The sequence below is a fragment of the Mycobacterium sp. 852014-50255_SCH5639931 genome, from assembly GCF_001665605.1.
In the GTDB taxonomy this organism is placed as follows: Bacteria; Actinomycetota; Actinomycetes; order Mycobacteriales; family Mycobacteriaceae; genus Mycobacterium; species Mycobacterium paraffinicum.
In genome coordinates this window covers 171631-212181 of the sequence record NZ_LZSV01000029.1, presented here as the reverse complement: position 1 = coordinate 212181, position 40551 = coordinate 171631, and the positions used below count along the sequence as shown (strand labels likewise).

Genomic DNA, 40551 nt, shown 5'->3' with positions numbered 1-40551 from the left:
CTGCCGCTGACGGTCAACGGCAAACTCGACACCCGCGCGCTGCCCGCGCCCGACTACGCCGATGCCGAGCACTACCGGGCCCCCGCCACCGCCGCTGAGGAGATCCTGGCCGGCATCTACGTCCAGGTGCTGGGCGTCGAACGCGTCGGTGCCGACGACTCGTTCTTCGACCTGGGCGGGGACTCGCTGTCGGCGATGCGTTTGATCGCCGCCGTCAACACCGGGCTGGACGCGGACCTCGCCGTGCACGAATTGTTCGACGCGCCAACGGTTGCGCAGCTGGCGTCGCGCCTCGACGGCGAGGCCCATCGCCGTGAGCCCTTGCGGGCGTGGCGGCGCCCGGCGATGATCCCGCTCTCGTTCACCCAGAACCGGCTGTGGGTTCTCGACCAGTTGCAGGGTTCCTCCGCGGTTTACAACATTCCGGTGGCCCTCGAGCTGCGCGGCCCGCTCGACGCCGACGCGCTCGGCGCAGCACTGGCCGACGTGGTGGCCCGGCACGAAACCTTGCGCACGATATTTCCCGCACTGGACGGGATACCGCAGCAACTCGTCATCTCCGCCGAGCGGGCGGCTTTCGGTTGGGAAGTCATCGATGCCACCGGATGGCCGCCGGCCCGACTCGACGAGGCTGTCGACGAGGCGGCGCGTCATCCCTTTGTCCTGGAGACCGACATCCCCCTGCGGGCAAAGCTTTTCCGTGTCACCGACGAGGTGCACGTGCTGGTGTGCGCGGTGCACCACATCGCCTTCGATGGGTGGTCGGTGGTGCCGATGATCCGCGACATCGGCGAGGCCTATGCCAGCCGATGCGACGGGCGAGCCCCGGGCTGGCCTGAATTGCCTCTGCAATACGTGGATTACACGCTGTGGCAGCGGGCGCAGTTCGGTGCGCTCGACGACGGCCACAGCCGGATCGCCGGCCAGCTGAAGTACTGGGAAGACGCCCTGGCCGACCTGCCCGAGCGCCTGGAATTACCGACGGATCGGCCCTATCCCTCGGTCGCAGATCAGCGTGGCGCCAAAGTGGCCGTGAACTGGCCGGCCGAGCTGCAGCGACGCATACGCGAAGTGGCCCGCGACTTCAACGCGACCGGTTTCATGGTGGTGCAGACCGCCCTGGCGGTACTGCTGTCTCGGCTCAGTGCGAGTTCCGATGTGGCCGTGGGATTTCCGATCGCCGGGCGTGGCGACCCCGGGCTCGATGACCTGGTGGGCTTCTTCGTCAACACGTTGGTGTTGCGGGTCGACGTGGCCGGCGACCCAACCGCCGCCGAGTTGCTGGCCCAAGTTCGCCGGCGCAGCCTGCTGGCCTTCGAGCATCAAGACGTGCCGTTCGAGGTGCTCGTCGAGCGGCTCAACCCCACCCGGTCGCTGAGCCATCATCCGCTGGTTCAGGTGGCGTTGGCGTGGCAGAACCTGCCCGGGCACGCCAGCGACCCCGCCGCCGCGCCGGCGTTGGGTGATGTGCAGGTTACCGAGCGTCCCCTGGACGCCCACAGTGCCCGCATGGACGTGACCTTCTCGCTGTCCGAACACTGGACCGACGACAATGCGCCCGACGGCATCCGAGGCGCGGTTGAATTCCGCACGGACGTGTTCGACCCCGACAGCATCACCACTCTTGTCGAGCGGTTCCAGCGCATCCTGGTGGCGATGACCGCCGATCCCCGGGCGCGGTTGTCGACGATCGATGTGTTGGAGGCTGACGAGCACGCCCGTCTGGACAAGACGGGTAACCGGGCAATCCTGACCCGGCCGGCGCCCGAGCCGGTCTCCATACCGGCCCTGTTTGCCGCCCACGCGACGCGCACCCCCGACGCGGTCGCGATCAGCGACGGGGGGCGCCGCTGCACCTACCGCGAATTGGACGCGGCATCAAACCGGTTGGCGCACTTCCTGACCAGGAACGGCGCAGGCCCCGGCGAGAGCGTGGCGCTGCTGTTCTCCCGCTCGGCCGAGGCCATCATCGCGATCTTGGCGGTGCTCAAGACCGGGGCGGCTTATCTGCCCCTTGACCCCGCGCTACCGGCGGGCCGGATCGATTTCATGCTCGCCGATGCCGCGCCGATCGCCGCGATCACCACCGCGGCCCTGCGCTCGCGGCTGGATGGGCACCAGTTGACCGTCCTCGACGTGGAAGACGTTGCCGTGGACACGCAACCAAGCACACCGCTGCCTGCGGCCGCCCCCGACGACATCGCGTATCTCATCTACACCTCAGGGACCACCGGTGTGCCGAAAGGTGTTGCCATCACTCATCACAACGTCACGCAGTTGCTGGCCTCATTGGATGCCTGCCTGCCGCCGACAGGCGTTTGGCCGCAGTGTCATTCCCTGGCCTTCGACGTCTCGGTGTGGGAGATCTTCGGCGCCCTGTTGCGTGGCGGGCAAGTGGTGGTGGTGAACGAAGATGTGACCACGTCACCGGCCGACTTCCACGATGCGCTGGTGACCGGGGAAGTCGATGTGCTCACCCAAACCCCCTCCGCGGTGGGTGTGTTGTCACCCGAAGGCCTGGAGTCGGCGGCTCTGGTGGTGGTCGGTGAGGCTTGCGCCCCCGAAGTGGTCGATCAATGGGCGCCCGGGCGAGTGATGATCAACGCCTACGGCCCGACCGAGACGACGATGTGTGTCGCGATCAGTGCGCCATTGACCGCCGGATCGGGGACGGTGCCCATCGGCGCCCCGGTGCCCGGGGCGGCGTTGTTCGTCCTCGACGAGTCGTTGCTTCAGGTACCGCCGGGGGTGGTCGGCGAGCTGTACATCGCCGGACGCGGCGTCGGCGTCGGTTATCTGCGCCGGGCGGGGCTGACCGCCGCCCGATTTGTGGCCTGCCCCTTCGGAAGCCCCGGGGCACGCATGTATCGCACCGGGGATCTGGTGCGGTGGGGCCGCGACGGGCAACTGCACTACCTCGGACGCGCCGACCAACAGGTCAAGATCCGCGGTTATCGCGTCGAACTCGGCGAAATCCAGATGGCGCTGGCCGCTCTCGACGGCGTCGACCACGCGGCCGTCGTCGCCCGCGAAGATCATCCCGGCGACAAACGACTGGTCGGCTATATCACCGGCACCGCCGAGCCGGTCGCCGTCCGTACCGCCCTGGCTGAGCGGCTGCCGGGCTACATGGTGCCCGCCGCCGTTGTCGCATTGGACGCGCTGCCCTTGACGGCCAACAAGAAGCTCGACACCCGCGCCCTTCCGGCACCCGACTATTCCAATGTCGATAACTACCGTCCCCCGACCGACGCCGTCGAGGAAATCCTTGCGGGCATCTACGCGCAAGTCCTGGGACTCGAGCGGGTAGGAGTCGACGACTCCTTCTTCGACCTCGGCGGCGACAGCATTTCGTCGATGCAAGTGGTCGCCCGCGCCCGCGCAGCCGGACTCGTGTGCCGCCCGCGCGACATCTTCGTCGAACAGACCGTTGCGCGACTGGCCCGCGTCGCCCACGTCACCGAGGGTCTGGAAGCCGCCGCGGATGAGGGCATCGGCCCCCTACCGGCCACCCCGATCATGCATTGGCTGCACGACATCGACGGCCCCGTGGATCAGTTCAACCAAACGATGGTGCTACAGGCGCCGCCCGGGGTCACCCAGGCTGACGCGGTGGTGGTCCTGCAAGCCCTGCTGGACCATCACGCCATGCTGCGGCTGCACGTCGCCGAGGGCGATGCCGGCGAGTGGACACTGACCGCGCGCGAGGCTGGTGCGGTGGATGCCGGCGGCTGCCTGTACGCCGTCGATGTGTTGACCGACGGTGCGGTGGCCGACGCCCGGGCGGGGCTGAGCCCCGCCGGCGGGAGAATGCTCAGCGCGCTGTGGGTGGCCGACACCGGCCAGCTGGCGCTGATCATCCACCATCTTGCCGTCGATGCGGTGTCCTGGCGAATCCTCTTGGAGGACATCAACATCGCCTGGGCTCAACACGTCGGTGGTCAGCTGGTCGCACTGCCCTCGGGCGGAACGTCCTTCCAGCGGTGGGCATCGCTGCTCGCCGAGCACGCCGACCAGCCCGCGGTTTTGGACCAGGCCGAGAGCTGGCAACGGGTGGCGGCGACGCAGGCCGCCCTGACACCACCCAAACCCGAGACTGATACCTACGCGAGCGCGGGGCATCTGACGGTTTCCCTGGACACCGAGACCACCCGCCTACTGCTCGGTGAGGTACCCGCGGCCTTTCACGCCGGCATCCAAGACATCCTGTTGATCGCCTTCGGCTTGGCCTGGACCGAGTTTTCGGGCTCGGAGGGTGGCGGGCCTATCGGAATCGATGTCGAGGGCCATGGCCGTTACGAGGACCTCGCGCCTGATGTCGACCTGTCCCGCACCGTGGGCTGGTTCACCACCAAGTACCCGGTGGCGCTGGCAGTCGACGGGCTGCACTGGGCCCAGCTGGTGGCCGGTGACGCTGCGGTCGGCCCAATCGTCAAGCGGGCCAAGGAACAGCTTCGCGCCCTGCCCGACGCCATAACCTACGGCCTGCTGCGCTACCTCAACCGAGATGTCGTACTCCCCGAATCCGACCCGACGATCGGGTTCAATTACTTCGGGCGGCTCGGCGCGGCCGAGGACTCCGCCGAACTGTGGCAGATCAGCCGAGACGGTCTCGCGGTCTCCACCTCCGCCGCGGCGGTGCCCATGCCGCTGGCTCACACACTGGAACTCAACGCCAGCGCAGTCGACACGGCCACCGGCCCTCACCTGCATGCCGACTGGACCTGGGCCCCTTCGGCGCTCGATCACACCCAGGTCGCCCGGCTCAGCCAGCTGTGGTTCGACGCGCTGACCGGCATCTGTGTCCACGTCCAACGCGGGGGCGGCGGCATGACCCCCTCCGACGTCTTCCCCGCCCACCTCACCCAAAAGCAGATCGACGAGCTGCAGCAGCATCACCGAATCGCCGACATCCTGCCGCTCACCCCACTCCAGCAGGGATTGCTGTTCCACTCCGCCCGACAGAACAGCGACAACGACCTGTACGCAATGCAACTCGACATCACCGTCGCCGGCCCGCTCCACCCCGATCGCCTGCACGACGCCGTGGACGCCGTCATCGCCCGACACCCCCACCTGGCCGCCCGATTCTGCAGTCAATTCGACCAGCCGGTCCAAGTCATCCCCGCCGATCCGCAATCTATGTGGCAATTCCTCGAATTCGAGACCGATGTCGACGAGCAAGTCCGGCGGATATGCGCCGCGGAGCGCGCCGCGGTGTGCGACCTCAGGGGTTCGCCGGCTTTTCGCGTTGCTCTGCTCCGTACCGGGCCGGAACGGCATCGGGTCATCCTGACCAATCACCACATTGTGCTCGACGGCTGGTCGTTGCCGATCCTGCTGCAAGAGATCTTCGCCAGTTATTACGGCCAGCGACTGCCGGCCGCCGGGTCGTATCGCCGGTTCGTCACGTGGCTCGCCGAGCGAGACCTGGCCGACGCCCAGGCGGCCTGGCGTGACGTGCTGGCCGGTTTCGACATTCCCACACTCGTCGGACCGCCGGGCCGGTCAAAGCTGGGACCGCGAGGCATTGCCTCGGCCCGGGTTCCGGAGGCCACCACCCAGGCCGTGAACGAGCTGGCCCGGTCCTGTCGCACCACAGTGAACACGGTGCTTCAGGGCGCCTGGGCGCAGGTGCTGATGTCGATGACCGGCCGGCGCGACGTCGTCTTCGGCGCGGCGGTCTCGGGACGGCCCACCGAGGTGGCCGATGCGGAATCCATTGTGGGACTGATGATCAACACGGTTCCGGTGCGGGCCACCATCAGACCGGAGACCACTATCGCCGACCTGCTCGACCAGCTCCAGAGTGCCCACAACCACACCCTCGACCACCAACATCTGGCGCTCAACGAAATTCACCGCATCACCGGGCACGACCAGCTGTTCGACACGCTGTTTGTGTTTGAGAACTACCCCATCGACACCACCGCGCTGTTGAACAACAACGGATTGGCCATCACCGAATTCGCCGGCACCGAATCCAGCCATTACCCGCTGACGATGCAGGCCCGGCCCGACCGCGAATTGAACCTTCGCGTCGAATACGACAGCCACGTGTTCGATGCGGCCGCCATCGAATCATTGATCGAGCGCTTCCAGCGGGCGTTGGTGGCGATGACCACCGATCTGGGCGGCCAATCGTGACCACCAATCCAACACGGCGGCTGTTGTCCATCGATCTCCTCAACGAGTCTGAGCACGCACACCTGGATGAGTGGAGCAACCGCGCGATATTGGCCAAGCCCTCGGCGCCGGTGTCGATTCCGGCGCTGTTCTCCGCCCAGGTGGAGCGCGCGCCCGAGGCGGTGGCGGTCACCTTCGAGGGCCGCTCAATGACGTACGGCGAACTCGACCAGGCGTCGAACCGGCTGGCGCACTTGCTGGTTGGATATGGCGCCGGCCCGGGTGCGTGCGTGGCAGTGCTGTTCCCCCGGTCCGCCGAGGCGATTGTGGCGATCCTGGCGATACTCAAAACCGGTGCGGCGTATCTGCCGATCGATCCGGTGGTGCCCGCCTCCCGCATCGAATTCATGGTCGCCGACGCCGCACCCATGGCGGCGGTCACCACCGCAGCGCAGGCCGGGCGGCTGCACGGATGTGAGCTGGCCGTCGTCGAGATCGACGACCCAGCCATCGACACCCAACCGGGCACCCCGCTGCCGGCCCCGGCCCCGGACGACATCGCCCACATCATCTACACATCGGGCACCACCGGTGTCCCGAAAGGCGTTGCGGTTAACCACCACAACGTCACCCGGCTGTTCGACTCACTCGACGTCGGGCTGGAACTGACTCCGGCACAAGTGTGGAGCCAGTGCCACTCTTACGCGTTCGACTTCTCGGTGTGGGAGATCTGGGGCGCGCTGCTGTTCGGCGGGCGGCTGGTCGTGGTGCCCGAGGCGGTGGCCGGCGCACCGTCGGACTTCCACGCCCTGCTCGTCACCGAACACGTCACCGTCTTGAGCCAGACCCCCTCAGCGGCAGCCGCCCTCTCCCCCGAGGGATTGGAGTCGGTGGCACTGATGGCCGCGGGTGAGGCCTGCCCCGCCGACCTGGTCGACCGCTGGGCACCCGGTCGCGTGATGATCAATGGCTACGGCCCAACCGAAACCACCGTCTACGCCACGATCAGCGCCCCGCTCAGCACCGATTCGACAGTGGTGCCCATCGGGACACCGGTACCGGGGGCGGCGCTGTTCGTCCTCGACGAGTTGCTGCACCCGGTGCCGCCCGGAGCGGTCGGCGAACTCTACGTCGCCGGCCAGGGCGTCGGGGTTGGGTATGTGCGCCGGGCCGGGCTGACCGCGTCACGGTTCGTTCCCTGTCCCTTCGGCGGAGCGGGGACGCGGATGTATCGCACCGGGGATCTGGTGCGGTGGGGCCCCGATGGGCAACTGCAGTATCTGGGTCGCGCCGACCAACAGGTCAAGATCCGTGGCTACCGCATCGAACTCGGTGAGATCCAGGCCGCCCTGAGGGCACTGGACGGCGTCGACCAGGCCGCGGTCATCGCGCGCGAAGACCGCCCCGGCGACAAACGGCTGGTCGGCTACATCACCGGGACCGCCGACCCGGCCACCGCGCGTGCCGCGCTGGCCGAGCGGTTGCCGAGCTACATGGTGCCCGCGGCGATCGTGATGTTGCCGGCACTCCCCTTGACGGTCAACGGGAAACTCGACACCCGCGCCCTGCCGGTGCCGGAATACCAAGATGCCGAACACTATCGCGCCCCGACCAACGCGGTCGAAGAGATCTTGGCCGGCATCTACGCACAAGTCCTCGGGCTCAATCGGGTCGGCGTCGACGACTCGTTTTTCGACCTGGGCGGGAATTCGGTGTCCGCGATGCGTCTGGTCGCCGCGATCAGCACCGCGCTGGACGCCGACCTCGACGTGCACACCTTGTTCGACTTTCCCACCATCGCCCAGCTGGCGCCCCGCATCGGCGACGAGGCAGGGCGGCGCAAGCCGTTGGTGGCTGTCGAGCGCCCGGCGGTGGTGCCGTTGTCTTTCGCCCAGAATCGGTTGTGGTTCCTCGACCAGTTGCTCGGCCCCTCAGCGGTTTACAACATGGCGGTGGCATTGCGGTTGTGCGGGCACCTTGATGTCGACGCGCTGGGTGCGGCGCTGGTCGACGTGATCGCACGCCATGAGAGCCTGCGCACGCTGATTGCCGCGCCCGACGGCATACCCCAGCAGCGGGTTGCGTCCGTCGAGCGGGCCGACTTGGGCTGGGAGATCGTCGACGCCGCCGCATGGTCGCCGGGCCGGCTGAGTGAGGCCATCGAGCACGCGGCACGACACACGTTTGACCTGGCAACCGAGATACCGCTGCGGGCAAGGCTTTTCCATGTCGCCGGCGATGAACACGTGTTGGTCGGCGTGGTCCACCACATCGCCGCCGACGGCTGGTCGATCACCCCGCTGTTGCGTGATCTGGCCATGGCGTATGCCAGCCGGAGCGCGGGGCGGCCTCCGGGCTGGGCTGAATTGCCGGTGCAGTACGTGGATTACACGTTGTGGCAACGCGAACGTTTCGGCGATCTCGACGACGGCAACAGCCCCATCGCCGGGCAGCTGGCCTACTGGCAGGATGCCCTGGCCGGGATGCCCGAATTCCTGCAGCTGCCAACCGATCGGCCCTATCCGCCGGTGGCCGATCTGCGCGGCTCCAAGGCCGACGTGGACTGGCCGGCGGAGCTTCAACAACGAGTGCGCCAACTCGCCGGTGAGCACAATGCGACCAGCTTCATGGTGGTTCAGACCGCCTTGACAGTGCTGCTGTCCGCGCTCAGCGCGAGTTCCGATGTGGCGGTGGGGTTCCCGATCGCCGGGCGTGGCGATCCCGCGCTCGACGAGTTGGTCGGGTTCTTCGTCAACACCCTGGTGTTGCGGGTCGATCTGGCCGGAGATCCCAGCTTCGGCGAACTGCTGGGCCAGGTGCGCCGGCGCAGCCTCGCCGCCTACGATCACCAAGACGTGCCCTTCGAGGTGCTGGTCGAGCGGCTCAACCCAACCCGGTCCTTGGCCCATCACCCCCTGGTCCAGGTGATGCTGTCCTGGCAGAACCTTTCCGGGCACGAAAACCACGACCCCGCCGCCGGATTGGCGTTGGGCGATGTGCGAGCCACCCAGGTGCCGGTGAACACCCACACCGCCCGCATGGACCTGTCGTTCTCCCTTGCCGAACGCTTCACCGAGGCGGGCGAGCCGGCCGGCATCGGCGGTGCGGTCGAATTCCGCAGCGACTTGTTCGACACGGCAACCGTCGCCGCACTCATCGAGCGGTTCGAACGCATGTTGGACGCGATGACCGCCGACCCGGACCAGCGGTTGTCGTCGCTGGACGTGCTGGATGCCGCCGAGCATGCCCGGTTGGACGAGCTCGGCAACCGGGCGGCCTTGACCGAGCCGACGCCCGCGCCCATGTCCGTTCCGGAGCTGTTCGCCGGCCACGTGGCCGGCGCGCCGCAGGCGGTCGCGATCCGCTGCGGCGGCCGTTCACTGACCTATCGGGAACTCGACGAGGCCGCCAACCGGTTGGCGCACCGGTTGACCGCAGACGGGGTGGGGCCGGGCTCGTGTGTGGCGCTCTTATTGGAGCGATCCGCGCAGGCGGTCGCGACGATGCTGGCGGTACTCAAGTCCGGGGCAACGTATCTGGCGATCGACCCTGCGCTGCCCGACGCCCGGATCGAGTTCATGATCGCCGATGCCGCGCCGGTCGCCGCTGTCACCACCGCGGGCCTGCGGTCGCGACTGGACGGGTACAACATGTCGGTCATCGACGCGGACGACCCGGCTGTGGACGGCCAACCCGGCACCGCGCCGCCGGCGCCCGACCCGGACGACATCGCCTACCTCATCTACACATCGGGCACTACCGGCGTCCCCAAAGGTGTTGCCATCAGCCATCGCAACCTGACCCACTTGGCGCAGTCAGGGCCCCCGGGCCTGCCCGGCGCCCAGGTCTGGACCCAATGCCACTCTTATGCCTTCGACTTCTCGGTGTGGGAAATCTGGGCCGCGCTGCTCGGCGGCGGGCGGCTGGTCGTCGTGCCCGACGAGGTGGCCGCCTCGCCGGAGGACTTCCACGCCCTGCTGGTCGACGAAGAGGTGAACGTGCTCACCCAGACCCCGTCCGCGGCGGCCGCGCTCGCACCGCAGGGGCTGGATTCGGTGGCGCTGCTGCTGGGTGGTGAGGCCGTCCCCGCCGAGGTGGTGGATCGCTGGGCACCCGGACGGGTGGTGATCAACGCCTACGGTCCGACCGAGGCGACGGTGTACGCGTCGATGAGCCGGCCGCTGGCAGCGGGGTCGGGGGCGGCGCCGATCGGCGGCCCGGTGGCCACCGCGGCGTTGTTCGTCCTCGACGAATGGCTGCGCCCCGCGCCGCCGGGGGTGGTCGGCGAGTTGTATGTGGCCGGCCGCGGCGTGGGGGTCGGGTATGCGCGCCGGGCCGGGTTGACCGCGTCACGATTTGTCCCCTGCCCCTTCGGCGAACCGGGGACACGGATGTATCGCACCGGCGACCTCGTGCGGTGGGGTCCCGACGGGCAGCTGCGCTACCTCGGACGCGCCGACGATCAGGTGAAGATCCGCGGGTACCGCATCGAACTCGGCGAGATCCAAACGGCGCTGGCCGGGCTGGACGGTGTGGAGCAGGCGGTGGTGATCGCCCGCGAGGACCGTCCCGGCGACAAACGCCTGGTCGGCTACATCACCGGAACGGCGGGCCCCGCCGAGGCGCGCGCCCAGCTGGCTCAGCGGCTCCCGGCCTATATGGTTCCCGCCGCGGTGGTTCGCGTCGACGCACTGCCGTTGACGGTCAACAACAAACTCGACACTCGCGCCCTGCCGGCACCGGGGTACGGGGACGTCGATCATTACCGCGCGCCGACCAACGCGGTCGAGGAGGTCCTGGCCGGCATCTACGCCCAGGTGCTCGGGCTAAAGCGGGTGGGGGTTGATGAGTCGTTCTTCGACCTGGGCGGGGACAGCATCTTGTCGATGCAGGTGGTGGCCCAGGCGCGGGCGGCCGGGCTGACGTGTCGGCCGCGCGACATCTTCGTCGAGCAGACCGTGGCCCGGCTGGCCCGGGTGGCCGCGGTGGCCGGCGTCGAAGCCGTTCCGGTCGATGAGGGCGTCGGGCCGGTGCCGGCCACCCCGATCATGCGCTGGCTTTACACCGTGGCCGGGCCGATCGACCAGTTCAACCAGACGATGGTGGTCCAGGCACCCGCCGGGGTCACCGAGGCCGACGTGGTGATCGTTCTTCAGGCGTTGCTGGACCGGCACGCCATGCTGCGGCTACGCGCCGGCACCGACGATGCCGGCGACCTGTCGCTCCACGTGCCCGAGCCGGGTTCGGCCGACTCCGACGCTTGCCTGCAGATCGTCGACGCGCTCTCCGACGAGGCGCTGGCAGACACCCGGTCACGGTTGAACCCGGCTGACGGGGCAATGGTCCGCGCACTATGGGCGACCGCCACCGGCCAGTTGGCGCTGGTCATTCACCACCTGGCCATCGACGCGGTGTCCTGGCGAATCCTGTTGGAGGACTTGAACATCGCGTGGGGTCAGCATCGCAGCGGGCAACCGATCGCGCTGCCGGCGGCCGGGACATCGTTTGCCCGCTGGGCCGCACTGCTCGACGAGCGCGCCCACGCCCCCGCAGTCGTCAACCAGGCCGACCGCTGGCGAAAGGTGTTGGCGCTCCCGGCCGCGCTGCCGCCGGTACAACCCGAGGTGGATACCTATGCCGGCGCCGGGCACCTGACGGCAAGACTGGATGCCGAGACGACCCGCCTGCTGCTGGGCGAGGTGCCCGCGGCGTTTCACACCGGCATCACCGACATCCTGCTGATCGCCTTCGGCATGGCCTGGGCCGAATACTTCGGCGCCGACGGTGGCGCACCCATCGGCATCGACGTTGAAGGCCACGGGCGCCACGACGACCTGTTCCCCGACGTCGACCTGTCGCGCGCGGTGGGCTGGTTCACCACCAAATACCCGGTCTCCCTGGCGGCCGCGGGGCTGCGCTGGGCTCAGGTCGTGGGCGGTGACTCGGCCCTGGGTGCCGTGATCAAAGACGCCAAAGAACAGCTCCGCGCCCTGCCCGACGGCCTGACCTTCGGGCTGCTGCGTTACCTCAACGCCGACATCGACATGCCCGGTTCAGATCCGGCGATCGGGTTCAACTATTTGGGCCGGATGGGCGCGGGCGCCGCCGACCTCCCTGACGAGCTGTGGCGCGTCAGCCAGGACGGCCTGTCGGTCGCCGCCGCGACCACCGTGCCGATGCCCTTGGGACACACCGTTGAAGTCAACGCCGTCGCCTTGGAAGACGATGACACCGGCGCCGGGCCACACCTGCACGCGACCTGGACGTGGGCCCCTTCGGCACTCGACCACGGCCAGGTCAGCCGGCTCAGCCGGCTGTGGTTCGACGCCCTGGCCGGCATCTGCGCGCACGTCCAACGCGGCGGCGGCGGACTCACGCCCTCCGATATCGTCCCCGCCCGACTCAGCCAACCGCAGATCGACGAGCTGCAGCAGCGGTACCGGATCGCCGATGTCTTGCCGTTGACTCCCCTGCAGCAGGGACTGCACTTTCACGCCGGCGCCACCGGCGGCTGCGACGACCTGTACGCGATGCAGCTGGACATCACCGTCACCGGCCCGCTGGATCCGCATCGCCTGCACGATGCCGTACACGCGGTCATCAACCGCCACCCCAACCTGGCCGCCCGGTTCTGCGACGAATTCGACGCACCGGTGCAAATCATTCCGGCCGACCCCACGCCGGCGTTTCAGTTTTTCGAACTGGGCTCCGAGGAGCAGGTCCAGCAGGTGTGTGCCGCCGAACGCGCCGCGGTCTGCGACCTCGCCCAGCCGCCGGCTTTTCGGGTGGCTTTGATCCGCACCGCCGAAGGCCGGCACCGGGTCGTCCTGACCAATCACCACATCGTGCTCGACGGCTGGTCCCTGCCGATCCTGTTGGGGGAGATCTTCGCCGGCTACTACGGACAGCGACTCCCCGCGGCCACGCCGTATCGCCGGTTCGTCGGCTGGCTGGCCGATCGGGACCTGGAGGCCGCCCGCGCGGCCTGGCGCGATGTGCTGGCCGGCTTCGATACCCCCACCTTGGTGGCTCCACCTCGCCGATCGGGGCTCGGGCGGCGCGGCGTGACCGCGTCGCGGTTGCCCGGGGAGACCACCCGGGCACTGACCGACCTGGCGCGCTCGTGTCACACCACCGTCAACACCGTGCTGCAGGCGGCGTGGGCGCAGCTGCTGATGGGGCTGACCGGCCACCATGACGTCACCTTCGGCACCGCGGTATCCGGCCGGCCGACCGACGTGCCCGGCGCGGAAACGATGGTCGGTCTGTTGATCAACACGGTGCCGGTGCGCGCGACCATCACCCCGGCCACCAGCACCGTCGACCTGCTCGACCAACTGCGCAACGACCACAACCACACGCTCGAACACCAACACCTGGCGCTTACCGAGATCCACCGCGCCACCGGCCACGACCAACTCTTCGACACCCTGTTCGTCTACGAGAACTACCCGATCGACACCGCCGCGTCGTTGGATGTCCGCGAGCTGGCCATCACCGACGTCGCCACCCGCGAATCCACCCACTACCCGCTGACGCTGCAGGCCATGCCGGGCGACCAATTGGGCCTGCGCATCGAATTCGACACCGACGTCTTCGACGCCGCCGGCATCGAAGCGCTGAGCGCGCGGTTGCGGCGGGTGCTGGTGGCCATGACCGCCGATCCGACGGCTCGGTTGTCGTCGACGGATTTGCTCGATGCCGACGAACACGCGCTCCTCGATGAGATCGGCAACCGCGCGGTATTGACACAGCCCGCGACGCCGGTGTCGATTCCGGGCCTGTTCGCCGCGCAGGCGGCGCGCACACCCGAGGCGGTGGCGGTCACCTTCGACGGCCGCGAGATGACGTACCGCGATCTTGATCTGGCGTCAAACCGCCTGGCGCACTTGCTGATCGAACACGGTGTAGGACCCGGCCAGTGTGTGGCGCTGCTGTTCAACCGGTGCGCCGACGCGATCATCGCGATCCTGGCAACGCTGAAGGCAGGCGGGGCCTATTTGCCGATCGACCCGGCGCACCCGCCGGCCCGGATCCAGTTCATGATGGCGGACGCCGCGCCGATCGCCGCGGTCACCACCACCGGGCTGGCCGACCGGCTGCGCGGGTACGACGTGCCGGCCATCGCCACCGACGACCCCGCCGTTGATGCCCGCCCAGACACGGGCCTCCCGCCGCCGGGCCCCGATGACGTCGCCCACATCATCTACACCTCGGGCACCACAGGTGTCCCCAAGGGCGTCGCCGTCACCCACCACAACGTCACCCGGCTGTTCGACTCACTCGCCGTCGGCGTGGAGCCGGGGCCGGAAAAGGTGTGGACGCAGTGCCACTCCTACGCCTTCGACTACTCGGTGTGGGAGATCTGGGGCGCCTTGCTGCACGGCGGCCGCCTGGTCGTGGTGCCCGAGGCGGTGGCGGCCGCACCGGACGACTTCCACGCCTTGCTCGTGGCTGAAAGGGTCAGCGTCTTGAGCCAGACCCCGTCGGCCGTGGCGACGCTCTCACCCGAGGGTCTGGGGCCGGCGGCGTTGATGGTCGCCGCCGAGGCCTGCCCGGGCGACGTGGTGGATCGGTGGGCGCCCGGGCGGGTGATGATCAACGGCTACGGCCCGACCGAGACCACGGTTTACGCCGCGATCAGCGCCCCGCTGATGGCGGGGTCGGCGGTGGTGCCCATCGGTGCACCGGTGCCAGGGGCGGCCCTGTTCGTGCTGGACGGCTGGCTGCGGGCGGTGCCGTTCGGCATGGTCGGGGAGTTGTACGTGGCCGGCCGCGGCGTCGGGTGTGGCTATCTGCGCCGGGCCGGGCTGACCGCGTCGCGGTTTGTGGCCTGTCCGTTCGGGGAGCCCGGAACACGCATGTACCGCACCGGGGATCTGGTGCGGTGGGGCGCCGACGGGCAGCTGCAGTATCTCGGCCGCGCCGATGAGCAGGTCAAGATCCGCGGATACCGCATCGAACTCGGTGAGATTCAGGCGGCACTGGCCGCGCTGGACGGGGTGGAGCAGGCGGCGGTGATCGCCCGCGAGGACCGCCCGGGCGACAAACGATTGGTGGGCTACCTCACCGAGTCCGTCCCCGGGGCGGTGGACCCAGCCGCGATCCGTGCCCGGCTCGCCGAACGGCTACCGGCCTACATGGTCCCCGCCGCGGTGATGGTGGTTCGGGCACTGCCCCGCACGGTCAACGGCAAGCTCGACAGGCGCGCCCTGCCGGCACCCGAATACCGGGCCGGCCCTTACCGGGCGCCCGCCGATGTGGTTGAAGAGGTGCTGGCCGGTGTGTACGCCCAGACCCTGGGCCTGGAGCGGGTCGGGGTCGACGAGTCGTTCTTCGACCTGGGCGGCGATTCGCTGTCGGCGATGCGCCTGGTCACCGCGATCAACAAGATCCTGGATACCAACCTGGCGGTGCGCACGATCTTCGACGCGCCGTCGGTCAGAAGCCTGAGCCAGCTGTTGGGTAGGGACGGCAGGCTGCTGGAAGCAGCCCCGGCCGTGAGCCCGGCCAGCGATCGGTGCTTCGCGTCCGTGCACGGCGGCGATACCGCCGAGCTGCGCGCCGGCGATCTCACGCTGGACAAGTTCATCGACGCCCCGACGCTGTCGGGCGCCCCCGGCCTGCCCCGGGCCACGACCGAGCCGCGGACCGTCCTGCTCACCGGGGCCACCGGTTTCCTCGGCCGCTACCTGGTCCTGCAATGGCTTGAGCGAATGCAACTCGTCGACGGCACCCTGATCTGCCTGGTGCGCGCGAAATCCGCCGACGATGCGCGACGCCGGCTGGACAAGACCTTCGACAGCGGCGACCCGAAGCTCTTGCGCCACTACCAGGAACTGGCCGCCGATCATCTCGAGGTCATCGCCGGCGACAAGGGCGAAGCCAACCTCGGCCTGGACCGGCAGACCTGGCAGCGGCTGGCCGACACCGTCGATCTGATCGTCGATCCCGCCGCCCTGGTCAATGCGGTCCTGTCGTACCGAGAGCTGTTCGGGCCGAACGTCATGGGCACCGCCGAGCTGATCCGGATCGCACTCACCACCAAGATCAAGCCCTACGCCTACGTGTCGACTTCGGACGTCGGCCGCCAGATCGAGCGGTCGCTGTTCACCGAGGACGCCGACATCCGGGTCATCAGCCCGATCCGCACCGTGGACGGGAGTCTGGCCAACGGCTACGGCAACAGCAAGTGGGCCGGCGAGGTGCTGCTGCGGGAAGCGCACGACCTGTGCGGGGTGCCGGTCTCGGTCTTCCGCTCCGGCATGATCCTGGCCGACACCACCTACGCGGGGCAGCTCAACCTGCCGGACACCGTGACCCGCATGATGCTGAGCATCCTGGCCACCGGCGTCGCGCCCGCCTCGTTCTTCCAGCTCGACCCCGACGGCAATCGGCAACGCGCACACTTCGACGGGCTGCCCGTCGGCTTTATCGCCGAGGCGATCGCCACGCTGGGCGCCCAGGCCGGCCGGGATTCATCGAGTGGCTTCCAGACCTACCACGTGATGAACCCGCACGACGACGGCATCGGGCCCGATGAGTACGTCGACTGGCTGATCGAGGCGGGCCATCCCATCCAGCGGATCGGCGACTTCGGGGAGTGGTTGCAGCGGTTCGAGGCCGCCCTGCGTACCCTGCCGGATCGACAGCGCCGGCACTCGGTGCTGCAGATGTTGCTGTTGCGCAACGCTACTCAGCTGCATCCCCCCGAGCCGAGCCGCGGGTCCTACGCGCCGACCGACCGGTTCCGCGCCGCGGTCCAAAACGCGAAGATCGGCCCCGACAAGGACATCGCGGACATTCCGCACGTGACGGCGCCGATCATCATCAAGTACGCCACCGACCTGCAACTGCTCGGACTGCTGGGTGCGGACCGGGTCGGAGCCGACGACTCGCGCCGAGATGCGGGTCGGCGTAAGCCGTTGGTGGCCGGTCCGCGGCCCGCAGTGGTCCCGCTGTCGTTCGCCCAAAGCCGGCTGTGGTTCCTCAACCGCTTCGAGGGCGGGGTTGCGACCTACAACATGCCGATCGCTTTTCGGATGAGCGGGCCCCTGAACGTCGCGGCGTTGGAATCGGCCCTCGACGATGTCGTCGCCCGCCACGAATCGCTGCGCACCATATTTCCCGACATCGACGGTGTGCCGTTTCAGCAGGTGATGCCGGCCAAGGCGGGCATGTGGCGAGGCGGGGACCCGGCTGTCACGTTTTTGCCGGAGCAGGATGTCGCCGCCCACGTGATCGCGCTGGCGGGTTATCGGTTCGATTTGTCCGCGGAGATCCCGGTCCGTGCGCAGATCTATTCCGTCGGGCCCGAGCGGCATGTGGTGACAATCGTGTTGCACCACATCGCTTTTGACGGATGGTCGTTCGCGCCGATGGTCAGGGACATCGCCGAGGCGTACCGGGCGCGGGCGCGGGCGGAGGCGCCGCGGTGGGCACCGTTGCCGGTGCAGTATGCGGATTACACGCTTTGGCAATCGGAGTTGTTGGGCGCTGAGTCCGATCCGGATAGCGTCATCGCGGGCCAGTTGCGGTACTGGCGGCAAGAACTGGCCGATCTGCCGGTAGTGGCGTCGCTGCCGACGGATCGGTCCCGTTCGCCGGAGCCCAGTTTCCGCGGTGATGCGATCGACGTGGCCATCGACCCGCAAATCTGGGCGGGCGTTAAAGGCGTTGCGGCAGAGCATAATACGACGGCATCGATGGTGCTCCAAGCGGTGGTGGCGGTGCTGTTGCACCGAGTCGGCGTCGGTGAGGACGTGGTGATGGGCACGCCGATTGCCGGACGGTTGGATCAGGCGCTCGACGATCTGGTCGGGTTCTTCGTCAACACCTGGGTGTTGCGGGTGGGGATCACTTCTGCGCACCGGTTCAGCGATGTGCTCCAGCAGGTGCGCCACAAGGCGCTGGATGCCTACGGCAATCAGGATGTCCCGTTCGAGCGGCTGGTCGAGCAGCTGAATCCCGCGCGATCCACGGCACACCATCCACTGTTTCAGGTGTTCATGGCCTTCCAGAACAATGTGCGCCCCGAGGTGTTGTCGTTCGACGAGCTCAGTGTCGAGCCGCTGACGGCGGCGACGGGCACCGCCAAATTCGACCTGGAATTCGAGTTCAGCGAAGTGCCGACCGACGATCCGGCGGCGCCGATGGCCACCGGTGTGGTGACGTATGCCACCGATCTGTTCGACCGGGCCACCGTCGAGCGGTTGGTCGCCTGGCTTGGACGCCTGATCGAGGCGGTGGTGGCGGATGCGTCGGTGGTGGTGGGGGACGTCCCGCTGCTCGATCGCCGCGAGCGGGACTTGATGCTGTCGCAGTGGTCTGGCGCCGGCGTGGGAACGCCCGTGGAGGTGGCGCCGGAGTTGTTGGCCGCGGCGGTGGCTGCCCGCCCCGACGCGGTGGCGGTGGTGGACGGCGCCCGGGAGGTGTCGTATCGAGAGCTGGATGAATGGTCGACGCGGTTGGCGCGGATGCTGATCGAGGCCGGGGTGGGTCCCGAGCATGCCGTGGGCGTGGCGATGGATCGGTGTCTGGAGTTGGTGGTGGCCTGGTGGGCGGTGGTCAAGGCCGGCGGGGCTTATGTGCCGGTGGATCGGGCCTATCCGGTCGAACGGGTCGCCACGATGCTGGACACGGTCTACGCGGGGTGGGTGTTGACGTGTGGCGCCGACACCGTGCCCGGGGCCGGGGCGCGCCCGGTGCTGCGCGTCGACGGGCTGGACCTGAGCGGGCGCTGCGCGGACACGATCACCGACGCCGAGCGGCTGACGCCGTTGGGGGTGGGCAACACCGCGTACGTGATGTTCACGTCGGGGTCCACCGGTGCCCCCAAAGGGGTCGCCGTCAGCCACGCCGGTCTGCTGGCGGCGGCACTCGGCGAGGGCGTCGGGTTAGGAGCGGATTCGCGGCTGCTGATGGTGGCCTCGCCGACCTTCGATGTTTCGGTCGGCGAGTTGTTGGCGGCGGTGAGGTCGCGGGCGGCGCTGGTGGTGGCGGGCAGGGACGCCTACGCGGGGGAGGCGTTGACCACGTTGCTGCAACGCCAGCAGGTCAATGCGGCGGTATTCACCCCGACGGTGTTGTCGTCGCTGGATCCGAACCGGCTGCAGGGCGTGGACACGCTGATCACCATCGGGGAGGCCCTGCCGGCCGAGTTGGCGGCCTCCTGGGCGCCGGGCCGGCGGATGTTCAACACCTACGGCCCCACCGAGACCACGATCTGGGTCACCTGCACTGCGCCGCTGTCGGCGGGGCAGCCGGTGGGCATCGGCGCCCCGCTGCCCGGAGCGTGCGCGGTGGTTCTCGACGCCCGGCTGAACCCGGTGCCCAGGGGAGTGGTCGGCGAGTTGTATGTGAGCGGGCCGGTGCTCGCGCACGGCTATTTGGGCCGGGTCGACCTGACCGCGGAACGGTTCGTCGCGAATCCCTATGGCGCTGCCGGCGCGCGGATGTACCGCACCGGTGATCTGGTGCGCTGGACGCGGGACGGAACCCTGGACTACCTGGGCCGCGCCGATACCCAGATCAAATTGCGCGGACAGCGCATCGAACTGGGCGAAATCGAAAACACCCTGCTGTCGTGCCCGCAGGTCACCCAGGCGGCCGCAACCGTGCACCACACCAAGACCGGAGCGCACCTCGTCGCCTACCTCACCCTCGAGCGCAGCGCCGGAACCGACCATGACGCCGAAACCGTCGAAGGGTGGCAGCACGTCTGGGACGAGCTGTACGGCACCCAGGTCGGGGAGTCGGCGTTCGGCATGGATTTTCGGAGTTGGAACAGCAGCTACACCGGGGATCCGATTCCGCTCGAGGAGATGGTGGAGTGGCGCTCGGCAACGGTGGATCGGATCGTCGCCCTGCGGCCGCGAAGAGTGTTGGAGATCGGCGCGGGCTCAGGGTTGGTGCTGTCGCAGATCGCCCCGCACTGTGAGCACTACGTCGCCACCGACATCTCGCCGGCGGCCATCGAATACCTGGCCCGCTCGCTGGAGAGGTTGCAGATCCCTTGGCGCGACCGGGTCCAGCTGCTGACCCAACCCGCCCATGTGGTCGAGGGGCTGCCGCCCGGCTACTTCGACACCGTCGTTCTCAACTCGGTCATCCAGTACTTCCCCAATCGGCAATACCTGGCCGAGGTCATCGACAACGCCATGGATCTACTGGCCCCCGGCGGGGTCCTCTTCCTCGGCGACGTCCGCAACCACACCCTGCAAGCCGCCTTCCAAACCGCGGTCGCGCTGGCCCGCACCGACAGCACAGACACCACCGAGATCCGCCAGTGGGTTCAGCGCGCCATGCTCAGCGAATCCGAATTGCTCTTAGCCCCGGAGTTTTTCCTTACCTGGGCCGCCGACCGCCCATCAGTGGCCGGGCTCGACATCGAAGTCAAACGCGGGCTCGCCGACAACGAAGTGAACCGGTACCGCTACGACGTTGTCATCCATAAAACACCGACGCCGGCACGCTCGCTCGCGACGGTGCCCACCTGGACGTGGGCCCAATGCGCGGGGCTGGACGGGTTGCGCACCCAGTTGATGACGCAACGTCCCGCCACGATCCGCGTCGCCGAAATCCCCCATACGGGAGTGATCGCCGACGTCCACGTCGAACAGGCCCTCGCGGCCGGGCTACCGCTGGCCGACGCGCTCGCCCGAGCCACGGCGACCCCCGATACCGCCACTCCCGAACAGTTGCACCGCGCCGGCGAAGCCGCCGGATATCACGTCGCGGTGACCTGGGGCGCCCAACCCGGCACCCTCGACGCCGTCTTCATCGGCCCCGAACCGCACCGCCGGCACGCCCCACCGGTGACCGATCTCTACCCGCCAGACACCCGGGCCCGCCGGAGTACCCCCCATGCCAACGAACCCCGCACCAACACCAAGGTCGGTGCGGTGCGTCAGCGTCTGAGCGCACGGTTGCCCGACTACATGGTGCCGTCTCAGATCGTCGTGCTCGAGCGATTCCCGTTGACCTCCTCGGGCAAGATCGACCGAAAGGCGCTGCCCGCGCCGGTGTTTGCCGCCACACCCTTCCAGGCGCCGCGCACCCCGACGGAGAAGATCGTGGCCGGCGTCTACGCCCAGGTCCTGGGGCTCGAGCGGGTCGGGGTCGATGAGTCGTTCTTCGACCTGGGCGGCGATTCGCTGTCGGCGATGCGCCTGATCGACTCGATCAACAAAGCCCTGGACACCGACGTGGCGGTGCGCACGGTTTTCGACGCCCCGTCCGTCAGAAGCCTGAGCGAGCGGTTGGATCGACATGACAGTCCGGCCAGCGACCTGCTCTTTGCTGCCGTGCACGGAAGTGACAGCACCGAGGTGCGCGCCAGCGATCTGAGGCTGGACAAGTTCATCGACGCCCCGACGCTGTCGGCGGCCCCGAGCCTGCCCCGGGCCACAGCCGAGCCGCGGACCGTCCTGCTCACCGGGGCCACCGGTTTCCTCGGCCGCTACCTGGCTCTGCAATGGCTCGAGCGAATGCAACTCGTCGACGGCACCCTGATCTGCCTGGTGCGCGCGAAATCCGCCGACGATGCGCGACGCCGGCTGGACAAGACCTTCGACAGCGGCGACCCGAAGCTGTTGCGCCACTACCAGGAACTGGCCGCCGATCATCTCGAGGTCATCGCCGGCGACAAGGGCGAAGCCAACCTCGGCCTGGACCGGCAGACCTGGCAGCGGCTGGCCGACACCGTCGATTTGATCGTCGATCCCGCCGCGCTGGTCAACACCGTGTTGCCCTACCGCGAATTCTTCGGGCCGAACGTCATGGGCACCGCCGAGCTGATCCGGATCGCACTCACCACCAAGATCAAGCCCTACGCCTACGTGTCGACGAGCGCCGTGGGCTATCAGATCGAGCGGTCGCTGTTCACCGAGGACGCCGACATCCGGGTCATCAGCCCCACCCGCGGAATCGACCACAGCTACGGCAACGGATACCCCAACAGCAAGTGGGCCGGCGAGGTGCTGCTGCGCGAGGCCCACGACCTGTGCGGCCTGCCGGTCTCGGTATTTCGTTGCGACGTCATCCTGGCCGACACCGCGTATGCGGGCCAGCTCAATCTGCCGGACGTCTTCACCCGGACGGCGTTGAGCATCCTGGCCACCGGCATCGCGCCCGCGTCGTTCTTCCAGCTCGATGCCGACGGCAATCGGCAACGCGCACACTTCGACGGGCTGCCGGTCGGTTTCGTCGCCGAGGCGATCGCCACGCTGGGCGCCCGGGCGGTCGACGGATTTCAGACCTACCACGTGATGAACCCGCACGACGACGGCATCGCACTCGATGAGTACGTCGACTGGCTGATCGAGGCGGGCCATCCCATCCAGCGGATCGCCGACTTCGGGGAGTGGTTGCAGCGGTTCGAGGCCGCCCTGCGTGCCCTGCCGGATCGGCAGCGCCGGCACTCGGTCCAGGACGTGTTGCAGTTCGTGTTGCACGCGGCCGAGCAGTTGCAGCCCCCGGAGCCGAGCCGCGGGTCCTACGCGCCGACCGACCGGTTCCGCACCGCGGTCCGGGAAGCGAAAATCGGCCCCGACCATGACATTCCGCACGTAACGGCGCCGATCATCAGCCAGTACGCCACCGACCTGCGACTGCTCGGACTCCTCTAGCGCGTCCCCGTCGTCAGCGACTTCCCGAGACTTCCAGGGGCTTCCGCGCCGACGCGATCACATAGTCCGAGAAGCCGGTCGATCGTTCCCACAGCGAGACGCCGCGGCATTGCGCGCGATCGTCTTCCGTCACTTCCACGACCACTTCATTCATCTTTTTCTTTGCCTGAATGCGCTGCCGGGTGTACTTGGCCATGCCCGGGTACACGTCGTCCCGGATCGATTCCACCCGGATATCCTCGAATCCCGCGGCAGCCAGCCGGCGCGAGTATTCCTCCCGGTCGTAGTAATTGACTTTCGGAATGTGGCCGTACTTTCGGCCGAAAGCGGTCGTCAGGCCGGATTTCTTGCCAGGTTTGGGAAGCATATCGGTGAGCGCAATGGTTCCTCCGGGCTTGAGGACCCGAAACGCTTCGCGGATGAATTGGTCGCGCGTGTCGAAGTGGAATGCGCATTCCAGGGCCAAGACTTTTTCGAACGACACGTCGGGAAACTCCATTGCAGTCGCGGAGCCGCACCGAATGTCGATTTGTTTCTCCAGCCCGCGCTTGGCGACGCGGTCTCGGCCCATGTCGACGTGGACCGGTGTGATGTCGATGCCCGTGATGTGAGAAACCTTGAAGCGCTCGAGAAGAACAAAATCCTGCTCCCCGAAACCGACGCCGACGTCGAGGACTCTGTCGCCTGGTTTCAACCCGGCCCGCGTCGCCAAGAGTTCGACCATCGCGACGCAAGCGTCCGGATAGGTGCGAGCGACTTTCCAGTAACCGAGGTTGAGCCACAGCGGCTTGGAGTTATCGACGTAACCCTCATTCATGAAATCGATGACGTCGTCGCCGATCATCGTGTAGTAAGCCGCGGCGTCTTTTTGTCGCATCAGGCCATAGGACTGGGAAACTGTCCGGAACGCCCGGTGGATCGCAGAGGAATTTCCGCGCATTGTCTTCCCTTCGGGAAACCGGCAATTCATGGTAGCGCGGGGCCCCGGCACGACGACCCAGATCGAGCACTTCCGTGGCCATGGATTGCACGCAAAACTCGGTCGATCGGTGCGGCCATGGTCCATGATGATCTACGTGGACATCAGCGCCCACGACATCGCGAACATGCCCCGGGGCGGGCCGAACGCCTCCTGGCTGGACCGTCGGTTGCGGACCGACCGACTGGAATACCTCGACCGCGACGATGTCGACGATCTGAAGCAAAAGGTCGTCCACGCGCTCGACCGCGCCGGACGGCGACGGTTCTTGGGCGCTCATGAGAAGTTGGCCAGGATCGTGCTTGCTGAGCTGGCCGATGTGCCCTCTCCGAAGATCCTCGAGCTGGGGGGCGGCCTGGGCGGGCTGTCGAGCAAGCTGCTGGAGATGCACCCCACCGCACACGTGACGGTCACCGACATCGACCCCACGTTCGTGGCCGCCGTAGCCGCCGGGGACCTCGGCACTCACCCACGGGCCACGGTGCGGGAGATGGACGCGACCGCGATCGACGCCGCGGACGGGCAGTACGACCTCGCGGTCTTCGCGATGTCCTTACATCACCTGCCGCCCGCGCGGGCCGCCCGGGTGTTCGCCGAAGGGACCCGGGTCGCGAAAAAGTTGTTGATCATCGACCTCCGCCGGCCCGCGGCAGCGCTCCACTCGGTGGTGTTGGCTGCGACGTGGCCGTTCACCCGGGTGAGCCCGCTGGCACACGACGGTTTCATCAGCCAGCTACGCACCTACAGCCCGTCGGCGCTGAGGGCGCTCGCCTATTTCGCCGACCCGACGATCACCGTCGAATTCCCCAACCAACGCTTGGGCCCGACGGTGGCGGTTGCCAGCCGCGGTTCCGGCTCGGGCTAGCTTTCCAGTTCCCGCTTCAGGTTGGCCAATACCTCGCCCTGAATCCTCTTCAACCCCAACGGTGCAAAGGTTTTCTCGAAGAAGCCCTTGACGCCGCCCGCACCGGTCCAGGTGGTCTTCACGGTGACGCTGGACCCGGGTCCGGCGGGGGCCACCGTCCAGTTGATGATCATCGACGAGTTGGCGTCCTTCTCGATGACGGAATGGCCGGCGACGTCGACGTTGACCTGCACGTCACGGACGCGAGACTTGGTGGCCTGCAGCTTCCATCTGGCGACGGTGCCCGCGCCCTGGCCGCCCTGTAACACCTGGTAATCGCTGTACTGAGGGGACAGAATCTTCGGGCGCACCTGCTGATAGTCCGCGACGGCCGCGAGGGTGGCGGCCGGCTCGGCGTTGACCAAAATTGTGCTGGCAGCACTCACCTGTCCCAAAACAACTCCTGAAGCTATGCGGCCCGCGCGCGGGTGCACGGGCTGTGGTCGAAGACTAGGGTATATGTGGTGCCTGTCCCTGGATCTGCACTCTCGGCGCACAAGTCGGGCGTTGACCGGTTGATGGCGAGTTATCGATCCATCCCCGCAACGTCCGTCGTCAGGCTCGCCAAGCCGACCTCAAACCTGTTCCGCGCCCGCACTAAACGCGACGCTCCCGGCCTGGACACGTCGGGTCTGACCGGAGTGCTGAGCGTCGATCCCGAAGCCCGCACCGCCGATGTGGCCGGCATGTGCACCTATGAGGATCTGGTGGCAGCGACGCTGCCTTACGGCCTTTCGCCACTGGTCGTCCCGCAATTGAAGACGATCACGCTCGGCGGTGCGGTCAGCGGCTTGGGCATCGAGTCGGCATCGTTTCGCAATGGTCTGCCGCATGAATCGGTGCTGGAGATGGACATCCTCACCGGCGCCGGCGAGTTGCTCACCGCATCGCGCACCCAGCATCCCGACCTGTTCCGCGCCTTCCCCAATTCCTATGGGACGCTGGGGTATTCAACGCGGCTGCGGATCGAGCTGGAGCCAATCGCGCCGTTTGTCGCGTTGCGGCACGTCCGGTTCCGCTCGCTGCCTGCGCTGATCGCGGCGATGGAACGCATCATCGATACCGGCGGGCAGGGCGGCACGCCGGTCGACTATCTCGACGGTGTGGTGTTCAGCGCCGACGAGAGCTACCTGTGCGTGGGCCGGCGAACCACCAACCCGGGACCGGTCAGCGACTACACCGGGAACAGCATCTACTACCAGTCGATCCGGCACGACTCCCCCGGGGTGGAAGCCACCAAAGACGACCGGCTGACGATGCACGACTACTTCTGGCGCTGGGACACCGACTGGTTCTGGTGCTCGCGCGCGTTCGGTGTGCAGAACCCCCGGCTGCGGCGCTGGTGGCCGCGCCGCTACCGGCGCAGCAGCGTCTACTCGAAGCTCGTCGCCATGGACCAGCGCTTCGGCGTCGCCGACCGGATCGAGAAACGTCATGGCCGTCCCCCGCGTGAGCGGGTGGTCCAGGATGTCGAGGTGCCGGTCGAACGGACCTGCGAGTTCCTGGAGTGGTTCCTGCAGAACGTGCCCATCACCCCGATCTGGCTGTGTCCGCTACGGCTGCGCGATCACGGGGGCTGGCCGCTGTATCCGATGCGGCCGGACCACACCTACGTCAACATCGGCTTCTGGTCTTCGGTGCCGGCGGGCGCCACACAAGGCGCCGCCAACCGGACGATCGAAGCGAAGGTGAGCGAGCTCGACGGGCACAAGTCGCTGTATTCCGACTCCTATTACGCCCGCGAGGAATTCGACGAGTTGTACGGCGGCGAGGCCTACAACACGGTCAAGAAAACCTACGATCCCGATTCCCGGCTACTCGACCTCTACGCAAAGGCGGTGCAACGGCGATGACTTCTATTAGCGAGACCAAGGAACCCCACCGCGCCACGGCCGGAAAACTCAGCATGGCGGAGATCCTGGAGATCTTCGCCGCCACCGGGCGCCACCAGCTGAAGTTCACCGCCTACGACGGCAGCACCGCCGGCAGCAAGGACGCGGAACTGGGCCTGGATCTTCGGACCCCGCGCGGCGCCACCTACCTGGCCACCGCTCCCGGTGAACTAGGTCTGGCCCGCGCATACGTGGCGGGCGACCTGGACCTGTACGGCGTGCACCCCGGCGACCCCTACCAGCTGCTCAAGACGTTGACCGACCGCGTCCAATTCAAGCGGCCGCCGGCGCGGGTGCTCGCCAACGTGGTGCGCTCGATGGGGCTGGAGCGGCTGGTCCCGGTCCACCCGCCGCCGCAGGAAACGCCGCCCCGGTGGCGGCGGATCGCCGACGGGCTGATGCACACCAAGACCCGCGACGCCGAGGCCATCCACCACCACTACGACGTCTCCAACACCTTCTACGAATGGGTGCTCGGCCCGTCGATGACGTACACGTGCGCGGTCTACCCCGACGCCGACGCGACGCTGGAAGAAGCCCAGGAGAACAAGTACCGGCTGGTCTTCGAGAAGTTGCGGCTGCAGCAAGGTGATCGGTTACTCGACGTCGGCTGCGGTTGGGGCGGCATGGTGCGCTTCGCCGCGCGACGCGGCGTCCGGGTGATCGGCGCCACCCTGTCGGGCGAGCAGGCGAAGTGGGCGCAACGGGCGATCCAGGATGACGGTCTCGAGGACCTGGCCGAAGTCCGGCATTCGGACTACCGCGACATCCGCGAGGGCGGGTTCGACGCGGTGTCCTCGATCGGGTTGACCGAGCACATCGGCGTCAAGAACTACCCGGCCTACTTCGCGTTCCTGAAGTCGAAGCTGCGCACCGGCGGGCTGCTGCTCAACCACTGCATCACCCGCCACGACAACAAGTCGACCTCCTTCGCGGGCGGCTTCACCGACCGGTATGTCTTCCCGGACGGGGAGCTGACCGGCTCGGGACGCATCATCACCGAGGTCCAGGACGTCGGCTTCGAGGTGCTGCACGAGGAGAACTTCCGGCATCACTACGCGATGACGCTGCGCGACTGGTGCCACAACCTGGTCGAGCACTGGGACGAAGCGGTCGACGAGGTCGGCTTGGCCACCGCCAAGGTGTGGGGCCTGTACATGGCGGCCTCACGGGTCGCCTTCGAGCAGAACAACCTGCAGCTGCACCACGTGCTGGCGGCCAACACCGACGCGCGGGGCGGCGACCACCTGCCGCTCCGGCCCTGGTGGACGCCCTAGCCCTCAGGCGCCGACCCGCCGCGCCCGGCTTCGCCGCGCTTGCGATCGCCGCAAGCCCTCTGGCAGTCGAGCTCAGGCGTTATCGATCCGGCGGGCGCCCAGCTCGTTCTGTAACAGCTCGAGCGCGACCTCCTCGGGGTCGCGGCGCGGCGCCGAGGACTCCGTGCGGCCGGCTTCGGCGAGCATGTGTTCCTCTTCGTCGCGCTGCGCCACATCGGGCGGGGGCTCTGCGGCCCTCGGGGTCGGCGCGGCCGACTCGACCGGCGCTGCCGCGCCCACCTCGCAACGCACCCGCCAGTTGACGCCCAGCGCATCTTTGAGCGCTTCGGCGATGACGTCTGCGTTGCGCTGTTCGCACAGCCGCTTGGCCAGCGGCGCCGACGAATGCGTCAGCACCAGCGTGTTCTCCTCGATCGCGCGGACGGTGGCGCCCGCCAGCATCACCTCGGTGGTGCGGCTGCGCTGGCGCACCTTGTCGCGCACCGTCGGCCACATGGTCCGCACGGCGGCCGCGTTGAGTTCACCGGGCGTGGCCGGTTCCGCGATCGGCGCTGCGGCCGGTTCGGGCACGGGGGGCGATGGGACCGGCTCGGGGACCGCCTCCGGCTTGGGAACGGGCGGAGCGGACCTGGGCGGGGCGGGTTCCTTGGGCGCGGGCGGCTGCTTGCGTGGCCGCGCCGGCACCGTCGCCGCCGGCGGGTGCGCGGCCGCCGTCTCGGAGGCGGGAATCGACATGTCCAGCCGCGTCTCGATCCGCTCGACGCGCTGCAGCAGCGCCGACTCCGTGTCGCTGGCCGAGGGCAGCAGCAGCCGCGCACAAACCACTTCGAGCAACAGGCGCGGGGCCGTCGCGCCGCGCATCTCGCCCAGCCCCGCCTGCACGACCTCGGCGTAGCGGGTCAGGGTGGCCGACCCGAGGCGGGCGGCCTGGTCGCGCATCCGGTCGAGCACGTCCTCCGGGGCGTCCACCACGCCGCGGCTGACCGCGTCGGGAACCGCCTGCAGCACGATGAGGTCGCGGAACCGCTCCAGCAGGTCGGTGGCGAAGCGCCGCGGGTCGTGGCCCGCATCGATCACCGACTCCACCGCGCCGAACAGCGCCTCGGCGTCCGACGCGGCGAGGGCGTCCACCGCGTCGTCGATCAGCGCGACGTCGGTGGCGCCCAACAGCCCGAGCGCCCGCGGATAGGTGACGTGGTCGTCCTCGGCGCCCGCCAGCAGCTGGTCGAGCACCGACAGCGTGTCGCGTGGTGACCCGCCGCCGGCGCGGATCACCAGCGGGAACACCGCGTCGTCGACGGCGACGCCCTCCTGCTCACAGATCCGCCCGATCAGCGCCCGCATGGTCTTCGGGGGCAGCAGCCGGAACGGGTAGTGGTGGGTGCGCGACCGGATCGTCGGCAGCACCTTCTCCGGTTCGGTGGTGGCGAAGATGAAGATCAGGTGCTCGGGCGGCTCCTCCACGATCTTGAGCAGCGCGTTGAATCCCGCGGTGGTCACCATGTGCGCCTCGTCGATGATGAACACCCGATAGCGGGACTGCGCCGGCGCGTAGAACGCGCGGTCCCGCAGCTCGCGGGTGTCGTCCACGCCGCCGTGGCTGGCGGCGTCCAGCTCCACCACGTCGATGCTGCCGGGGGCGTTCGGAGCCAGCGCCGTGCACGAGTCGCACACCCCGCACGGATTGGCCGTCGGCCCCTGGACGCAGTTCAACGACCGCGCCAGGATGCGCGCCGACGAGGTTTTTCCGCAGCCGCGCGGCCCGGAGAACAGATAGGCGTGGTTGATCCGGCCCGCTTCCAGGGCGATCGACAGCGGTTCGGTGACGTGCTCCTGCCCCACCACCTCGGCGAAGGTTGCCGGTCGGTACTTGCGGTAGAGGGCCACGGTCAGCAGGCTACCGGCGCGAGCTGACTGGAGCCCGGCGGGCGTGTCGTCGCCGTCAGCTCACACTGGACGCGGCGGAGACGAGCAACGACTCCGTGGCCGCCAGCAGCGCGCACGTGGCCAGCCCGTCGACCGCGTCGCGCAGGTCCGGCAGCGACGGGAACGTGGGCGCGATCCGGATGTTCTTGTCGTCCGGATCTTTTCGGTAAGGGAACGACGCGCCCGCCTCGGTCACGGCGATGCCCGCGTCCTTGGCCAGCGCCACGGTCCGGCGCGCCGTACCGGGCAACACGTCGAGGCTGATGAAGTAACCCCCCTGGGGTTCGGTCCACGAGGCGATCTTGGAGTCGCTCAGCCGCTTGTCCAAAATGTCCAGCGCCAACGCGAATTTCGGCGCCAGGATCTGCTGGTGACGCAGCATGTGCAGGCGTACCCCGTCGGCATCGCGGAACAAGCGCAGGTGCCGCAGCTGGTTGACCTTGTCCGGGCCGATCGACTTCTTCCCCGCGTACTGCAGGTACCACGCGATGTTGCCCAGCGATCCGCCCAGGAAGCTCACGCCGGCACCGGCGAAGGTGATCTTCGAGGTGGACGCTAAGACGTAGGGCCGGTTCGGGTTGCCGGCAGCGGCGGACAGCCCCAGCACGTCGATCTGGTGCGGGAAGTCATGCGTCAACGTGTGCACGGCGTACGCGTTGTCCCAGAACAGCCGGAAGTCCGGCGCCGCCGTCCGCATCTGGACCAGCCGGCGGACCGTTTCCCAGGAGTAGGTGATTCCGGTGGGGTTGCCGAATACCGGCACCGTCCACATGCCCTTGATGGCGGGGTCGACGGCGACCAGCTCCTCGATCAGGTCGACGTCGGGACCGTCGGCCATCATCGGGACGGGAATCATCTCGATACCCATCGTCTCCGTGATGGCGAAGTGCCGGTCATAGCCGGGAACGGGGCACAGGAATTTGACGCTCGCCTCGTCCTTCCAGGGGCGCTGCGAGTCGACGCCGCCGTACAACATCGAGAAGGCGACCAGGTCGTGCATCAGCTCCAGACTGGAGTTGTTGCCCGCGATCAGGTGGGACACTCCGATGCCGAGCAGCTCTCCGAAGATGGCCCGCAGCTCGGGCAGGCCGTGCAGGCCACCGTAGTTGCGGGTGTCGGTGCCCTCGCTGTCGCGATAGTCGTCACCGGGCAGACTCAGCAACCGGTTCGACAGATCGAGCTGCTCGGGCGCCGGTTTGCCGCGGGTCAGGTCGAGGGCCAACTTCTTGGCCTGCAGATCCGCGTAGTCCTGCTGGTTGCGCGCGTGCAGAGCCGCTAACTCTTCAGGGCTGAGGGAATCGAAAGACACCATGGGCCCTTTCGCCTTGAACGCTGGAAGATCGGTGGGGCCAAAACGGTCCCCTGCGTAGGGGACCCCGCGCACCCGACAGAGCCCATTGACCCTTGCTGCCTTCCGGCCCTGGGGGAGTTCACAGGATAGACGCCGCGCGGGGTCCACGGCGAGTCTAATACCTGACGCGAACTAGTCGACGTGCGCCTCCAGGGCCACGGCGGCCTCGGTTACCATGGCCACGGAGGATTCGCCTAGTGGCCTATGGCGCTCGCCTGGAACGCGGGTTGGGTTAACAGCCCTCGCGGGTTCAAATCCCGCATCCTCCGCAATAGGTCCGCCATGCGGGCAGCACGAATTGGTCTGGAATCGGGTCGGCCGCCTTTAGGCTGGCCTGAGCCAGTCAGCATGAGGAGGCTTATGGGGCGCAAGGTCGCCATTCCGTGGCACGCGTCGTTCTCGATCGCTGCCGGCGTCCTCTACTTCTTTTTCGTGTTGCCCCGTTGGCCGGAGCTGATGGGTGACACCACGCATTCGTTGGGGACGGCGCTTCGGATCGCGACGGGGGCGCTGTTCGCCCTGGCCGCGCTGCCCGTGGTGTTCAACCTGTTGCGGGTGCGCAAGCCGGAGCTGGGGACGCCGCAGCTGGCCCTGACCCTCAGGGTCGCCTCGATCGTGGCCCATGTGCTGGCCGGCGTGCTCATCATCGGCACCGCGATCAGCGAGATCTGGCTGAGCCTGGACGCCGCCGGACGGTATCTGTTCGCGATCTATGGCGCGGCGGCCGCGATCGGATTGCTCGGGTTCTTCGCGTTCTACCTGTCGTTCGTCGCCGAGTTGGCGCCGCCACCGCCGAAACCGATCAAGGCGAAGAAACCCAAGAAGCGTCGGTTGCGCCGCAAGGCCGGCGAGGAAGACGGCGAACCCGCCGACGAGGCGGAGGCCGACGAGGCCGAGGACGAAGAGGCCGTGGCCGACGAGTCGGAGGAAACCGAGGCCGTCAAGGCCGAGTCTTCCGAAGAGCCGGCCGAGGTAGCCACGGCTCCCGAGGCGGCGGAAGAGCCCGCCCAGGGGGTCGAGGAGACCGAAGCGACCGAGCCCAAGCTGCGCAACCGCCGCCCGACGGGCAAGGGGTCGCACCGGATGCGGCGCCGGCGCACCAGGGGCGGCGTCGCGGTCGAAGAAGACCTCGACGAGGAATAGTCAGTCGCGCCGCCGCAGGCGCTCTACGTATGCGGCGATCCGTTGCAGGGTCCCGTCCGCTCCCCACATCTGGCGGACCTCGTCGTCGACACCCCGGCCGTCGCGGATCCGCGCCATCGTCGGGGCCCGCAGCTGCGTCTTGGTCTGCCGATAGGCGTCGGCCGGGATGCCGCCGAGATCCGACGCGTCCGCCACGGCCGCATCGAGGAGATCGTCTTCGACCACGCGATGGGCCAGCCCGCGGGCAACGGCCTCGGCACCGCGATAGGTGCGCCCACCCAACAGCACCTCCTCGGCGCGATCGCCGCAGGCATAGCGCATGACCTCCAGCGCGGCGACCGGAAAGGGCACGCCGACACGCACCTCCGTCGCCCCGATCTGCGCCTCGGGGCCGATGAGGCGGCGGTCGCAGGCGCACGCGAGCACGCATCCGCCCGCGATCGCGGCGCCGTTGATGGCGGCGACCGTCGGGCCCGGGTAGGCGAACATCGTCTCGAACGCCGCGGACAAAGCGGGGACCAGCCGATCGGTGTAGTCGGCGCCGCCCTCCACCACGCGGTTGAGGTCGACCCCGGCGCTGAACACCCGGCCGCCGCCGGTGACGACCAGCGCACCAGCCTCCGAGCGCTCCAGATCGCGCACCGCCAGGGTCAGCTCGTCGAGCAGCTCGACGTCCTGGGCGTTGACCGGACCCGACGACAGGGTCAGCACCTGCACGGTTCCCACCGTCTTGATGTCGATCATGGTCACATCCTCGATCAGCGGCTCACGGCCGCGATGACGACCGGAATGTCGGTGTTCTCGTCGGTGTGATAACTCGCGCACACGCGGTGGTAGCCGTCGGCGATCTGTAACGGGGCACCGGTCGGGAAGTCACCGCGCACCAGCAGGATGGGCGACAGCGGTTGGCCCTTCTCGATCTTGGTCAGGTCGGCGGCGACGTGGGGATTGTCGACCGGCAACAGGCCCAGCCGCGCCGCCCGCAGAATGTCTTTGGCCTTGCGGTGCGTGACGGTGCCGGCCTTCAGTTTCTTGATCGCCTTCTTGACCGTCGCCGAGTCCGCCAGCATGGTGAGGTAGTCCGCCGCCGCCGGAAAGTCATGGGCCTCAGGCTTTTCCAGCCACTTCACGCTCAGCATCGCGTGCTCCCTTCGCCTGCGCCCACCCCGACGCAGCCTACCGGCTCGACACCGCGAAATTTGGGATCGGTAGCGAGTCGGCCGGTCTCTACTTACGCCATGGCGACGCCATCGGGGCGGCGCATGAAAGAAGGGAACCGCAAGTGAAACGTCTTCTCGCGGCTGCGATTGGGACACTGGGCGCCGCATCGGTGCTGGTGGGGTGCTCCAGCGGCGGCCACACGGCCGGCCCGGCATCGAGCACGGCACCCAGCGTCGCCAACGGCGGCGGGGCGCAGGTCAAGGTTGGCGGCACCGACCTGGCGGGCCTGGACCCGGCCTCGGTGACCTGCGTCCGGACCGGCGGCAAGATCGACATCGGCAGTGGCTCCAGCGGCGGACGGCAGGCGCTGGCCGTCGTCATGACCGACGAGGCCACCCCTAAGGTCGAGTCGCTGGCAATGGTCGTCGACGGCAACGCCCTGTCGGTCAGCAACAACATGGGCGCGAAGGTCGGCTCTGCCGACGTGGCGGTGGACGGCAAGACCTACACCATCACGGGCCAGGCGCAGGGCGCCGACCTGAAGAACCCGATGGCCGGCATGATCAGCAAGGACTTCAGCATCAAGGTGACCTGCGGCTGATCGGTTGCGGACCGGGCGGCGGACGTGGCTGGATCAGCGTCCGCCGCTCGCCGCTTTCCCAGCCCGGGCAGCGCCGGCGGACTTATGATGCAGCCGTGTCGATCCCCGACGAGTTGGACAACGCGCGCCGCCTGGCGTACGCGGCCGACGAAGCGGGGGCGCGCGATCTGCTGCTGTCCTTGATACCGCGCATCCAGCGGGAAGACCGGGACGATCTGATGCTGGAAGTCCTCGCGCAGCTCGGCGAAATCTACCTTGAGCGCGGCGCGAATGACGGCGTGCGCGAATGCATCCGACGCATTGAAGACTGCGTGGCGATCTACGCGAGCATGCCCGCCGATGCCGGGACCACACACATGATCCGCCGGTACTCGCGCCGGGCCCAGTTTCTGCAAACCGGCCTGGCCGCGGCGATCGGCGATCATGAGGGCGCGGCGGCGGCGCTGGCGGTGCTAAATGACGACGCGGACGTTCCCGCCCTGGCCGACGAACACACCCGCCTGCGCATCCATGCGCTGGTGTGGTGCGCAACCGCATTGTGCGACGACGACCTGCATGCCCGGTCGGTCCCGTTGTGGGAGAACGTTATTGGTGCCATGGCAGACTACGGTGGGACCGGCGATGTCGCCGACCACCTCCGGGTCGTCGCAGGCATCGGGTACGGCAGGTTCTGCGTCCAAACGGGCCGACTGCCGGAAGCAGACCCCTGGCTGCGACGCGCGGAAGCCCGGGCACAGGCCAACGGCTGGGAACTGGCCACGGCGCAAGCACGATTGGAGCGGGCGGCGGCGTGCTGGGCGGCCAACGACCACGCGGGCACCGAGCAACTGGTGTCGGAGGCCTATCCCGTCATCGCCCGCCACGCCCGGGCCCACGACGTTGCCCGCTGCTGGCTGTATATGGGGCTCACCCGGCTGGGGGCCGGTGCCCTGGAAGCCGCCGACGAATGCTGGGAGCACGCAGAGCGGCACTGGCGCGAATTGGGAAGGCCGCTTCATCTGCACCGTATCTTGTTGCAGCGCAGCTGGATAGCGATCTTCTGGAGCCGTTTCGCCGAAGCGGTCGAGCTGATCGCCGAGGCCCGCGAATTGCTCGACTCGTCGCCGCGCAGCAGCTGGCTACAGTACGCGCTACTCGACAATCATCTCGGCACGGTGTGGCGCGCGGACGCGTTGGCGGACCTCGGCTTCGACAGCTCGGGCGATCCCGACGAGACGCTGCAGGAGACCGAGGCCCGACAGGCGGAGGGACTCGGCATCCTCCACGGCGAGATCGGCACCGATGAATACTGGCGCGGCATGACCAAGCTGCAGCAGGCCGCGGAGCTCAAGGTCCCCGCCGCCCTGGCGGTCGACTCGGTGCGGTACTCCATCGCCGATGCGGACGCGAGATCACGCTGGGCCGCCAGCATTTCGGCCCCCGTCCTGGCCGGCGCCTTCGCCGTCGCCTGGGAATGGGAGAACACCGAACTGATCAGTCACCTGGTCGAATACCACAGCGCCCGAGGGACTTTCGGCACCGGCTTGCAGCGGCCACAAACCGGCGAATGGGCGTCCACGGCCACCGGCGGGGCATCGCTGACCCGGCTCGGACCGTTGCCGCCGTTGCGGATGCAGCCGGACACCGAGCCGATCCTGAGCCACTATCGGGCGCTGGCATTCCAGCGCTACGGCCGTGACGTCACCGCGACCGAGCCCGCCTGGTCGACCTGGCCGTGAGCGACACCGACCGGGCCACCCTGATCCTGCGGTACGCCGACGTCGGGATCGCCACCTACGCCAGCCTGCGGGTCGTCGGCCAGCCGTCACGCACCGTCAACTGGGTCATCGAAGAGCCACTGTTGCTGGCCGCGCTGGAAGAACTGGCGAACGCCCTGCCCGAGCCACACGGCTCCGAGAGCCCGACGGACGCCATCGAGCGCGCGCTGACCACCGGGCCGTTCGCGACGGCGGAGAGCGAGCTGACGCTCGCCTACATCCTCGGGGTGCTGCTGATCGGCTCCGCCGGCTGGCAGCTGCTCGCCGAGTGCATGGCCACGCCGCGCGCCGCCCTGTTCGTCTCGCCCAGCGCCCGGCTTGCCCGGGTCCCATGGGGGCTGCTGGCGGTGCCGAAATCGGGCCCCAGCAAGGAAGAATTGGTGCGCGCCCGCCAGGAGGCCATCACCGCCAGCGGCCGGGCCGCGGCCCGCATCCCCTGGCAGCTCGCCGATATCGCGAAACACACCGACGGCTACCGGCTGATGGAACTGGTCGACGTCCTGATGGCGGTCCCGCCGAACATCGTGCACTCACCGCGCGCGCCGGCCGGATGGGACGCCAGGAAGGACGGTCCGCCGCTGCTGGTCCTCGACCCCAGGGTGCCGGGGCAGCGCCCGGACTCCGCGCTGGGGTCGGTACTGGGCAGGCCCGCGCCGGACACACCGTTGGCGCGGCACTTCACCGGCGTGCTGGAACACCGGCCGGTGCTGCCGGCCATTGAATCCCCGGCAGCCGCGGTCGAACTGTTCCGCCGCCAAGACGCCGATCGCACGTGGCTGGCCAAGCTGCTGGCTCAGACGCCGAGCAGGCTGCTCTATGTGGGCCATGCGAGTTCGGCGGACGGCCAAGCCGATCGGGCCGCGCTGCACCTGGCCGATACCGCCGACGTCCCCGGCGACGCCGACGCCATCGGTGATCACCGCCCGCTGACCGCGTCGGACCTGATGGCCCTGCAACTGCCGATGCCGCCGCGGGTGGCCCTGCTCGCGTGCGGATCGGGCGGGGACTACCAATTCGACGAGGCCACCGGGCTGGTGGCGGCGATGATCCTGGGCGGCGCGCAATTGGTGACCGCCACCCTGTGGTCGCTGCCCACCACCGCGGCGTACCGCCAGTTCACCACGGCCACCGCCGATCCGATGGCCGACGTCGTGGCCGCCGTGGATCACGCGCATGGCGCGGAAGGAGAAGCCGGGTGCGCGGTGAACCGTTGGCAGCGCGAACAGATGCGGCGCTGGCGCGATGGCGAGGCCACGGCGAACCCGCTGTATTGGAGTGCGGTAGTCACCTTCGCGGTGGACGGCGCACGGTAGCGCTCACAGCGACGCGACGAAGGCCGCGTGCACTGCCAGCACGTCGTCGGGCAGCGAAAGTTCCTCGCGCGCAGCGGGATCGAACGCCACCAGAACGACAAGGCCGGGCCGCAACATCGACACGTCGAGATCGTCGCCGCAGCGCGCCAGCTTGCCGATGAAGGTCTCCCCGGAGACGGCGACCACCTCGATGAAAACCTGACGTTCGACGGTGCGCACGGTGCCGACCCCGACGGCGCGGTCCCCGCCGCCGCGACGCCGGGCGCACCTGAGCCGGTCAACCAGCACCAACAGCTTGTTCATGCCACCAGGGTGAAGCCACCGGCCGGCTACCGAACCCAAGTTTTCGGCTGCCGCGTTTCGCGCGATGCCCCTATTCTGTGCAGATGAGCGCGGATTCGCAGCTGGCCGTCGCGGTCGGCCACCCACGCCGGTCGGTGATCGACGCGGCATGGCGGGCGATCGGCCCGGGTGTGGAGGTGCTCAGCAGCGACGACGGCGGCCCGTTGAGCCGCACCGTCAAACGCATCATCGACCCCCTGGTGCTCCGGCTGCGGTCGAACCCGCAATATTCGGCTCCGGTCGTCACCCCCGAGACGGCCGCGGCGATGCGTGACCTGATCGTCGGCAGTGGCGCCGAATTACGCTCGGCCGCAGCTTGGTTCGAGGTTCTAAAAATGGAGCGCCGCCGGCAGCGCATCCGCACGGGAAACGCCCAGGAACTGTACTTCCCGGTGTGTTTCGAGCTCGCGGTGACGAAAGGCCCACCGGCACCGCAGGATCGCGAGACGGCCGCGGCGGTGCTGGGCGACGTCCACCAGGGCCGCGACCGCACCGCGATCGAGGTGCTGCACCAATACGTGGCCGATGCCGAAACCATCGCGAAGCTGGCCGACCAGCTCGACCGCAGCTGGCGCGACGTGCGGGCCGGTAACACCGTCACCGCCCCCTTCCTGGCCGAGCTCACCACCGTGCTGGGGCCGGCCAACAGCCACCGCACCGCGACGGCGCGGCAGCGCGTCTGGTCGGCAATGATCGCCGACGCCACCCCGTACAACCTCGGGGCCCTGGCCCGCGTCGAGGCGGCGGAACTGCCGTGGTCGATCGTCGAACTCGGCCTGAGTTCCGTTGCCCCGCAACGCCCCCCGCAAGTCGCGGGTGACCCCGACAGCGACCGGCCGCTGGACCGCAGCGTGGTGGACCGGGTGCGCGCGACGCTGCGCCGCGCCCTGGACCGCGACGCGCTGCCCGATATCCCCCTGCTCTGCGAGGAGGAGGTCGACCGGGCCTGCGCGCCCTGGGGGCTGATGGCCGAGGACAAGCAGGCCACGCTCGTCGCGGGGATCGAGGTGGCGGTGGAGCTGGCCCCGCTGGACCCGTCCGTCGCCAGCCGCTACGCCCTGGCGGCGCAGATTCAGGCGCGGTTGCGCAAGGAGGCCTACGTGCTGCACGCCAGGCGTTACCTCGCTGAGGGCGGCCCCATCCATCCACGCCAACGGCAGGTGGTCGACGACCTCGCCGCCTACGCGCAGCCCTACCTGAGCCGGCTCTGGGCGCGGCTGCACGGGCGCGACGTGTGGCAGGACCCCTGCGTCGACGTCGATGACGTGCGATCGCTGCTCGAAGGCGTCGCGCGCTCAGTGAGCCTGGACCACCGGCAGCGGATCAAGGCGATGCTGGAATTGCAGGTGGCCGGATGAGATTGGTTGCCGATTCCGGCCTGTGGAGCACCGGACCCGTCAGCGAGGCGACGCCGCTGGCCGCGGTGCTGGAGGTCAGCGGCGCGGTGCTGTCGTGGACTTTGGACCAGCCCGGCGAGCCGGACGCTGCGGCAACCCACATCACGTTCACCGATTTCGGCCGCGCCGACTGGCTTTGGCGGATCCTCGGCGAATCCGGACACGTCGCCCTGGCTTCGGCGGTGGGGTCGGTGTACGACCCGCACGGCATCGACCTCGCCGGCGTGGACATCCTGCCGGGCTCGGTCGCCACGCTCCGCAGGCTGGCCGTGGGCCATTGGCTGCGGCGCTGGTGGCCCGCCAGCCGGCGCGACGGCATCGCCGGGCTCGACCGCGCGCTGCTGGACCTCGAGGTCGCGTTGCTGACCGCCGGCGCGCAGGGCTTCTTCGCCGACGACACCCTGGATTCCGACGTGGCGGGATTGCTGGCGCCGCATGCCGACGCCCTGGCCGCGCACCTAGCCGACGGTGATCCGCGCGCACTCGATCTGGTGCGGGCGGGCGCCGGCCTGGCCGACGAAATGGGGGTGGACGGCCCCGGGTGGCCCGAACTCTTTGCTGCCCTTGACGATTCGAGCATGCCCTTGAGCGTGCCGAGCGGCCGCCGCGACGACTACGCCCTGGCCGCCGGGGCTGGCGCCGGCCCGCGCGCCGTGGCTCCGATCGCCCGCGGCACCGCGTCCGTCAGCTGGAGCGGGGTGCCGCCCGGCATCTTCGACGCGGGCGAGAACACCGTCGACTGGACGATCGAGGCAGCCGGAACGGCCGTCGCGGCACTGGTGCGGGCGGCCGTCATCGGCCCGGACGCGCCCACCGGCGTGCAGGTGCGATTGCGCTCCGGCGCCGTTTCCGGCACCGGAGCCTTGGACGCCGACGGCCGAGCGACCCTCCCCCTGGTCGACCGCGAGCAACGTCCGCTCACGGAATCGGCGGCGTGGGACCACGATTGGTCGGCGACCTCGGTGCTCGTCGGGGTCGAGACGACGGAGTCCCCCGAAACCCGGGAACGCGTGCGGCGGTGGGCGCGGGCGCGGCTGGACCGGCCGGCCCGCGACGCGTTTCTCGCCGAAATTCTGGCGGCCGAATCCGCCTACTAACGCCGGTCCCGATTCCCTATGCTGAGCGAGTGCCAAACAACTATCGAGTGGTTCAGTGGAACACCGGCAATGTCGGCAAGAGCTCGCTGAAGTCGATCGTCGCCAACCCCACCTACGAACTGGTGGGCTGCTACGCCTGGTCGGCGGAGAAGGTCGGCCGCGACGCCGGCGAACTTGTCGGGATCCCCCCGCTGGGCGTGCCGGCCACCAACGACGTCGACGCGCTGCTCGCGCTGAAGCCGGACTGCGTGGTCTACAACCCGATGTGGATCGACGTCGACGAGCTGGTCCGCATCCTGTCCGCGGGCGTCAACGTGGTGACCACGGCGTCGTTCATCACCGGGGGAAACCTCGGGAACGGCCGCGAGAAGATAGTGGAGGCCTGCGAGAAGGGCGGCGCCACCATTTTCGGGTCCGGGGTGAGTCCGGGTTTCGCCGAGCTGCTGGCCATCGTGTCGGCGATGGTGTGCAATCGGATCGACAAGGTCACGGTGAACGAGGCCGCCGACACCACGTTCTACGACTCACCGGAGACCGAGAAGCCGGTGGGCTTCGGCCAGCCGATCGACCACCCCGAGCTGCCGGCGATGGCGGCGAAGGGAACGGCCATCTTCGGCGAGGCCGTCCGGCTGGTGGGCGACGCGCTCGGCGTCGAGC

18 protein-coding genes, 1 tRNA gene, 1 other RNA gene and 1 pseudogene (1 of these 21 only partly in view) are annotated in these 40551 nt (G+C 68.6%); 13 read left to right on the top strand and 8 right to left on the bottom strand.

Annotation, left to right across the window (positions count from 1 at the left end; translation table 11 throughout):
• Positions 1–16994 (top strand): annotated as a pseudogene (locus tag A5758_RS26575) (amino acid adenylation domain-containing protein); the annotation flags it as partial.
• A gap of 60 nt (positions 16995–17054) precedes the next feature.
• On the top strand, positions 17055–22754 hold the full coding sequence (locus A5758_RS26570; protein WP_369816457.1) for an amino acid adenylation domain-containing protein: 5700 nt from the start codon (positions 17055–17057) through the stop codon (positions 22752–22754).
• Between the two features lie 13 nt (positions 22755–22767).
• Here the strand turns inward: A5758_RS26570 and A5758_RS17405 are convergent, their stop codons facing one another.
• The gene (locus A5758_RS17405; protein ID WP_067742397.1) at positions 22768–23631 is read right to left on the bottom strand and encodes a class I SAM-dependent methyltransferase; all 864 of its coding nucleotides are present in this window, start codon (positions 23629–23631) and stop codon (positions 22768–22770) included.
• A 190-nt stretch (positions 23632–23821) separates the two neighbouring features.
• On the opposite strand from A5758_RS17405, the gene A5758_RS17400 reads away from it, so the two are divergent.
• The gene (locus tag A5758_RS17400; protein ID WP_067742434.1) at positions 23822–24598 is read left to right on the top strand and encodes a methyltransferase domain-containing protein; all 777 of its coding nucleotides are present in this window, start codon (positions 23822–23824) and stop codon (positions 24596–24598) included.
• On the opposite strand, the gene A5758_RS17395 is transcribed toward A5758_RS17400, so the two are convergent.
• Positions 24595–25032: an SRPBCC family protein gene (locus A5758_RS17395; RefSeq protein WP_067742395.1), complete on the bottom strand. Its 438-nt coding sequence runs from the start codon at positions 25030–25032 to the stop codon at positions 24595–24597. The genes A5758_RS17400 and A5758_RS17395 overlap by 4 nt on opposite strands.
• Before the next feature lie 66 nt (positions 25033–25098).
• Between A5758_RS17395 and A5758_RS17390 the strand changes: the two genes are divergently transcribed.
• Complete coding sequence (locus tag A5758_RS17390; protein ID WP_067742392.1) at positions 25099–26490, top strand: FAD-binding oxidoreductase; 1392 nt, start codon at positions 25099–25101, stop codon at positions 26488–26490.
• Positions 26491–26495: 5 nt separating this feature from the next.
• The gene (locus tag A5758_RS17385) at positions 26496–27806 is read left to right on the top strand and encodes a class I SAM-dependent methyltransferase (RefSeq protein ID WP_369816456.1); all 1311 of its coding nucleotides are present in this window, start codon (positions 26496–26498) and stop codon (positions 27804–27806) included.
• A 72-nt stretch (positions 27807–27878) separates the two neighbouring features.
• Here A5758_RS17385 and A5758_RS17380 read toward each other — a convergent pair whose 3' ends face one another.
• From A5758_RS17380 to ffs, 3 genes are all read right to left on the bottom strand, one after another.
• On the bottom strand, positions 27879–29693 hold the full coding sequence (locus A5758_RS17380; RefSeq protein WP_067742389.1) for a DNA polymerase III subunits gamma/tau: 1815 nt from the start codon (positions 29691–29693) through the stop codon (positions 27879–27881).
• Positions 29694–29748: 55 nt separating this feature from the next.
• A complete protein-coding gene (locus A5758_RS17375) occupies positions 29749–31041 on the bottom strand; it encodes an aminotransferase class I/II-fold pyridoxal phosphate-dependent enzyme (protein ID WP_156622680.1) in 1293 nt (430 codons plus the stop codon).
• Between the two features lie 56 nt (positions 31042–31097).
• Positions 31098–31192: signal recognition particle sRNA small type (gene ffs, locus A5758_RS17370), an RNA gene on the bottom strand.
• 74 nt (positions 31193–31266) lie between these two features.
• On the opposite strand from ffs, the gene A5758_RS17365 reads away from it, so the two are divergent.
• Both A5758_RS17365 and A5758_RS17360 read left to right on the top strand, forming a co-directional pair.
• Positions 31267–31352 (top strand) — tRNA-Ser (locus A5758_RS17365).
• Positions 31353–31443: 91 nt separating this feature from the next.
• Entirely contained in the window at positions 31444–32226 is a 783-nt protein-coding gene (locus A5758_RS17360) for a hypothetical protein (protein WP_067742384.1), read from the top strand.
• On the opposite strand, the gene A5758_RS17355 is transcribed toward A5758_RS17360, so the two are convergent.
• Together A5758_RS17355 and A5758_RS17350 are read right to left on the bottom strand one after the other, a co-directional pair.
• Entirely contained in the window at positions 32227–32970 is a 744-nt protein-coding gene (locus A5758_RS17355) for an enoyl-CoA hydratase/isomerase family protein (protein WP_082939743.1), read from the bottom strand.
• A gap of 14 nt (positions 32971–32984) precedes the next feature.
• The gene (locus tag A5758_RS17350) at positions 32985–33365 is read right to left on the bottom strand and encodes a hypothetical protein (protein WP_067203892.1); all 381 of its coding nucleotides are present in this window, start codon (positions 33363–33365) and stop codon (positions 32985–32987) included.
• 143 nt (positions 33366–33508) lie between these two features.
• Here A5758_RS17350 and A5758_RS17345 point away from each other — a divergent pair, with 143 nt between their 5' ends.
• The 3 genes from A5758_RS17345 (at position 33509) to A5758_RS17335 (ending at position 37058) form a co-directional block, all read left to right on the top strand.
• Positions 33509–33988 carry a lipoprotein LpqH gene (locus A5758_RS17345; protein ID WP_067203893.1) on the top strand — a complete coding sequence of 160 codons (480 nt, stop codon included), beginning with the start codon at positions 33509–33511 and terminating at the stop codon, positions 33986–33988.
• Between the two features lie 95 nt (positions 33989–34083).
• On the top strand, positions 34084–35706 hold the full coding sequence (locus A5758_RS17340) for a hypothetical protein (RefSeq protein WP_067742378.1): 1623 nt from the start codon (positions 34084–34086) through the stop codon (positions 35704–35706).
• Positions 35703–37058 carry a CHAT domain-containing protein gene (locus A5758_RS17335; protein WP_067742375.1) on the top strand — a complete coding sequence of 452 codons (1356 nt, stop codon included), beginning with the start codon at positions 35703–35705 and terminating at the stop codon, positions 37056–37058. The genes A5758_RS17340 and A5758_RS17335 overlap by 4 nt, the downstream gene beginning before the upstream one ends.
• A gap of 3 nt (positions 37059–37061) precedes the next feature.
• Here the strand turns inward: A5758_RS17335 and A5758_RS17330 are convergent, their stop codons facing one another.
• Complete coding sequence (locus tag A5758_RS17330) at positions 37062–37400, bottom strand: hypothetical protein (RefSeq protein ID WP_067742373.1); 339 nt, start codon at positions 37398–37400, stop codon at positions 37062–37064.
• A 44-nt stretch (positions 37401–37444) separates the two neighbouring features.
• On the opposite strand from A5758_RS17330, the gene A5758_RS17325 reads away from it, so the two are divergent.
• The 3 genes in view from A5758_RS17325 to A5758_RS17315 are tightly spaced (at most 29 nt apart) and all read left to right on the top strand, a layout consistent with a single transcriptional unit that may run on beyond the window.
• Positions 37445–38758 (top strand): hypothetical protein, encoded by a 1314-nt coding sequence (locus A5758_RS17325; protein ID WP_067742430.1) that lies wholly within the window; start codon positions 37445–37447, stop codon positions 38756–38758.
• Complete coding sequence (locus tag A5758_RS17320; protein ID WP_067742370.1) at positions 38755–39894, top strand: hypothetical protein; 1140 nt, start codon at positions 38755–38757, stop codon at positions 39892–39894. Before A5758_RS17325 ends, A5758_RS17320 begins: the two co-directional genes overlap by 4 nt.
• 29 nt (positions 39895–39923) lie before the next feature.
• Positions 39924–40551, top strand: the 5' portion of a protein-coding gene (locus A5758_RS17315) for a dihydrodipicolinate reductase (protein ID WP_067742366.1). Its footprint extends 440 nt past the window's final position; the window shows 628 of its 1068 coding nt (coding positions 1–628); it begins with the start codon at positions 39924–39926; its stop codon lies off the right edge, out of view.

Coding starts and splice junctions, on each gene's coding strand:
- A5758_RS17405 (WP_067742397.1), bottom strand. CDS start 23,631: ATGCGACAAAAAGACGCCGCGGCTTACTACACGATGATCGGCGACGAC.
- A5758_RS17400 (WP_067742434.1), top strand. CDS start 23,822: ATGATCTACGTGGACATCAGCGCCCACGACATCGCGAACATGCCCCGG.
- A5758_RS17360 (WP_067742384.1), top strand. CDS start 31,444: ATGGGGCGCAAGGTCGCCATTCCGTGGCACGCGTCGTTCTCGATCGCT.
- A5758_RS17355 (WP_082939743.1), bottom strand. CDS start 32,970: ATGATCGACATCAAGACGGTGGGAACCGTGCAGGTGCTGACCCTGTCG.
- A5758_RS17350 (WP_067203892.1), bottom strand. CDS start 33,365: ATGCTGAGCGTGAAGTGGCTGGAAAAGCCTGAGGCCCATGACTTTCCG.
- A5758_RS17325 (WP_067742430.1), top strand. CDS start 37,445: ATGAGCGCGGATTCGCAGCTGGCCGTCGCGGTCGGCCACCCACGCCGG.
- A5758_RS17320 (WP_067742370.1), top strand. CDS start 38,755: ATGAGATTGGTTGCCGATTCCGGCCTGTGGAGCACCGGACCCGTCAGC.